This window comes from Pseudomonas sp. PAMC 29040, assembly GCF_003994535.1.
In the GTDB taxonomy this organism is placed as follows: domain Bacteria; phylum Pseudomonadota; class Gammaproteobacteria; order Pseudomonadales; family Pseudomonadaceae; genus Aquipseudomonas; species Aquipseudomonas paraversuta.
This window is the reverse complement of record NZ_RZAA01000006.1, coordinates 223,300-279,567: the sequence shown is the minus strand read 5'-3', so window position 1 is coordinate 279,567 and position 56,268 is coordinate 223,300. Positions and strand designations below refer to the sequence as shown.

Annotated in this window: 57 protein-coding genes; 15 read left to right on the top strand and 42 right to left on the bottom strand. The window is 57.7% G+C overall.

Features of this window, described 5'->3' with window-relative positions; all coding sequences use genetic code 11:
- Together WG29040_RS13570 and lpxO are read left to right on the top strand one after the other, a co-directional pair.
- Positions 1–723, top strand: coding sequence for a GntR family transcriptional regulator (locus WG29040_RS13570; protein WP_127196302.1), 723 nt, complete (start codon positions 1–3; stop codon positions 721–723).
- A gap of 230 nt (positions 724–953) precedes the next feature.
- Complete coding sequence (lpxO, locus tag WG29040_RS13565; RefSeq protein WP_003442116.1) at positions 954–1,853, top strand: lipid A hydroxylase LpxO; 900 nt, start codon at positions 954–956, stop codon at positions 1,851–1,853.
- A 115-nt stretch (positions 1,854–1,968) separates the two neighbouring features.
- Here the strand turns inward: lpxO and copD are convergent, their stop codons facing one another.
- Positions 1,969–2,820: a copper homeostasis membrane protein CopD gene (gene copD / locus WG29040_RS13560; protein ID WP_127196367.1), complete on the bottom strand. Its 852-nt coding sequence runs from the start codon at positions 2,818–2,820 to the stop codon at positions 1,969–1,971.
- 4 nt (positions 2,821–2,824) lie between these two features.
- A complete protein-coding gene (gene copC, locus WG29040_RS13555) occupies positions 2,825–3,199 on the bottom strand; it encodes a copper homeostasis periplasmic binding protein CopC (RefSeq protein WP_003442112.1) in 375 nt (124 codons plus the stop codon).
- 135 nt (positions 3,200–3,334) lie between these two features.
- Here copC and WG29040_RS13550 point away from each other — a divergent pair, with 135 nt between their 5' ends.
- A complete protein-coding gene (locus tag WG29040_RS13550) occupies positions 3,335–3,880 on the top strand; it encodes a histidine phosphatase family protein (RefSeq protein ID WP_127196301.1) in 546 nt (181 codons plus the stop codon).
- Between the two features lies 1 nt (position 3,881).
- On the opposite strand, the gene bkdR is transcribed toward WG29040_RS13550, so the two are convergent.
- The gene (bkdR, locus tag WG29040_RS13545; protein ID WP_003442107.1) at positions 3,882–4,370 is read right to left on the bottom strand and encodes a Bkd operon transcriptional regulator BkdR; all 489 of its coding nucleotides are present in this window, start codon (positions 4,368–4,370) and stop codon (positions 3,882–3,884) included.
- Positions 4,371–4,576: 206 nt separating this feature from the next.
- Between bkdR and WG29040_RS13540 the strand changes: the two genes are divergently transcribed.
- Genes WG29040_RS13540 through lpdA form a run of 4 tightly spaced genes read left to right on the top strand, consistent with a single transcriptional unit; the run spans position 4,577 to position 9,541 of the window.
- Complete coding sequence (locus tag WG29040_RS13540; RefSeq protein ID WP_003442106.1) at positions 4,577–5,809, top strand: 3-methyl-2-oxobutanoate dehydrogenase (2-methylpropanoyl-transferring) subunit alpha; 1,233 nt, start codon at positions 4,577–4,579, stop codon at positions 5,807–5,809.
- Positions 5,810–5,813: 4 nt separating this feature from the next.
- The gene (locus WG29040_RS13535) at positions 5,814–6,869 is read left to right on the top strand and encodes an alpha-ketoacid dehydrogenase subunit beta (RefSeq protein ID WP_003442104.1); all 1,056 of its coding nucleotides are present in this window, start codon (positions 5,814–5,816) and stop codon (positions 6,867–6,869) included.
- The gene (locus WG29040_RS13530) at positions 6,870–8,150 is read left to right on the top strand and encodes a dihydrolipoamide acetyltransferase family protein (protein WP_010656391.1); all 1,281 of its coding nucleotides are present in this window, start codon (positions 6,870–6,872) and stop codon (positions 8,148–8,150) included.
- A 2-nt stretch (positions 8,151–8,152) separates the two neighbouring features.
- The gene (lpdA, locus tag WG29040_RS13525) at positions 8,153–9,541 is read left to right on the top strand and encodes a dihydrolipoyl dehydrogenase (RefSeq protein ID WP_010656392.1); all 1,389 of its coding nucleotides are present in this window, start codon (positions 8,153–8,155) and stop codon (positions 9,539–9,541) included.
- 250 nt (positions 9,542–9,791) lie between these two features.
- Here lpdA and WG29040_RS13520 read toward each other — a convergent pair whose 3' ends face one another.
- Positions 9,792–11,432: an AarF/ABC1/UbiB kinase family protein gene (locus WG29040_RS13520; RefSeq protein WP_127196300.1), complete on the bottom strand. Its 1,641-nt coding sequence runs from the start codon at positions 11,430–11,432 to the stop codon at positions 9,792–9,794.
- Positions 11,433–11,605: 173 nt separating this feature from the next.
- Between WG29040_RS13520 and WG29040_RS13515 the strand changes: the two genes are divergently transcribed.
- Both WG29040_RS13515 and WG29040_RS13510 read left to right on the top strand, forming a co-directional pair.
- Positions 11,606–12,982 (top strand): nucleobase:cation symporter-2 family protein, encoded by a 1,377-nt coding sequence (locus WG29040_RS13515; RefSeq protein WP_003442097.1) that lies wholly within the window; start codon positions 11,606–11,608, stop codon positions 12,980–12,982.
- A 106-nt stretch (positions 12,983–13,088) separates the two neighbouring features.
- The gene (locus WG29040_RS13510) at positions 13,089–13,412 is read left to right on the top strand and encodes a DUF6388 family protein (protein WP_003442095.1); all 324 of its coding nucleotides are present in this window, start codon (positions 13,089–13,091) and stop codon (positions 13,410–13,412) included.
- A 42-nt stretch (positions 13,413–13,454) separates the two neighbouring features.
- Here the strand turns inward: WG29040_RS13510 and WG29040_RS13505 are convergent, their stop codons facing one another.
- The 5 genes from WG29040_RS13505 to WG29040_RS13485 are packed head-to-tail and all read right to left on the bottom strand — an operon-like array spanning position 13,455 to position 18,204.
- Positions 13,455–14,054 carry an ATP-binding cassette domain-containing protein gene (locus WG29040_RS13505; RefSeq protein WP_003442093.1) on the bottom strand — a complete coding sequence of 200 codons (600 nt, stop codon included), beginning with the start codon at positions 14,052–14,054 and terminating at the stop codon, positions 13,455–13,457.
- Positions 14,047–14,853 (bottom strand): ATP-binding cassette domain-containing protein, encoded by an 807-nt coding sequence (locus WG29040_RS13500; protein WP_003442091.1) that lies wholly within the window; start codon positions 14,851–14,853, stop codon positions 14,047–14,049. The genes WG29040_RS13505 and WG29040_RS13500 overlap by 8 nt, the downstream gene beginning before the upstream one ends.
- Positions 14,853–15,659, bottom strand: coding sequence for an ABC transporter permease (locus WG29040_RS13495; RefSeq protein WP_003442088.1), 807 nt, complete (start codon positions 15,657–15,659; stop codon positions 14,853–14,855). Before WG29040_RS13495 ends, WG29040_RS13500 begins: the two co-directional genes overlap by 1 nt.
- A complete protein-coding gene (locus WG29040_RS13490; protein WP_003442086.1) occupies positions 15,656–16,639 on the bottom strand; it encodes an ABC transporter permease in 984 nt (327 codons plus the stop codon). Before WG29040_RS13490 ends, WG29040_RS13495 begins: the two co-directional genes overlap by 4 nt.
- Positions 16,624–18,204 carry an ABC transporter substrate-binding protein gene (locus tag WG29040_RS13485; protein ID WP_127196299.1) on the bottom strand — a complete coding sequence of 527 codons (1,581 nt, stop codon included), beginning with the start codon at positions 18,202–18,204 and terminating at the stop codon, positions 16,624–16,626. The genes WG29040_RS13490 and WG29040_RS13485 overlap by 16 nt, the downstream gene beginning before the upstream one ends.
- 285 nt (positions 18,205–18,489) lie before the next feature.
- Between WG29040_RS13485 and WG29040_RS13480 the strand changes: the two genes are divergently transcribed.
- Complete coding sequence (locus WG29040_RS13480; protein WP_127196298.1) at positions 18,490–18,981, top strand: hypothetical protein; 492 nt, start codon at positions 18,490–18,492, stop codon at positions 18,979–18,981.
- 173 nt (positions 18,982–19,154) lie between these two features.
- Here WG29040_RS13480 and WG29040_RS13470 read toward each other — a convergent pair whose 3' ends face one another.
- Complete coding sequence (locus WG29040_RS13470; protein ID WP_127196297.1) at positions 19,155–20,486, bottom strand: PLP-dependent aminotransferase family protein; 1,332 nt, start codon at positions 20,484–20,486, stop codon at positions 19,155–19,157.
- Between the two features lie 98 nt (positions 20,487–20,584).
- On the opposite strand from WG29040_RS13470, the gene WG29040_RS13465 reads away from it, so the two are divergent.
- A complete protein-coding gene (locus tag WG29040_RS13465; RefSeq protein WP_127196296.1) occupies positions 20,585–21,481 on the top strand; it encodes a DMT family transporter in 897 nt (298 codons plus the stop codon).
- Positions 21,482–21,492: 11 nt separating this feature from the next.
- Here the strand turns inward: WG29040_RS13465 and WG29040_RS13460 are convergent, their stop codons facing one another.
- From WG29040_RS13460 to WG29040_RS13435, 6 genes are all read right to left on the bottom strand, one after another.
- Positions 21,493–22,824: an LLM class flavin-dependent oxidoreductase gene (locus WG29040_RS13460; RefSeq protein ID WP_010656401.1), complete on the bottom strand. Its 1,332-nt coding sequence runs from the start codon at positions 22,822–22,824 to the stop codon at positions 21,493–21,495.
- 83 nt (positions 22,825–22,907) lie between these two features.
- A complete protein-coding gene (locus WG29040_RS13455) occupies positions 22,908–23,672 on the bottom strand; it encodes an ABC transporter ATP-binding protein (protein ID WP_010656402.1) in 765 nt (254 codons plus the stop codon).
- Between the two features lie 25 nt (positions 23,673–23,697).
- Positions 23,698–24,483, bottom strand: coding sequence for an ABC transporter permease (locus WG29040_RS13450; protein WP_003442072.1), 786 nt, complete (start codon positions 24,481–24,483; stop codon positions 23,698–23,700).
- Complete coding sequence (locus tag WG29040_RS13445; RefSeq protein WP_127196295.1) at positions 24,480–25,385, bottom strand: ABC transporter permease; 906 nt, start codon at positions 25,383–25,385, stop codon at positions 24,480–24,482. Before WG29040_RS13445 ends, WG29040_RS13450 begins: the two co-directional genes overlap by 4 nt.
- A gap of 3 nt (positions 25,386–25,388) precedes the next feature.
- Complete coding sequence (locus WG29040_RS13440) at positions 25,389–26,492, bottom strand: ABC transporter substrate-binding protein (protein WP_127196294.1); 1,104 nt, start codon at positions 26,490–26,492, stop codon at positions 25,389–25,391.
- A gap of 36 nt (positions 26,493–26,528) precedes the next feature.
- Complete coding sequence (locus tag WG29040_RS13435; RefSeq protein ID WP_127196293.1) at positions 26,529–27,440, bottom strand: TauD/TfdA family dioxygenase; 912 nt, start codon at positions 27,438–27,440, stop codon at positions 26,529–26,531.
- A gap of 482 nt (positions 27,441–27,922) precedes the next feature.
- On the opposite strand from WG29040_RS13435, the gene WG29040_RS13430 reads away from it, so the two are divergent.
- Together WG29040_RS13430 and WG29040_RS13425 are read left to right on the top strand one after the other, a co-directional pair.
- A complete protein-coding gene (locus WG29040_RS13430) occupies positions 27,923–28,978 on the top strand; it encodes a fatty acid desaturase (RefSeq protein ID WP_127196292.1) in 1,056 nt (351 codons plus the stop codon).
- A 79-nt stretch (positions 28,979–29,057) separates the two neighbouring features.
- A complete protein-coding gene (locus tag WG29040_RS13425) occupies positions 29,058–30,203 on the top strand; it encodes an EstA family serine hydrolase (protein WP_003442062.1) in 1,146 nt (381 codons plus the stop codon).
- 616 nt (positions 30,204–30,819) lie between these two features.
- On the opposite strand, the gene WG29040_RS13420 is transcribed toward WG29040_RS13425, so the two are convergent.
- Complete coding sequence (locus tag WG29040_RS13420) at positions 30,820–31,248, bottom strand: LexA family transcriptional regulator (RefSeq protein WP_127196291.1); 429 nt, start codon at positions 31,246–31,248, stop codon at positions 30,820–30,822.
- 151 nt (positions 31,249–31,399) lie between these two features.
- On the opposite strand from WG29040_RS13420, the gene WG29040_RS13415 reads away from it, so the two are divergent.
- On the top strand, positions 31,400–32,092 hold the full coding sequence (locus WG29040_RS13415) for an SOS response-associated peptidase family protein (RefSeq protein ID WP_127196366.1): 693 nt from the start codon (positions 31,400–31,402) through the stop codon (positions 32,090–32,092).
- Positions 32,093–32,129: 37 nt separating this feature from the next.
- Here WG29040_RS13415 and WG29040_RS13410 read toward each other — a convergent pair whose 3' ends face one another.
- Entirely contained in the window at positions 32,130–32,339 is a 210-nt protein-coding gene (locus tag WG29040_RS13410) for a hypothetical protein (protein ID WP_127196290.1), read from the bottom strand.
- 380 nt (positions 32,340–32,719) lie between these two features.
- Here WG29040_RS13410 and WG29040_RS13405 point away from each other — a divergent pair, with 380 nt between their 5' ends.
- Positions 32,720–33,355 (top strand): hypothetical protein, encoded by a 636-nt coding sequence (locus WG29040_RS13405; RefSeq protein WP_127196289.1) that lies wholly within the window; start codon positions 32,720–32,722, stop codon positions 33,353–33,355.
- On the opposite strand, the gene WG29040_RS13400 is transcribed toward WG29040_RS13405, so the two are convergent.
- The 24 genes from WG29040_RS13400 to WG29040_RS13280 all read right to left on the bottom strand — a co-directional run bounded on the left by WG29040_RS13400 (position 33,325) and on the right by WG29040_RS13280 (position 56,142).
- Positions 33,325–33,852 (bottom strand): lysis system i-spanin subunit Rz, encoded by a 528-nt coding sequence (locus WG29040_RS13400; protein ID WP_127196288.1) that lies wholly within the window; start codon positions 33,850–33,852, stop codon positions 33,325–33,327. The genes WG29040_RS13405 and WG29040_RS13400 overlap by 31 nt on opposite strands.
- Entirely contained in the window at positions 33,849–34,394 is a 546-nt protein-coding gene (locus WG29040_RS13395) for a glycoside hydrolase family 19 protein (RefSeq protein ID WP_127196287.1), read from the bottom strand. Before WG29040_RS13395 ends, WG29040_RS13400 begins: the two co-directional genes overlap by 4 nt.
- A 562-nt stretch (positions 34,395–34,956) precedes the next feature.
- Positions 34,957–36,675 carry a tail fiber domain-containing protein gene (locus tag WG29040_RS13390; RefSeq protein WP_127196286.1) on the bottom strand — a complete coding sequence of 573 codons (1,719 nt, stop codon included), beginning with the start codon at positions 36,673–36,675 and terminating at the stop codon, positions 34,957–34,959.
- Positions 36,676–36,766: 91 nt separating this feature from the next.
- A complete protein-coding gene (locus WG29040_RS13385; protein ID WP_127196285.1) occupies positions 36,767–37,585 on the bottom strand; it encodes a hypothetical protein in 819 nt (272 codons plus the stop codon).
- A gap of 7 nt (positions 37,586–37,592) precedes the next feature.
- Entirely contained in the window at positions 37,593–39,536 is a 1,944-nt protein-coding gene (locus WG29040_RS13380; RefSeq protein ID WP_127196284.1) for a sialate O-acetylesterase, read from the bottom strand.
- 73 nt (positions 39,537–39,609) lie between these two features.
- The gene (locus WG29040_RS13375; RefSeq protein ID WP_127196283.1) at positions 39,610–40,086 is read right to left on the bottom strand and encodes a hypothetical protein; all 477 of its coding nucleotides are present in this window, start codon (positions 40,084–40,086) and stop codon (positions 39,610–39,612) included.
- The gene (locus WG29040_RS13370; RefSeq protein WP_127196282.1) at positions 40,086–43,154 is read right to left on the bottom strand and encodes a host specificity factor TipJ family phage tail protein; all 3,069 of its coding nucleotides are present in this window, start codon (positions 43,152–43,154) and stop codon (positions 40,086–40,088) included. Before WG29040_RS13370 ends, WG29040_RS13375 begins: the two co-directional genes overlap by 1 nt.
- Positions 43,093–43,527 (bottom strand): hypothetical protein, encoded by a 435-nt coding sequence (locus WG29040_RS13365; protein ID WP_127196281.1) that lies wholly within the window; start codon positions 43,525–43,527, stop codon positions 43,093–43,095. The genes WG29040_RS13370 and WG29040_RS13365 overlap by 62 nt, the downstream gene beginning before the upstream one ends.
- Before the next feature lie 2 nt (positions 43,528–43,529).
- Positions 43,530–44,009: a DUF1833 family protein gene (locus WG29040_RS13360; protein ID WP_127196280.1), complete on the bottom strand. Its 480-nt coding sequence runs from the start codon at positions 44,007–44,009 to the stop codon at positions 43,530–43,532.
- 9 nt (positions 44,010–44,018) lie between these two features.
- Positions 44,019–47,312 carry a phage tail tape measure protein gene (locus tag WG29040_RS13355; protein WP_165878356.1) on the bottom strand — a complete coding sequence of 1,098 codons (3,294 nt, stop codon included), beginning with the start codon at positions 47,310–47,312 and terminating at the stop codon, positions 44,019–44,021.
- 57 nt (positions 47,313–47,369) lie between these two features.
- Positions 47,370–47,741 carry a hypothetical protein gene (locus tag WG29040_RS13345; RefSeq protein ID WP_127196279.1) on the bottom strand — a complete coding sequence of 124 codons (372 nt, stop codon included), beginning with the start codon at positions 47,739–47,741 and terminating at the stop codon, positions 47,370–47,372.
- A 122-nt stretch (positions 47,742–47,863) separates the two neighbouring features.
- Positions 47,864–48,121 (bottom strand): hypothetical protein, encoded by a 258-nt coding sequence (locus tag WG29040_RS13340; RefSeq protein ID WP_127196278.1) that lies wholly within the window; start codon positions 48,119–48,121, stop codon positions 47,864–47,866.
- A gap of 29 nt (positions 48,122–48,150) precedes the next feature.
- A complete protein-coding gene (locus WG29040_RS13335; RefSeq protein ID WP_127196277.1) occupies positions 48,151–48,501 on the bottom strand; it encodes a phage tail assembly chaperone family protein, TAC in 351 nt (116 codons plus the stop codon).
- A gap of 9 nt (positions 48,502–48,510) precedes the next feature.
- Positions 48,511–49,002, bottom strand: coding sequence for a phage tail tube protein (locus tag WG29040_RS13330; RefSeq protein ID WP_127196276.1), 492 nt, complete (start codon positions 49,000–49,002; stop codon positions 48,511–48,513).
- Positions 49,003–49,059: 57 nt separating this feature from the next.
- Positions 49,060–49,425: a DUF3168 domain-containing protein gene (locus WG29040_RS13325; RefSeq protein ID WP_127196275.1), complete on the bottom strand. Its 366-nt coding sequence runs from the start codon at positions 49,423–49,425 to the stop codon at positions 49,060–49,062.
- Complete coding sequence (locus tag WG29040_RS13320) at positions 49,425–49,898, bottom strand: HK97-gp10 family putative phage morphogenesis protein (protein WP_127196274.1); 474 nt, start codon at positions 49,896–49,898, stop codon at positions 49,425–49,427. The genes WG29040_RS13325 and WG29040_RS13320 overlap by 1 nt, the downstream gene beginning before the upstream one ends.
- Positions 49,891–50,226: a phage head closure protein gene (locus tag WG29040_RS13315; RefSeq protein WP_127196273.1), complete on the bottom strand. Its 336-nt coding sequence runs from the start codon at positions 50,224–50,226 to the stop codon at positions 49,891–49,893. Before WG29040_RS13315 ends, WG29040_RS13320 begins: the two co-directional genes overlap by 8 nt.
- Positions 50,223–50,555 carry a head-tail connector protein gene (locus WG29040_RS13310; RefSeq protein WP_127196272.1) on the bottom strand — a complete coding sequence of 111 codons (333 nt, stop codon included), beginning with the start codon at positions 50,553–50,555 and terminating at the stop codon, positions 50,223–50,225. Before WG29040_RS13310 ends, WG29040_RS13315 begins: the two co-directional genes overlap by 4 nt.
- Positions 50,552–50,812 carry a hypothetical protein gene (locus tag WG29040_RS24430; RefSeq protein WP_177412977.1) on the bottom strand — a complete coding sequence of 87 codons (261 nt, stop codon included), beginning with the start codon at positions 50,810–50,812 and terminating at the stop codon, positions 50,552–50,554. Before WG29040_RS24430 ends, WG29040_RS13310 begins: the two co-directional genes overlap by 4 nt.
- A 37-nt stretch (positions 50,813–50,849) precedes the next feature.
- On the bottom strand, positions 50,850–52,019 hold the full coding sequence (locus WG29040_RS13300) for a phage major capsid protein (protein WP_127196271.1): 1,170 nt from the start codon (positions 52,017–52,019) through the stop codon (positions 50,850–50,852).
- Between the two features lie 3 nt (positions 52,020–52,022).
- Positions 52,023–52,685 carry an HK97 family phage prohead protease gene (locus WG29040_RS13295; protein ID WP_127196270.1) on the bottom strand — a complete coding sequence of 221 codons (663 nt, stop codon included), beginning with the start codon at positions 52,683–52,685 and terminating at the stop codon, positions 52,023–52,025.
- 17 nt (positions 52,686–52,702) lie between these two features.
- Positions 52,703–53,974 (bottom strand): phage portal protein, encoded by a 1,272-nt coding sequence (locus tag WG29040_RS13290; RefSeq protein ID WP_127196269.1) that lies wholly within the window; start codon positions 53,972–53,974, stop codon positions 52,703–52,705.
- Complete coding sequence (locus WG29040_RS13285) at positions 53,974–55,647, bottom strand: terminase large subunit (protein WP_106117422.1); 1,674 nt, start codon at positions 55,645–55,647, stop codon at positions 53,974–53,976. The genes WG29040_RS13290 and WG29040_RS13285 overlap by 1 nt, the downstream gene beginning before the upstream one ends.
- Positions 55,648–56,142 carry a terminase small subunit gene (locus WG29040_RS13280; RefSeq protein WP_127196364.1) on the bottom strand — a complete coding sequence of 165 codons (495 nt, stop codon included), beginning with the start codon at positions 56,140–56,142 and terminating at the stop codon, positions 55,648–55,650.
- Positions 56,143–56,268: the final 126 nt, after the last annotated feature.

Genomic DNA, 56,268 nt, shown 5'->3' with positions numbered 1-56,268 from the left:
ATGATAAAGCACCCACGATTTGACCAGAGACAACAGGTAGTCAACGAGCTCGTCCAGCGTATCGAAAGCGGTCTATTGGCAGACGGCCATCCCCTCCCCGGCGAAGAGCAACTAGCCCTGGAACTGCGGGTTAGCACCGGCACGCTACGCGAAGCGCTGGCCGAGCTGGAAAGGCGCAGATACATCGCCATGCAGGCCGAAGGCAGCGCCATCGTCACCTACGACGGCATTACCCTCGACCAGAATAACGGCTGGACTCAGGCCCTGGCCAACACAGGCGCCAGGATCTGCACTGAGCTTCTGCAACTCCAGACCCTGGAGCGCCCGGAGCTGGCACCTCAATTTGGCTTGAGCCGATTCGTCATTCTGGTTCGCCGCCGCCGTGACAATGACACCGCCATTTCCCTGGAGCGCTCGCTCATGCCCGCCACCGGCGGCCTCGAAGGCCTGCCACGAACCGGACTGATAGATGACTCGCTGACTATCACTTTGGCCGCCTACGGCTTTGTAGCCGAGAGCGGTGATCAATGGATCAGCGCGGCCCCCCTCGGTGCAGAAGACGCGTTGCTCCTGGGACGAACCGCAGGAACCGTTTTCCTCAAGGCCCTGCGCACAACTTTCGACCGGCACGGGCGCTTTATGGAACAGGTAGAAAGCTGGCTGGATCCTCAGCACTTCCGGATGTACCAATCTCTGGGCGCCAAAGGCATTGATCACACCTGATGATGCCGTGACCCGGTGTACTGCCTGCAAAAAACCCATCCGCAATCCGACCAAAGACTGCAAGTGAATCTCTACAAAAACTTCATGAAACGCTGGAAAAAGCCCAAAGTGCTGTTTTAACCTTACACTTTGGCTCCCCTCCCGAGACACCAGCGCCCGATACCTCCTGCAAGAGGTCGGGCTACTTGCGTGCATGCAGGGGAGCGCTCTCCTGACTTGTGACGATACTTTTGAAACTCATCATTATTGCTGTTTACGTTTTGTCCATTGCGCATGTGCACCTGCGGGGCAAAGTTCGCCATAAACTGGGGCGCCAGCTGAGCGATCACTCGACCTTCCTGGCGCCCATCAACTGCTTCCTGTATTTGTTCTCCAAAGTTCCCAGCCAGCCTTATTTGAAACCGGCAGATTTCCCGCAGTTACAACCCTTGCAGGATCACTGGATGGAGATCCGCGACGAAGCGCGCAACTTGATGCAGGCAGGCGAAATCAAACGATCTGAGCAACCGAATGATGTCGGTTTCAACTCGTTCTTCAAGAGTGGCTGGAAGCGCTTTTATCTCAAGTGGTATGGCGACAATCATCCGTCGGCAGTTGAAATGTGCCCACGCACCATTGAGCTGCTCAACGGTATCGGCATCATCAAGGCGGCCATGTTTGCCGAGTTGCCACCCGGTTCAAAGCTGGTACGTCATCGCGACCCTTATGCGGGCTCGTTGCGCTTTCACCTGGGCCTGGACACCCCGAATGATCCGGGCTGCTATATCAACGTCGACGGGCAGAACTACTCCTGGCGTGACGGCGAAGCCGTGATGTTTGACGAAACCTTCATCCATTACGCCGAAAACACCACCGCTGAAAATCGCATCATCCTGTTCTGCGATGTGGAGCGCCCCATGCAATATCGCTGGGCAGCAGCCTTCAATCAGTGGTTCAGCCGCACGGTCATGGCGTCGGCCAGCGCCCCCAATGATACCGGCGATAAAACCGGAGCCCTGAACCGCGCGTTTACCAGGCTGTACAAAATCCGCCTGCGCGGCAAGGAACTGAAAAAACGCAATCGCACGCGCTACTACCTGGAAAAATGGGCGATTTTCGGCGGCTTGATGGCGTTGTTTCTGGTCATCTAGCCCCTCTGCCTCGCGATGCGCTTGAGGCTATCGCGAGGCAGGCTCGCTCCTACCGAGCAGATGCCACCGCCACAAGGTGCCCAGCAACCCCGCCACTCACACTATGAGCAGGTACTCACCTGACAATCAGCGGTGGCAAGGTCCCCAGTAGTGAAACAGCAGCCACGGCCATCAAGCCAAATAACCACTCAAGCGCCACACTGTTGCGCAAGACAGCAAAGTGGCCAGCGCGGCTCATCAGCAGATTGAACAACGCCAGCAACAGCATCACGCCAACCAGGGCCACTTTAATCAGCAGGATCAGTGCGAAACCTTCGAACAGCGGCGTAGGCCAAAGTGCACCTGTCAGAACCCGGGTATTGATAAGACCGGTCACAATGATCCCGGCCACCAGCACAAACCCCAGATTGCTGAAGCGCCGCAGCACCCGATCCACACTTTGCCCGGCAGGACGAGTGAGCAGCAGCAACAACCCCGACAAGCCGCCAACCCAGGCCCCGACACACATCAGGTGAATGAACTGGTTGAGCATCAGCAGTTGACCGCGCCAGCCATCCAGCATCGCGCCATGCCCCACTGGCGCCAGGGTGGCCAGCAACAGCACGCTGAAGATCCACGCGGCCTTAAAACGGGAATTTGCATAAAGCGCAACGAGCAACAACACATTGAACAGCAGGTGCCCGGCCCAGACCTGACCAAAAAAAGTGCTGCCCAACACCAGCCAGAGAGTGTCGGGGTCCAGGGTCTCAGGCCAGCTGCCGGCCATCGAATGGGTGGTCAGCAGTAACCAGGCCAGGCCGCTGACCAACGCCAGCCAGGCCAGAGCGCAGCAAAATCTGTGCAACAGACCATCAATCGCAGGTGACGGCTTGATCGCCAGCAGCAAGGGCCTGAATGCGCTGACGCCAAAAATCAGCAGCACAGCGCAGAAATGCACAAATCGGCATACAACCATGTCGCTGACCATCAACTCAGTTGCCCACCGTGAAGCCGTACTGACCAGCGCTGTTATGGGTGTCAACCGACACGGCCTTCCAGTCCACACTGTACTTGCCTGCTGGCAACGCTTGAGCCGGGGTCACAATCAGCACCTTCTTGTTACCGGGTTCTGTCTTGATGCTGCTTACAGCAACCGGCGCGCCGTCGTGGCTGAGGGTCACCTTGGTGAACTTTTCTTCAACCCCTTCGCTGAAGGTCAGGCGCACTTCATTGGCAGTGGCGACGGTGCTGTCGGCCGCAGGTGTCGACTGTTGCAGATGGGCATGGGCAGAGGCCGAGCCGGCACCGGCCAGCAGTGTCAGCAACGCAGCGGTATTAAGGATTTTTTTCAAGAGGACAGCAGACATGGCGAAGTACCTTGAGATAGAAATGCGCAGTGATAATACTCGCCTAATCTCAATTGAGGGGCACCCGCCCCCTGCAAATGCGAGCAACACAGGTGCCGCCTGTTACTGCAACGCATTACCCGCAAGGACTTCATCATGCCCATCCGCCTGAGTTTTATCTGTCATGCCCGCACTGAAGCCCAGCGTCTGGGCCGCTTTGCTCTGGATGAACCGGCTGACCCCAAGGGATTGCTACAAGCGCAGGAAATGGCTGCGGCCTTGAAGAAGCCTGTGCGAATTCTTTGCGCCCCCGAAACCCGAACCTTGCAAACTGCCCAGGCGCTGGGTGACGACATCGAGATCGTGCCGGCGCTGGAGGATTACGACTTCGGCGAGTGGCGAGGCTTGCGCCTGGTCGACCTGCAGCAAAGTATTCCCCAGGTACTCGCCGACTGGACCAACAACCCCGGGTCGGCGCCCCATGCTGGCGAGTCGGTAGAAGCCCTGTGCCTGCGGGTCGGCGCCTGGCTCGATGAGTTTCGCGAGGAAGGCCATTTTGCGGTCGTGACCCACCCCTTCATCATCCGCGCCGCCATCCTGCATGCGCTGGCCGCAAGCAGCGCATCCTTCAACCTGATTGATGTAGAACCACTGTCCAGGGTCGAGTTGCGTTTTAACGAACGCTGGCGGCTGCGGGTCTGAATCACTCCTCCAGCGTCAGCCCACCCGGCGGCAACGGCAGCGCCGTTTTGTAGCGCACCTGTTTCAGGGCGAAGCTGGACCGGATGTTCGCAACCCCGGGCACTTTGGTCAAAAAGTCCATCATGAAGCGTTCCAGCGCCTGAATGCTCGGCACCAGCACCCGGATCAGATAATCCGGGTCGCCGGCCATCAAATAGCACTCCATGACTTCGTGACGATCCGAGATCGCGGCCTCAAATTTTTGCAAGGCTTCTTCAACCTGTTTCTCCAGGCTGACATGGATGAACACATTCACGTGCAGGCCCAGCATGTCGGCGTCCAGCAAGGTGACTTGCTCACGAATCAGCCCGCGTTCTTCCATGGCCTTTACCCGATTGAAACAGGGTGTGGGGGACAAGTTGACCGAACGTGCAAGGTCCGCATTGGTGATGCGCGCATTCTGCTGAAGGCTGTTGAGAATCCCGATATCCGTTCGATCTAGCTTGCGCATGAGACAAAAGCACCTGTTTTTTGTGTTTATAAAGAATTCTTATCCTTAATCGCTGCAAAGCACAACGAACTACAGAGAAATATTCTTCACTGTCAGGAATATGATTGTTGTAGGACAAAATCTGGCTTGATCACCCGCCGGATTTTCGACGCAAAAACTAGCTCCCGCGCCTAATAAACACGACAAGATCGAGCGTAGAGAAAGCCATGACTGAATATGCACCGCTGCGCCTGCACGTTCCCGAACCCTCCGGCCGTCCAGGCTGCAAGACCGATTTCAGCTACCTTCGCCTGACCGATGCCGGTCTGGTGCGCAAACCCCCTGTCGATGTAGAGCCTGCCGATACCGCCGATCTGGCCAAAGGCCTGATTCGCGTGCTCGACGATCAGGGTCAGGCACTCGGCCCCTGGGCAGAAGGCGTCTCGACCGAGATCCTGCGGGCGGGCATGCGCGCCATGCTCAAAACGCGGATTTTCGACACCCGGATGGTGGTTGCCCAGCGTCAGAAAAAAATGTCGTTCTATATGCAAAGCCTTGGCGAAGAAGCCATTGGCAGCGCCCAGGCCCTGGCCTTGAACATCGACGACATGTGCTTCCCGACCTACCGCCAGCAGAGCATTTTGATGGCCCGCGACGTGCCTCTGGTGGATCTGATCTGCCAGTTGCTGTCCAACGAACGCGATCCACTTAAAGGCCGTCAGTTGCCGATTATGTATTCGGTCCGGGACTACGGCTTTTTCAGTATTTCCGGCAACCTCGCGACCCAATTCATGCAAGCGGTCGGCTGGGGCATGGCATCGGCGATCAAGGGCGACACCAAAATCGCCTCCGCCTGGATCGGTGATGGCGCCACCGCCGAATCGGACTTTCACACCGCCCTGACCTTTGCCCACGTCTACCGCGCGCCGGTGATCCTTAACGTGGTGAATAACCAGTGGGCCATTTCGACCTTCCAGGCGATTGCCGGTGGCGAAGCCACCACCTTCGCCGGACGTGGTGTGGGCTGCGGCATTGCCTCGCTGCGCGTCGACGGTAACGACTTCATCGCGGTGTACGCCGCCTCGGTCTGGGCCGCGGAGCGCGCACGACGCAATCTGGGGCCGACACTGATTGAGTGGGTCACTTATCGCGCCGGCCCGCACTCCACTTCTGACGACCCTTCCAAGTACCGTCCTGCCGATGACTGGAGCCACTTCCCGCTGGGCGATCCGATCATTCGCCTCAAACAGCACCTGATTGCCACTGGCAACTGGTCCGAGGAAGAACACGCAGCCGTCAGCGCCGAACTCGAAGCCGAAATCATTGGTGCGCAGAAAGAAGCCGAGCGATTTGGCACCCTGGCCGGCGGCCAGATGCCAAGCGCGGCGACGATCTTTGAGGACGTGTACAAGGACATGCCCGAGCACTTGCGTCGGCAACGTCAGGAATTGGGGTTATAACCAGATGAACGACAACAATAAAATTCTGATGGAGAACGCCGTGAGCACCAGCACCATGACGATGATCCAGGCCCTGCGCTCGGCCATGGATGTGATGCTTGAGCGCGACGACAACGTGGTGATATTTGGCCAGGACGTGGGCTACTTCGGCGGCGTATTTCGTTGCACCGAAGGCCTGCAGGCCAAATACGGCAGCTCGCGGGTGTTCGACGCCCCGATCTCGGAAAGCGGCATCGTCGGCGCCGCCGTCGGTATGGGCGCCTATGGTCTGCGCCCGGTTGCCGAAATCCAGTTTGCCGACTACTTCTACCCGGCATCCGACCAGATCGTTTCCGAAGCGGCCCGCTTGCGCTACCGCTCGGCCGGTGAGTTTATCGCCCCCATGACCCTGCGCATGCCCTGCGGCGGCGGCATCTATGGCGGCCAGACCCACAGCCAGAGCCCGGAAGCCATGTTCACCCAGGTATGCGGCCTGCGCACCGTCATGCCGTCCAACCCCTACGACGCCAAAGGCCTGCTGATTGCCGCCATCGAAAACGATGACCCGGTGATCTTCCTGGAACCAAAACGCCTGTACAACGGCCCCTTTGACGGCCACCACGAACGCCCGGTTACCCCGTGGTCCAAGCACCCGGCCAGTGCCGTACCCGATGGCTATTACACTGTGCCGCTGGATTGCGCCGCGATCGTGCGCCCCGGCACTGAAGTCACCATCCTGACCTACGGCACCACCGTCTATGTGGCCCAGGTCGCTGCCGAAGAAACCGGCATCGACGCTGAAGTCATCGATCTGCGCAGCCTGTGGCCGCTGGACCTGGACGCCATTGTCACCTCCGTGAAAAAAACCCGCCGTTGCGTCGTCGTGCACGAAGCCACCCGCACCTGTGGTTTTGGTGCCGAGCTGATTGCGCTGGTTCAAGAGCACTGCTTCCACTATCTGGAAGCACCTATTGAACGCGTCACAGGCTGGGATACGCCTTATCCGCATGCTCAGGAATGGGCTTACTTCCCGGGCCCTGCACGGGTCGGTGCGGCTTTGCAACGGGTTATGGAGGTCTGAATGGGTACGCACGTTATCAAGATGCCGGACATTGGCGAAGGCATTGCGCAAGTAGAACTGGTGGAATGGTTTGTCAAAGTCGGTGACATGGTCAGCGAAGACCAGGTGGTCGCCGATGTGATGACCGACAAGGCCACCGTGGACATTCCCTCCCCGGTAGCAGGCAGAGTCCTGGCCCTGGGCGGCCAGCCCGGCGAGGTAATGGCCGTAGGCAGCGAGCTGATTCGTATCGAAGTCGAAGGCGCGGGTAACCTGCGCGAAAGTGCTCAGCCGGCCGCTGCTGCAGAGCCGCTGGCCGCCGCCCCGAAAGCTGCGCCACAGGCCCGGGTCGAAGTGGCGCTGGTCACGGCCCCGGCAATCAAGCCTGCTGCGGCCCAACGGCCTGCACCTGTAGCCCGCGAAGCCAATGAACGTCCGCTGGCCTCCCCCGCCGTGCGAAAACGCGCCTGGGATGCCGGCATCGAATTGCGCTTTGTCATCGGCAGCGGCCCGGCAGGACGTGTGCTGCACGACGACCTTGAGGCTTATCTGGCGCAAGACAACACCTGCGTCGCGGCACCGGCCAGCGGTTATGCCAAACGCAACGATGAACAACAGATCCCGGTGATCGGCCTGCGCCGCAAAATCGCCCAGCGCATGCAGGAGGCCAAGCGCCGTGCCGCACACTTCAGTTATGTCGAAGAAGTCGACGTCACTGCCCTTGAAGAACTGCGCGCGCAGCTCAATCAAAAATGGGGCGAAAGCCGGGGCAAGCTGACCCTGTTGCCGTTTCTGGTACGGGCGATGGTGGTGGCCTTGCGCGACTTTCCGCAAATCAACGTTCGGTATGACGATGAAGCGCAAATCATCACCCGCTTTGGCGCCGCCCACATCGGAGTTGCCGCGCAAAGCGAAGGCGGCTTGATGGTGCCGGTGGTCCGACACGCCGAAACCCTGACCCTGTGGGGCGCGGCCGATGAAATCACGCGCCTGGCCAACGCCGTGCGCGCCGGCAAGGCGACCCGTGAAGAACTCAGCGGCTCAACCATTACCCTGACCAGCCTTGGCGCACTGGGCGGAATCGTCAGTACCCCGGTGGTCAACCTGCCCGAAGTCGCGATTGTCGGGGTCAATCGCATCGTCGAACGGCCAGTGGTAGTCAAAGGCCAGATCGTGATCCGCAAAATGATGAACCTCTCCAGCTCCTTCGACCATCGGGTAGTGGACGGCATGGACGCAGCGCAATTTATCCAGGCCATGCGTGGCTTGCTCGAACAACCAGCCACCCTGTTTCTGGAGTGAACATGCAGCCAACCCAACACACCACGCTGCTGATTATCGGTGGCGGCCCTGGCGGCTACGTGGCTGCCATCCGTGCCGGCCAGCTGGGAATTGCAACAGTCCTGATCGAAGGTCAGGCGCTGGGCGGTACCTGCCTGAACGTCGGTTGCATCCCGTCCAAGGCGCTGATCCATGTGGCCGAGCAATTTCACACCACCCAAGGCTACAGCAATAACAGTTCGCCACTGGGGATCAAGACCCAGGCCCCGACCCTCGACATTGGCCAGAGCGTTCAGTGGAAAAACGGCATCGTTGATCGCCTGACCAGCGGCGTCGGTGCGTTGCTGAAAAAGAACGGCGTCAAGGTCATCCACGGCTGGGCCAAAATCCTCGATGGCAAGGCGGTTGAAGTCGACGGCCAGCGGATCGAGTGCGAACACCTGTTGCTGGCCACCGGCTCGAAAAGTGTCGACCTGCCGATTCTGCCCATTGGTGGCGCGATAATTTCCTCCACCGAAGCCCTGAGCCCCACCAGCATACCAAGGCGTCTGACAGTGGTCGGCGCGGGTTATATCGGACTGGAACTGGGCATCGCCTATCGCAAGCTGGGCGCGGAAGTCACGGTGGTCGAGGCCCGCGACCGGATCCTGCCGACCTACGATAAAGATCTGACGCTGCCCGTTGCCGAGTCCCTCAAGGCATTGGGCATCACTCTGTATCTGGAACATAGCGTCGAAGGCTTCCAGGCCAGCAGCAAAACCCTGTCGATGCGCAATGCCCTGGGCGAAAGCCAGACTCTGGAAACCGACCAGGTCCTGGTCGCAGTGGGACGTCGCCCGCACACCCGGGGCTTCAACCTTGAGACCCTGGCGTTGGCCATGAACGGCCCGGCGATACGGGTCGACAATCGCTGTCAGACCAGCATGCGCAATGTATGGGCGATTGGCGACCTGACCGGTGAGCCGATGCTGGCTCACCGGGCCATGGCCCAGGGCGAGATGGTCGCCGAGATCATTGCCGGCAAACAGCGCGAGTTCTGCCCGACAGCCATTGCCGCGGTGTGCTTTACCGATCCGGAAATTGTCGTGGTCGGTAAATCCCCCGCCGAAGCCGAAGCGGCGGGCCTGGACTACATAAGCGCCAGCTTCCCGTTCAGCGCCAATGGTCGCGCCATGACCCTGGAATCAAAAAGCGGATTCGTGCGGGTTGTTGCGCGGCGTGACAACCACCTGATTCTCGGTTGGCAAGCAGTGGGCGCCGGTGTTTCGGAGCTGTCCACGGCCTTCGGCCAGTCGCTGGAAATGGGGGCTTGCCTGGAAGACATCGCCGGCACCATCCACGCTCACCCGACCCTGGGCGAAGCCGTGCAAGAAGCCGCGCTGCGTGCGCTGGGGCATGCACTACATCTCTGACCCGTAGGAGCGAGCTTGCTCGCGAGCTTTTTCAACGCTGCAACCATGAGCTCGCGAGCAAGCTCGCCCCTACAGACAAGTCGCTCCTACACTGCGGCTCAGCTTCTGAACAAGCTCCACAAGAACGTCAACATCTCAAAAGCGCAGTAAAACCTGTAGGAGCGAGCTTGCTCGCGAGCTTTTTCAACGCCGCAAGCATGAGCTCGCGAGCAAGCTCGCTCCTACAGACAAGTCGTTCCTACACTGCGGGTCAGCTTCTGAACAGGCTCCACAAGAACGCCAGCAAGCCGCCTAAGGTCGCAATCCCCGCCAGCCAGCCAATCGCCGACAAACCCTGCCACACTGGCCCCGCTGCCGCTATTTGCGGACCAAATGCGATCAGCAGCGCGCTGATCAGCAACGCCAGCGACAATCGGGTCGAGGCCAGTCGCAATGAGCGCTCCAACCGTTCCAGCCCCGGCATGTCCACCTTGAGATCCAGCACCCCGTGCTTGAGACGGTGCACCATCAGGCGCGTAAGCTTGGGCAGGTCGCTCAGCACCCCGCGCCCCAGTTCCAGACCGTCGATGCCCAACCCCCTGGCCACTTTCCAGCTGAATTGCTCACGCAGCATTTTCTCGACTGCCGGCTTCGCCGTGGCGATCAAATCCAGATCAGGATCAAGTTGCGTCAATACCCCGTCAGCCGTGATCAGCGCCTTGAACAACACCAGTAAATCCGGCGGCAGCAACAAACGATATTCACGGATCAAACCGAGAAAATCGGTGATCAACGCGCTGATTTTCAATTGCCCCCCTGTGTGGCGCGCCATATATTCGCGGGCGGCCTGTTCGATCTGTGACAGGTCTTGCACGCGCTCCCCGCTCCAGTCAATCAGCACAGCCACAAGGAGCTCGGTACTGCCCTCGGTCAACGCGCGCATAAAATTCATGACCTCAAGGCGCCGTCGCTCATCCAGTCGACCCACCATGCCAAAGTCGATAAAGCCTACGCGGTTATCACTCATTGCCCGCAGATTGCCCGGGTGCGGGTCGCCATGGAACAACCCGTCCTCCAGCAGCATTTTAATAAAGGCTCGTGCCCCGCGGCTGGCCAGCAAGCCGGGATCAAGCCCTTGTTCGATCAGTGCATCCCGCGCCAAGGGGGTAAAGCTGGGCAAGAATTCCTGCACCAATAACCGTTGGCTACTGAAAGCCCAATAGATACGCGGGATGACGATATGCGGCGTCTGCGCAAAGTTCTGCGCGATGCTGTCGCCGTTCTGCCCCTCCTGAGTGAAGTCCAGCTCCTCCAGCATCGCCCGGGCCAGCTGCCTGACCATCTGGCGCGGCTGATACACCGCCAGCGCGGCATTCTGCTCAACCAGCTGGGCCAGGCTTTCGAGCAACTGCAAGTCGGCGGTCATGGTGTGCCGCAAGCCGGGCCGTTGCACCTTGACCACCACCGCCTCGCCACTCAGTAAACGTGCAAGGTACACCTGGGCCATGGAGGCCGCGGCAAGGGGCTGAGTGTCGAACTCGGCAAATACCTGATCGAGACCGCAGCCCAAATCCTCCAGCACCTGTGCCTCCAGCTCGGCCCATGGCAGGGTTGAGGCCTGACTGTGCAAGGCCTGTAGTTCATTGACCCACTCCGGCCCCAGGATGTCGCGGCGGCTGGCCAGGATCTGCCCGCACTTGATAAACGTTGGCCCCAGCGCTTCCAGGGCCATGCGCACCCGCTGCGGCGTACTGGCCGGCAGCGTTTCACCGGGCTCGGCATTGACGTCCACCAGCAAACGGCCCAGGCCCAGACGCAGCAGTACGTCCTGGGCACCGAAGCGCACCAGGGTGGCGACAATCTGATGAAGCCTGCGGTGGTGTTTCAAAGCCGTCCACGAGGAATCAAGCATGGTTACGCGTCCTGTTTAAAGTAGTGCCGGGGCCCGGTCAGACCAAGATTCGGACCTTCAGAGTGGCTGAACATTCGATTAATTAAAGTTCGCCTACGCTTGCAGGCAAGCAAACGCTGTGCGTGATGGCCCAAGACCAGTAGAATCGCGCTCTTTTTTCCAGGGCACTCGCCATGACCTCTCCCAAAACACCGCATGAAGCCGAGTCCCAGACCAGCGATCTGGTCTTTGGTCTCGAAGCCCGTCCCAAGCCATGGATCGCTTTCCTGGCAGCGCTGCAACATCTGCTGGCGATCATTGTTCCTATCGTCACCCCCGGCCTGCTGATTTGCCAGGCGCTGGGCGTCTCGACCCGCGACACCAACATGATTGTGTCCATGTCCCTGGTGATCTCCGGGATTGCCACCTTTGTTCAGTGCAAGCGCTTCGGGCCTTTCGGCGCCGGGCTGTTGATCGTGCAAGGCACCAGCTTCAACTTTGTCGGCCCGCTGATTGCGGGCGGCGCGTTGATGGTGAAACAAGGCACCCCGGTTGAAGGGGTGATGGCTGCCATTTTTGGCGTGGTGATTGCCGGTTCGTTTGTCGAAATGGGCATTTCCCGGGTACTGCCGTTTGTAAAACGCATGATCACCCCGCTGGTGACCGGCATCGTCGTACTGATGATTGGTCTGACCCTGATTAAAGTCGGCCTGATCAGCATGGGTGGCGGCTTCACCGCAATGGGCAACGGCACCTTCGCCAATGGCGAAAACCTGATGCTGTCAGGCGTGGTGCTGGCGATTATCGTGATCCTCAACCGCATCCCGCTGGTATGGATGCGCAGCTGCGCCATCGTCATCGCGCTGGCCGTGGGCTACGCCCTGGCGGGCTACCTCGGACGTCTGGACTTCACCGGCATGCACCAGGCCGAAGTATTCCAGGTACCGGTACCGCTGCACTTTGGCCTGGGCTTCTCGTGGGCCTTGTTCATTCCGATGCTGGTGATTTATCTGGTGACCTCGCTGGAAGCCATTGGTGATGTGACCGCTACCAGCAAGGTCTCGCGAGAACCCGTTGAAGGCCCGGTGTGGATGCAGCGCATCAAGGGCGGCGTGCTGGTCAACGGCGCCAACTCGCTGCTGGCAGGTATTTTCAACACCTTCCCGAGCTCGATCTTTGCCCAGAACAACGGGGTGATTCAGCTGACCGGCATCGCCAGTCGCCATATTGGCGTGTGGATTGCCGGCATGCTTGTGCTGCTGGGGCTGTTCCCCAGCGTTGCCGGTGCCATTCAGGCAGTGCCTGAGCCGGTACTCGGTGGTGCGGCCATGGTGATGTTCGGGGCTGTTGCAGCCTCCGGGATCAATATTCTGGCCAGCACTACACTGGACCGTCGTGCCCTGTTGATCATTGCGGTGTCGCTGGCGCTGGGTCTTGGTGTGTCACAAGTCCCTGAGTTCCTGGCCCACATGCCCGCCGCCCTGCGCAATGTGCTGGAGTCCGGTGTGGCCACAGGGGGTATTTGCGCCTTGTTACTGAACTGGTTCCTGCCGGAAGCAGAAAAGAAATAACCCGCAATACGACCATCAACGGCAGGATTGCCTTGAGCCATCCTGCCTGGCCTTGAACCGGGCCTGTACCCTGTACCGACCGTCCCTTTGCAACCAGGAGTCTGGCGTGACTGAACCCGGAATCAACCATCAGCAAGCCCTTGATCGCTTTCTCGGCGAGCACCCCGAACTGGCAGCCGAGCTTGAGAAGTTAAACCCCTTGGCCGCCCGTGCGGTGGGCCAATCGATGAAGGAATATCGCCAGGAACGTTTAAACGAAGCCTTCGAGGCCGAGGCTGAACGCCTGGGCTTTTTTGCCTGGGAACTGACGCTGCAATTGACCAGTGCCAGCACCGAGGAGTTTGAGGCCCAACGTCTTGAGGTACACCGCGAGGTGGCACAAATGGCAGGTATGGACTGGGACGAGTATTGCGAGCTGCATGGCCTGTAGGAGCGAGCTTGCCTCGCGATGCCAGCACACAGCTTGCGCGGATCAGCCGTCCCGCTGTGGCATCCAGATACTGGAACAGACTTTCTCCAGCAGCGCCTTGTTATGGCTGAACACAATCAGCCCCAGTTCACGGCGCTTGACCTCCTCCAGCAACACTCGCCATACCTGGGCCTGAATGTGAGGGTCAAGTTGCGCCGTCACCTCATCGGCTATCAGATAGCGCGTGCGCGGGTCCAGCGCCCTTAGCAAGGCGATACGCGCCAGTTCGCCGCCCGATAGTTCATCCGGCCGGCGCGTCAGCCAGGCAGGATTCACCGCCATGCGTTCAAGCCATGGGGCATCCGGGGACCAGGCATCACGCAGGCTCTCACCCGTGGTGCGATAGGGATTGAAAGTCAGTTCGGGGTGTTGTGGCACTAGCTGAACCGGGCAGTAGCCCTTCTTCGACAGCGGTTTACCGCCCACTGTGACACTGCCCGAAGTTGCCGTTTGCCACTGCGCCAGCACCCGGCCCAGGGTGGTTTTCCCAAAACCGCTGGGGGCGGAGATGCCTTGACACTCCCCCAGCCCCACCTGAAAAGACACCGAATCCCAGAGTCGATGACCGTCTTGCACAATGCTGAGCTCGCGCACTTCAAGCATAAGAATCAGCCCCGACTTCCGGTACCCGCCGCGCCAGAAACTGTTGCTCGGGCAAGGCCGCCCAAAGCGACTGTAGCCACGGACTGCCTGCGCTTTCACGCAACTCTTTCGCGCTCAGGGTTTCGTGCAGTTCACCTTGATGCAACACCGCGATCTTGTCGGCAAAACGCGCCGCCAACGCCAGGTCATGGGTGACCCACAGAATGCCCCGCCCCTGCTGGCAAAAACCCTTGAGATGGGTCAGCAGCTGACAAGCATGCTCGTCATCCAGCCACGAGGTGATCTCGTCCGCCAGAATGTAGCGCGCGTGGGTCAGTGCCGCGCAGCTGGCCAGAACCCGCTTGGCCATGCCCCCGGACAACTTGCGCGGATATTCGTCCACCAGCCCGGGTTGCAGGTTGTATTGCTGCAGTTGCCGCGCCACAGCACCCGGCTCCAGGGTGACCCCGCTCAACTGCGCCGCCCTGTTCAACTGCGGGCCGACTTTGATCAGCGGGTTCAGGGCACTCACGCCCTGGGGCACATAGCACAGGCTTTTGCCGCGCTGGTCGACCTTGCCCGCAGCGCTCAGCACCTGCCCATCGAGCACGATATCGCCATGACAGCGCATGTTGTCCGGCAGCAAACCCAGGGCGCTCTGTAGCAACAGGCTTTTGCCCTCCCCGCTGGAGCCCACAAGTGCCACCAGCTCACCGGGGTTAATCTCCAGGGAGATATTGCTCAGCAGCGGATGCCAGGTTTTATGGCCCAGCCAGTGATAGTGGGCGATATCAATCGCAAACCGGTCGAATTTCAGCATCAGGTAATCCTTATCCAGAGCTGTTGCAGCGCTCGTGCAAATTGGTCGAATACCAGTACCAGACCCACCAGAATCAAACCCGGGAAGAACGCCATCCACCAGGCACCCGTACTCAAGTACCGTAGCGCATCCGCCAGCAACAAGCCCAGTGACGGATCATGGGGCGCCAGACCAAAGCCCAGAAAGCTCAGCGCCGCCGAATGCAACACTGCATGGGGGAACATCAGCAAGGTGCCGATGATCCACTGCGGCAGCAGCAACGGCAGCAAGTGATGGCGCCAGCGATAGAAGCTGCTGTTGCCCAGGCGATGGGAGAGCATGACAAAATCGGTCTCGCGTATGCGCAGGATTTCGGCTCGCAGGATCAGGGCCAGTCGCGGCCAGTGGGTCAGGGCCACGGCCAGGATCACTCCCTGTTTGCCGCCGCCCAGGGTGAAGCAAATCAACACCAGCAACAGCAGATGCGGCAACGCCAGCATGCTGTCGATCAGCCCGCGAATCAGGTAGTCCAGGGTTTTGTTCAGTGCACACAGGCTGGCGGCAAACATGGCCAGAAAACCGCTGCTAAAGGCTGCGGTCAAACCGATTTGCAGGCTGGTGGTCATCCCCTGGAAGCACCGCAGCCACAGGTCCCGTCCCAGGCTGTCGGTGCCAAACCAGTACTCGGACGAAGGTGGCAGGCGCCGCGCCAGCAAATCCATCGGAACATCAACGCTGACTATCGACAGGCCATACGCGATCAAAAGCAGCAGCATCAGCAGCGAGAGGCAAAGCCTGAACAAGGCACGATTGGGGTCGTAAGTCATGACTGGCGCGCCGCCCCGCGGTTGAGGCGCAGTAACAGCGCGTTGGCAATGCTGTTGCCGGTAAACACCAGCACCGCACAAAACATCACAATCCCCATCAGTAACGGGATATCACCACGCAAGCCGGCATCGATAGTGGCCTGGCCGAGGCCCGGATAAGCGAAGACTTTTTCCGCCAGCAGCGAACCGCCAATCAACTCCCCCACCGAAGCAAATTGCAGGCACAACGCGGGGGTTACCGCGTGACGCAAAATATGAAAGTTGATCAGCGGCCAGCCTTTATCGCCCTGGGCCTGGGCATAGCGAATGAACTCACTGTTCATCACCTCTGCCACCCGTGAGCGGGTGTGCAGCGCAATATTGCCGACCCCCAGAACCCCGAGGGCCAGCATGGGCAAAATCAGGTGCCTGAGCTTGTCGCCCCAGGTGGCTGTTTCGGCGCTGCTGCCGGGGGTCCAGGCACAGCAGATCGGCGCCCAGTTGAGGGTGACGGCAAACAGTGACAGCAACAACAGGCCAATCCAGAAGGTCGGCAGGGACGCCAGTACATAGGACAGGGTCGAGATCAACCGGTCCGGCCAGCGATTCAAGTAACGTCCGGCCGTAAGGCCCATGGCCAGACCGACAATCCCGGAAAACAGCCACGCCGACAATAGCAGCGCGAATGAGGTGGCAAAGCGCTCACCAATCACTTGCGACACCGGCGCGTTGTAGAGCATCGAGTAGCCGAAGTCGCCTTGCAGGATCTGGCTGAACCAGTGCAAAAAGCGCTCCCACAAGGGCAGATCCAGCCCCCAGCGCGCAGCAATCAGCGGGTATTGCTCGGGCGGCACGTGCAACAGGTCGTTGCCGATATAAGCCCGGATCGGGTCAACCGGAGAAAAGCTGAGCAAGGTAAACGTGCCTGCTGCCGTCACCAGCAGCAGGCACATCAAGCGCACAACATAAAGCGAGAATCCACGAATCACTTGCAGGTCCACTTCCAGCCATCAAGGCTATTGAGCAGCGACCAGGAACCGTGGATTTCCGGAGCGCCTTTGCCCAGGTCGATACACTCATCAGCCAAATACGTGTGCTGTACGTTCAGCAACCACGCCCAGGCTGCATCGCCCTTGACCCCGGCGCCGGTCTTGCCGTCCCACTCCACTTGCTGCCAGAACGGCACCGCCTGCTGCCAGGTCGGAGCATCCAGCGCCTGCTGCAAATGCTGATCGACTACAGGATTCTTGTAATAACCGGGGTTGTAGTACTCAACCCCGGCCGCCTTGCTGCTGTAGTGATGATAAAGCTCCATCGGGTCGAGGCTGCCCCAGCCAAACAGGGTCGGGTTGGCGTGCATGTTGCGTTCAACGGTTTCCCAACTGCCTGACTTCAAGTCCACCTCGATCCCGACCGGCTTGAGCATGGAGCGCACGGCCTGGGCCAGGTCACGTCGGGTCGCATCGCCACTGGCGTACCACAGGGTGAGTTTGGCCGGCACACCCTCTTTGGCACGAATGCCACTGGCGGTTTCAACCCAGCCGGCTTCATCCAGGATCTGTTTGGCCCTGGCGATATCGCCATCCTTGAAGGCCGCCTGCGGGTTATCCCAGGGCAAACCCTGGACCCCGGTGTAGGCAGGTATCGCATGCCCTTCGAGAATCTGGTCCGCCAGCAATTGGCGATTGATTGCGTAGTTGATGGCCTTGCGGATCGCCACATCGGCGGTCACATCGTTACCAACGGGGTAGCCATGGGCATCCTTTTCGCCTGCCCTGGTGGTGGGCAGCACAATGCCGCGATTCTCGACACTGGGGCGTACCCACAGCTTCATGCCCGGTGTCGGCGTCACCGCCAGCGACGGAGCGATTCGTACGATACCCAGCTGCTTGCTCTGGGCCGCGGCAAACGAGCTGTCCTCATCGAGGAATACAAACACCAGCTTGTCGAAATCGTTTTTCTGCCCCGCGTAATACGGATTGGCTTCAACAATCAACTGCTGCCCCGGCTGATAGCTGACCAACCGGTAAGGCCCGGCACCAACAGGCTTTTGCGCATAGGTTTTAGCGTCGTACTTGTCGGCCGAGACAATGCCCAGTGATCCCAGCACATTGACGAAGGTACTTTGCGGCGCCTTCAACTCAATGCGCACGGTGAGCGGATCAACCGCTTCGGCCTTGAGGAAGTTGCCCATATCGACCTTGCCGCCACTGGCCGCCGCATTGTTGTAGGTGTAGGCCACATCCTTGGCAGTCAGGGCAGAGCCATCGGAGAATTTCAAGTCGGGCTTGAGCTTCAAAGTCCAGGTTTTGCCATCGTCACTGGTCTGATAATCAGTGAGCAGGAAACTGCTCCAGGACAAGTCCTCGTTTTGCTTGAGCAACGGGCTGTGCAACAGCAGATAACTGCCGTGACTCCAGCCCAGCATGGGGTCAAAGCCTTCAGTGGGTTCATCGCCAATGGCCAGTTGCAGAGTTCGTGCCTGCGCTGAGTAAACCGGCGCAGCGAGCACACTCAACAAGGCAGCGGCCATCAGGGTATTGCGCATCCATGCAGGCTTTGACATCTATCCTCCTGAAATAAATAGCTTCGTCGGCAAATCCCGGAAAAACCATGCGCCAATTCTCGCGCCCAACAGTAATAGCACCCCAGTATCAAATATCCAGCAGTCATATGATTTTTTAGGGAAATCTTCATACCGGCGCATTATCTTGTAACAACATAAGAATCCCCAGCGACCGGGATCTCAACTTCCAGGCAACCTCTGAGACGTTCGAGGACGCGGCTGTGCTATACCAAATGGGTACGATTGTTCAGACATGGCATGCAGATTCCACATACAGAGGTTCACATGTTCAAAGGATTAGCCGGTCACCTCAAAGACAAAAACATCCACTCGATCAACGCCCTGCCATCGAACAATATCGAACTGTTCGACTGCTACACCGGGCTGATCCTGGGCCACCTGTATCGCAATTTCCCGCTGCCCCTCACCCTCACCGCCGAGCGCTTTATCGATTACAAAACCCTGGGCGCCAGCAACCGCGACACGCTGGAAAAAGAAGAGGCCCTGTTCCTGGCCACCGTCAAATGGCTGGCCGACGTCGGCTACATCCACTTTGACGGACTGTCAGGGGTTTCATTTTTCGAAGTAGTGCTGACCAATAGCGGACTGCTGATTTTGCGCGCGTTCCCTGAAGGCAAAGACAACGCCCCTACCATTGGCGAGAAGTTGTCGCACTGCACCAGGGACGAAAATAATGGCGAACTACGAGCCCTGGTGTCAGAAGCACTGGGCCTGGGAAGCCGGATGATCAGCCCGATGACGCGCTCGGGGATTTGAGCCAGTCGCATTGATCCGCATGCCACTGCAACGTTTCAACACTGGCCTTCGCTGAAGCCGATGTTGGCGTAGCCAGTGGCATGCCTGGGTAGTGGTTGCAAGGTAGCCATTGGTGTACCCCCCTCTTGATGCCTGTACCTGCCATGCAGAAAGTGCAAGCCCGTCCCCAGCCACTAAGTACAGGCTTCAACCACCCACTTCACTTTCGCCAGTGCCCCGCGCAACGCCCCCATGTCCACCGATCCCAAGGCCAGTCTGATGGCGTGGGGTACGTGGGTCGAAACCGCAAATGGCTGGGCGGTGGAGACCGATATCTGTTCGCGCAGCAATGCCGTGACGACCTGCTCTGCTCTGGCATCCTCGGCCAGGGGCAGCCATACAAAGTAGGAAAAGGGATGGCGCACACGGTGCAGCCCGGCCAATTGTTCGTCAGCAATGATCTGGCGGGCCTGTGCGTCCTGGCGCTTTTGCACTTCAAGTCGGCTCACCGTGCCGTCGTCGAGCCAGGCACTGGCGATCGAGGTCATTATCCCCGGGGTATTCCAGGCTGTGACCCGGATCATGCGCTCCAGTGCGGCAATGGTTTGAGGCGGCGCCGCGACGAAACCGACGCGTAAACCCGCAGCAACATTTTTCGACAGTCCGGATACATACACCGTCCTTTCCGGTGCCAGTTCAGCCAGGGGTGGCGGCGGATTTTCCACAAGAAAAGCGTAGGCCGCGTCTTCGATGATATGCAGATCATACTTGCGCGCGATTGCCACAAGCTGCTGACGCTGCTCGAGGCTCATCACCCAACCCAGCGGATTGTGCAGGGTCGGCATGCTGTAGATCGCTCGCACCGAGCGACTGCGACAGAGCTGTTCCAGGGCATCAAGGTCCGGGCCACTTTCTGTAACCGGAATCGGCAACACCTCAAGATGCAGCGCCAGGGCCAAAGCCTTGAAGCCCGGATAGGTCAACCCATCGACCGCAATGACATCGCCGGGCTGGAGCAGCGACATCAAGGCCACAGTCAAACCGTGCTGGGCACCATTGACGATCAAGACCTGCTCGGCAGGTACGTTCAGGCCGCGAGTCTGCAAATGCCGGGCAAACGAAGCCCGCTCGTGCAGGCGTCCGCCATGGGGCTGATAGCGCAGCAGCGACTCCAGGTCGCCGGACAACGCGAGCTGGCGCAAGGCGCTGCGCAACAGTTCGGCCTGGCCGGGCACAGAGGGGTAGTTGTAATTGAGGTCCAGCATCCCCGCCGTCACGTTGGGCTGGTCGATACCGTGGCCGGGTGGCAACGACGTCTCTCTGACGAAAGTCCCGCGCCCCGCCTCTCCACTGACCAGGCCCATGGCCTCAAGCTCGGCGTAAACCCGACTGGCCGTGACCAGCGCCAGCCCTTCTGATGCGGCCAATTGCCGGTGGGTGGGCAAGCGGGTACCGGGTGGCAAGCGTGCACTGCGGATATCAGCGGCAAAGGCGTCGACCAGCGACTTGTAGCGAGAGCGCGGCATCGGGACTTGTATCCATGACAATATTTTGATTGTCATCAATATTCGACCCTAGGATGCACTTTATGCAATCCCGCGATCAGCCTTGAGTGTGAAACTCGATGGAACGAACCTCCAACCTGCAAAATCCGGCAACCTCGCAAAACCTGAGCGGCTGGCTCAACGGGTTTATCGGCGTGGTTATTTTCAGCGGCTCGCTACCGGCAACCAAGGTGGCGGTGCTGGAATTTGATCCGGTTTTCCTGACCCTGGCCCGCGCCACCATCGCCGGGGTCATTGCCCTGTGCATGCTGCTGTTGTTGAAGGCAAAGCGCCCTCAGCGAAGCCAGCTTTTGTCCTTGCTGATCGTGGCCATCGGGGTTGTGGTGGGCTTTCCACTGCTGACCGCCCTGGCGCTGCAGCATGTCACTTCTGCTCACTCGATTGTGTTTCTCGGCCTGTTGCCCCTGGCGACTGCAGCCTTCGGCGTGTTGCGCGGCGGCGAACGTCCACGGCCGGCGTTCTGGCTGTTTTCAATCCTGGGCAGCGCGCTGGTGGTGACGTTTGCCCTGTCACAGGGTCTGACCGCCTCGGCCACAGGCGACATTCTGATGTTCCTGGCCGTGATCATTTGCGGCCTGGGCTATGCAGAAGGTGCAAAGCTGTCCAGAACCCTGGGCGGCTGGCAGGTGATTTGCTGGGCCCTGGTGCTGTCGCTGCCGGTGATGGCAAGCCTGGCGGTTTACTGTGCGCCCTCTTCGTTCGCCAACATCAACCCGCCAGCCTGGCTGGGCCTGGCTTACGTCTCGTTATTCAGCATGCTGATCGGCTTCGTATTCTGGTACCGCGGACTGGCCCAGGGAGGCATTGCGGCCGTGGGCCAGCTTCAGCTGTTGCAGCCTTTTTTTGGCTTGGCCCTGGCCGCTACCCTACTGCATGAGACCGTCAGCATCGGCATGTTCGCCGTGACCGGCGCGGTGATCCTGTGTGTGATTGCGGCGAAAAAATTCGCTAGATAAGGCCCCGTTGTTCAGGCAGTTTTCAGCGTAAAGCGCGAAGCCGGGCGGTTCAGACCGTAGTGATCGCGCAAGGTACTGCCAGCATATTCGGAACGGAACAGGCCGCGCTGGCGCAGGATCGGCAGCACTTCATCAAGGAACACCTCAAACCCGTCCGGGAACGCCGGGGGCATCACGTTGAAACCGTCGGCGGCGCCACTGCGAAACCACTGTTCGATCAGGTCAGCAATCTGCACCGGCGTGCCTACCGGTACCCAGTGCCCTCGCGCACCGGCCAGGCGATTGATCAACTGGCGCAGTGTCAGGTGCTCGCGATCAACAATGTCGATGATCAGCTTGAAGCGACTGGACTGACTTTCACGGCTGTCGAAGTTGATCAGGTGCCGCGGAAACGGCGCGTCCAGGTCATGCCCTGACAGGTCGACCCCCAGCATGCGGCGCAACTGACCCAGAGAGATATGCGGCAGGACCAGCTCATTGAGCTCATCGAATTTGCGCTGGGCTTCAGCTTCGCTGCTGGCTATGTACGGGCTGATGCCCGGCAGGATTTTCAGCTGCCGTGGGTCGCGCCCCACCGCCCTGGCCCGGGCACGGATGTCGTTGGCGAACTCGGTCGCACTGTGCAGCGTCTGGTGCGCGGTGAAAATCGCTTCGGCATGGCGAGAAGCAAAGTCGCGGCCGTCCTCGGAAGAGCCCGCCTGCACCTGCACCGGCCGGCCCTGTGGCGAGCGCGGCGAGTTGAAGGGCCCCTTGACCTTGTAATGGGCGCCCACATGGTTGATCGCATGCACCTTGCTGGTATCGGCAAACACCCCGGCCGTCTTGTCCAGCACCAGCGCGTCGTCTTCCCAGCTGTCCCACAAGTCGGCCGTCACCTGCACGAACTCTTCGGCCTGGGCGTAGCGATCATGGGCCGATGGATGCTGGTCAAGGCCGAAATTGGCGGCAGCGTCGGCCATGGAAGTGGTCACGATGTTCCAGCCGGCGCGGCCATTGCTGATGTGGTCCAGGGCGCTGAACGCTCGGGCCAGATTGTAGGGTTCGCTGTAGGTGGTACTGGCCGTGGCAATCAGGCCGATGCGCCGGGTGACTGCGGCAATGGCCGCCAGCCAGGTGATGGGCTCGAACCGGATACGCAGGCCCTCCCGCCCGCTTTCGGAAAGTGAAGGTGAATCGGCAAAGAAAATCGCATCGAGCTTTTCCCGTTCAGCGCGTAACGCCAGCTGCTGGTAATAGCCGATATCCATCGAGTGTTCCGGCACCGATTGCGGGTGGCGCCAGGCGGCTTCGTGATGGCCGTTGGGGTAGATAAACAGATTGAGGCTGAGCTGGCGTTCGGACATTTTCCGCTCCCTGAAGAGAATAAACCTGACAAACATGGGCCTGCGCGCGGCGTCAGGCAGCAACCCGCGGCGCAGTAAAGAGATCAGTGCAGTTCAGCGAAATCACTCAGTACATCGTCGCGCAGGGCAATGAAACGGCTGTCGCTGCGGTTGCGCGGGCGTGGCAGGTCGACATCGAGAATACGGCGGATGCGGCCCGGGTTCGGTTGCATCACCACAACCCGATCCCCCAGGAAAACCGCCTCATCCACATCGTGGGTTACCAGGATCATGGTGATTTTTTCCTTGGCCCAAATGTTTTGCAGCTCGCCCTGCAGACGCGCGCGGGTCAAGGCATCCAGGGCTCCCAGTGGTTCATCAAGCAGCAACACGCTGGGGCGATTGACCAGCCCGCGGGCAATCGCCACCCGTTGCGCCATACCTCCGGAGATCTGATGCGGGTAAGCGTCGATAAAATCCTGCAGGCCCACCAGTTCGATGTGCTCACGCACGGTGTCGCGTTTTTCAGCACTGCTCAGCGCCGAGTTCTTCAGACCTACCGCGACGTTCTGCTCCACGTTGAGCCACGGGAACAGGCGGTGATCCTGAAACACGATGCCGCGCTCAAGCCCCGTGCCGGCGATGGGCTTGCCATTGATCAGGATCCGCCCGTCATATTCCTCATCGAGCCCCAGAATCAGGCGCAACAACGTGGACTTGCCACAGCCGCTGGCGCCGACAATGCTGATGAATTCGCCGGGGGCGATGTCGAGCTGAATGTTGTCCAGTACTTGCAGCTGGGTCGTGCTGCCCGGGCGGGAGGCAAAACGCTTGCTGATGTTTTCCAGGGTCAGGCCGTTGTTGAGCATGCTGCAGTCCTTCTGAAAGTGTTAATCAACGGGGGGCGATGCCATACAGACGCTGCATGCGCCGCTCACATACCCGTGCCAGTGCATTGAGGCTCCAGCCCACCAGGCCAATCACCACCATGGCGAACAACACCAGGTCCATCATGAAATGCTCGCTGCCATCAATCAGCGTATTGCCGATCCCCTCCCCCGAAACCAGCAGGTATTCGGCACCGATGGTGGCCAGCCAGGAGTACACCAGCGCCAGGTACAGCCCGGTAAAGATCGACGGCAATGCGGCCGGCAACATGACCCCGATGATGGTTTGCCAGCGGCTAAAGCCGTATACCCGCGCCACCTCCAGCAAATTAGGCGGCACGCTGCGCAAACCATCGCAGGTATTGACCACCACCGGCACCAGCGCTGCCAGTGACAGAAAGGCCACTTTCGCCACATCACCCAGGCCGAACCACACCGAGATCAGCGGGATCCAGGCGAACAGCGAAATCTGTTTGAAGGTGTTGAAACTGGGCCCGACCAAACGCTCGAAATGCCGTGACAGCCCCAGCAGGCATCCCAGCACCAGACCCAGGCTGGTGCCGATAAAAAAGCCACTGAGATTACGCGTCAGGCTGGCGCATATGGCGCGCCAGAATTTGTCCGAGGTAATTTGCTCCCAGGCCGTGACTGCGACTTTCTCCGGTGACACCAACAGCCCCGACTGGCTCCAGCCCTGATGGGATGCCAGCCACCAGATTGCGATGGCGGCAATCGGTAACACCCAGCCACGATAGCGACGACTGCCCGGACTCACTGCAATCACGGCGCTCATGACAGTGCCCCCGCTGTCCCGGGGCGACCGCGATTGAGGCGGCGCTCCACATAATCAAACCCGCGATCGATCAACAGGCCGACTGCCCCCACGACCACCACGGCCGCCATTACCAGATCCAGATGAAACAACTGACGGCCATACACGATCAGGTAACCCAAGCCCTCACTGGAGGCAACCAGCTCCACTACCACCAGCGACAACCAGGCCTTGGTGAAGCCCAGACGCAACCCGGTGAACAGCGTCGGGACCGCCGCCGGCAAGACAATCCCGACCACGCTTTGCCAGCGACTGAAACCATAGGCCCGGCCAACTTCCAGCAGCCCCTTGGGCGCCTGATGAAACGCTTGCAAGGTGCACAGGGTGATCGGCACTGTCGCCGCCTTGGCAATCAGCACGTACTTAAGGGGTTCGCCGATACCGAACACCAACAAGGCAAACGGCAGCCAGGCCAACACCGGGATCTGAACCAGCGCATTGAAGGTAGGCAGCAGGTAATCCTCGACGGTGCGCGAGAGACCCATGGCCGCCCCCAATACCACACCGATCGAGGCACCCAATGCGAACCCCAGGACTACTCGTTGCATGCTGGCCAGGGCATTGATCCACAGATCACCGGAAGTGATCAGGTCCGACAGGGTTTGATACACGTAGGCCGGGGGCGGCAGCACCTGCTCCGATAGCCAGCCGCGCTCGACGCCCAAATACCACAGGCCCAGCAAGACCAGCGGCAACAGCCAGGGCTCGGTGTAACGACGCAGCCTGGCGAACCCCTGAGAAGTACGCGGTATCTCGACCTTGCGCACGGGCCGAATCGGCGCCGGCGGCAAGCGCTTGACGTTGTCCCTGGGTAACGCTGGAGCCGAGTACGGCTCCGGTCTGGCGGTCTGTGCCCTGGCCATGTGCTAGCTCCCTTGCTTGCTGGTCGCGACCGCTACCGCATCAGCGGCGGGCTGCTTGCCATCCGGGCCGTAGGGGGTCCAGTAGTGTTCAAGGCCCCTGCTTTTGAGAGCCGCCTGCAAATAACCGGGGGCGAACCAGCCCTCGACAGTCACCGGACGACGGATCAATTTTTCTGCCTTGGCTTGATCAGCCACGGCCTGATAGCGGCCTATCAGGAAGTTGTCCACCAGAGGCGAGACTTTGTCCCGCAGGCTGCTTCCGGCAAAGTCGGCGCGCAATGACTCCACCGGGTCATTGCTCTTGGCCCACTCGGCGAAGACCTGCTCGGCATGCCCCTCGTCCGAACTCCATTTCGCCGCGTCCACCAGGGTGTCGACGACTTTCTGCACGTTCTGCGGGTGTTCCTTTTCATAATCGCTACGCACCACCAGCGCCGTCTGGCGGGTGTTGCGCACATCCTGCGAAGGGTTGTCATAGATGATGTCGATCAGGCCTTTATCCCGCAGCTTGAACAACTCGCGCCCACCAAAGGCTGCGTCCACGCCATTGGAAACCAGGGCCGCCTGGGTGCTGCCAGTGTCGAGGTTGATCACCTTGATGTCGCGCTCGGTCAGGCCACGCTCGGCCAGCAGGTTGATCGACACCAGGTGCCCGTTGGTACCGCGAAACACCGCTACTTTTTTGCCTTTGAGGTCATCGATGCTTTTGATGTCAGAGCCCTTGGGCACCGCCAGGTAAATGTTCGAGCGCACCCCCAGTGCCGCCAGCAATCTGGTGTCCAGCCCGTTGGAGCGGCCTACGACTGCAGGCAGGTCGCCCTGGTAGGCGAAATCCAGCTGCTGGTTGGACAAGGCTTCATTGACTGCCGGCCCTGCCCCTTTAAAGAAGAACCACTGCACCTCGGTGCCGCTGCCGGCGAAGGCTTTTTCCAGAAGTTGCTGATTGCGCACAATGCCCAGGGACGAACCACTGAACGTAACCGGGTCACCACCACCGGCGGCGGCGACGCCAATGCGCAACACATCGGCCTCGGCCAATGGCGCAACCAGCAGCACCGCCAGCGCGGCCGCAATACGCCCTTTGCGAAACACTTTAAATGTAGCCATGTGGAGGTCTTCCTTGGATCGATGAGGATTGGTCTGTCAGGCGGCGAGGTGTTTTTTGTCGGCTTCGGTTTGCGGCGAGCGGGTTTCGGGGGTGGGTTTGAGTGCCTGGCTCAAGCGTCCGTCGACGCCAAACGGCACATCACCGTCAATGGTTGTACGGCGCACAATGCGCTGCGCATCGCCGTAATCGTTGATCGCAATATGCTGGGTGGCGCGGTTGTCCCAGATCACCACATCACCTTCCTGCCAGCGCCAGCGGACGGTGTTGTCGACATGGGTAATACGGTCGTGAAATAGACGGATCAGCTGTTTTGAATCATTGCTGCTGACCCCTTGAATCTGTTTAACGAAGTGTCCCAACAACAAACTTCTCTCGCCCGACTCCGGGTGTACGCGAACCAGAGGATGTTCAGTCTCGTAAACTTCGGCGGTGAACTGTTCGCGATAACGCTTGAGCCCCGATTCATCGGTATTACGCGGTGCGGCGTAGTCATAAAGATTGGTGTGCAAGGCGCGCAAACCATCGGCCAGCAGTTTTAAAGGATCCGGCAGATCGGCATAGGCCGTTGCCGTATTGGCCCATACGGTGTCGCCGCCATAAGGCGGGATGACCACACCGCGCAGGATGGAAATCTTCGGGTAATTGGCCACGAACGTCACATCGGTGTGCCAGGAGTTGGCCCGGGTTTCCTTGGCATCCAAGTGCAGGATGGCAGTGCTTTGCTCGGCCGAACGCACGGTCGGGTGCGGTACTTGATTACCAAAACGTCGGGAAAATGCTTCGTGCCCGGCATCATCGAGATGCTGATCGCGAAAGAACAACACTTTGTATTTCAACAGTGCTTCATTAATAAACTCGAACGCTTGCTCACTGATATCATCGCCCAGTTTTATGCCGTCCAGTTGTGCACCAATTCGACCTGCGACGGGTTTTATTTGAATAGTCATCAAACCACTCCTGCCTTATGAACCGTTGTTGGCCAGATCATAAAGGCATAAAAGCAGCACTGACTAATCACAATTTAATATAAAGATATGCGAATCATCCGCTAGAACCAGGACGCTATAAAGCTTGATAAATTGTTATATAAGTCTGGTTGTAAGCTCATAACTTTTTCACTGGACCCTGGATAAACAGGTGGAGCCGGGGGTTGGAAAATTCACCGTCGCCACCACAGCTGCCCCCGGATTTACCTGAGTACCGCCGATTTTTAACGAAACAGGAGACGGCCACAGGGAAATAACGAGTGCCAGCTTTGACCCACATCATTCACCAAGCCACAGAGACAAGTTGATTGTCGGACAATACAACATTCTATATATCCACTCGTCAGATTAGACACTTAAAAAAACCGAAAACTTTGCTCTGTAAAATATATGTGCTTCTCTAGAGACGCTAACCCGACCCATCGTCTTCAAAGGATGAAGTGATGAATGCCTTATATAAAACCTCGACCAATCCGTTATCAAAAACAGAGCAAGATTCAATCAATGAGGTCACTCAGAAAATCACCCAACACAGTAACGAACTGCGTAAAAAATACCCCCTGCTCGGGTATCAAAATGTTATAGGCGCTAGCGTGATGACACTGTCTATCGCTGGCATGATCCTCTCTGGCACGCTGTACATCAAAGGCATAATACCCGCATGGCTGTGTATTGTGATCAATGCTTTATTAACCTCCTTCATACATGAACTTGAACACGACTTGATTCATCGCTTGTATTTCAGAAAGCAGCCCATTGCACACAACTTGATGATGTTGCTGTGCTGGATAACCCGCCCGGGAATGCCGAGCCCCTGGTTAAGGCGAGAGCTGCACTTTCACCACCATAAAGAGTCGGGCACAGACACCGATGTTGAAGCATGGATTACCACCAGCGGCAGCAAGTGGGGCGCCAAGCGGCTCCTGAAACTCATCGATGGATTTGTCTTTGGCATTGTAAATGCCCTGTTTGCGCCTACCTGGCGGGAAAAGGTCAGATTGACCGTCAAGGTGCTGCGCTTGAATGCCCCCATGGGACTGTTGTACTGGGGCTGCTGGTATGTGTTCCTGGGGTATCACTTCTATACATGGACAAGCTCATTAATGGGTTTTGCCTATCAGCCATCGCCCACCACATCGATACTGATGAGCGTGATCAACAGCGCCGTGGTTATCATCGTCGCGCCAAATATAATACGTCAGTTCTGTCTATTCTTTGTCAGTTCAAATATCCATTATTACGGCGATGTGATGCCGCGCAATCCCTTGCAGCAAACTCAAGTCATGAATCATTGGTGGCTATGGCCATTCCAGTTGTTCTGCTTCAACTTCGGCAGCACTCACTGCATTCATCACTTCGTGGTCAAAGACCCCTTCTATATCCGTCAAATGACAGCACCCTTCGCCCACAAGGTATTAGCGCAAGCCGGTGTTCGCTTCAATGACTTCGGCACTTACAAACGCTCAAACCGTTACAACCTGACTCAACCGGACGCTTGAACCCGTGCACGGCCCTTTAAGAACAAGGGTATTTACGATTTAAACGATGGCACAACTTTAAACACATGGAGTGTTAAGCATGGAAGCTGAAGGGATATGTGCGAATCAATTTGAAAGCGTCAAGCATGCTTTTGAAAATATCTTTAATGATCCGCAGGAACGAGGGGGAGGACTCTGCGTAAAAATTGGCAATGAAACGGTCGTGGATTTATGGGCAGGCTCATCAGACCGTGAAGGTAATAAACCTTGGCTTAAAGATACGTTGATCAATACATTTTGCACGGTCAAACCATTCGCTGCAGTGGCGGCATTGATGCTGGTCGAGAAAGGGAAACTGGAATTAGATATCCCGGTGGCTCATTACTGGCCTGAATTTGCCCAGGGCGGTAAAGATAAAATCACCTTGCGCCATGTGATGAGTCATACCTCCGGGATTCCAGCGTTAAGGCTCCCCAACCGCAACCCGACGATGTATGACTGGGAGCATATGGTGAATGTTCTGGCTGCCGAGCCTATATGGTGGCAACCAGGAACCGAGCTGGGATATGGAACCACAACCTATGGCTGGATCATCGGCGAGCTGATCCGGCGAACTGACGGCCGCAACCCCTGCACCTTTATCCATGAAGAAATCACCCAGCCCCATGGCCTGGAGGTTCATCTGGGCGTGGAGCAACAAGATTATTACCGCATTGGCCATTATGACGCGGCCAAGGGACGCATAGGTGACCCTTACTCGAAGAACTTGCGAACAGTAGTTACCACTCATTCGGAAGACATTTCGACCCTTGCCTTTACCAATCCGGGAATATCTCCCAAGCGTTCATCTGATCCAAAATGGTGGGCCTTCAAGCAGCCCGGTGCGTGCTCACATAGTACGGCAGCTGGTTTGGCCGGTTTTTACAGTGCATTACTGGCCGGGCAATTCATCGGCACAGACATGCTGAACGAATTCACCAAAGAGCAAAGCAACGGCATGGATCGCATCTGGAAGCGGCCAATGCGCTATGGCCTGGGTTGCATGATGGAACAAACGGCCGATCCGGATGCATCACACTGCATGGGGCCCAACACCTTTGGCCATATAGGGCTTGGCGGTCCAATTGCCTTCGCAGATGCTGATCGCGAGATCAGTTTCAGCTTTGTGACAACGACTTCAGGTGGGCACATGATGATTGATCCACGCGCACAGAACCTTGCAGCCCTTGCCTACGCGGCAATCTAAACACCCGAGGATCAACCTGATACACAGAGAGGCCAGCCCCGCAGGCAACTGCACAAAACCGCGACAAGCGAAGCCGACTCGATAGCAAGTCACCCCGCGGCACCCGGTGTAGTGTGTTGTATTACACATCACTACACCGGGACCCCATGCCTACTATGTCTGCGCGCATGCATGGCCAAATGACACACGCCCTCACCCATCTCGCCGAAGCCACTGGCCGCAGTAAATCCTTTATGGCCATCAACGCCCTGCTCGGTTGTTTACACACATATAAAGAAAAGGTCCTTCCAGGCAGCAAGAAAATGCGGCAAAGAAGAGAGTCTGCGCAGAGGTTTCCCAAACCCCAGAAACGACAAAGCCCGCCAAAAGGCGGGCTCTGCGGTGTAGCAATATGGCGGAGGCGATGGGATTCGAACTCATGGACCTGTTACAGTCGACGGTTTTCAAGACCGATATGAAGATCACAGCGGGCTGCGGCGTACAGCCGTGTTTCACTTCCGAAACTTATAACTTTTAGCTCCTCTACAACCCGCATCCTGCAAGGGTCATACCTTTAGTATAGGAACTGATTCCCTCCCCTCCTCGGCGTTCTGCCAACGTGCTTTATTATCAAAATTTAGCGCCCATGACTTCGTACGGTGTACGTGATAACTCCCCATACGGAAAACTCATCTCCCTCCATGATGTAACGGTCAGGGTAACGAGGGTTTTCTGATTTGAGGATTATTTGCTTCCCTCGTATGCAGAGTCGCTTGCAAAGCGGATCGTTATTGAGCAACGCCACTACTACATGGTCGTGAGCCGGCTCTATCGCCCGATCCACCACAGCCAGGTCACCTGAAAATATCCCGGCCCCTATCATGCTATCGCCGTCGATGGACACCAGGTAAACGCTCGGCGCTCGAACGCCCAGCAGCTCGTCAAGCGAAATAGGATTTTCCATATGGTCAGCTGCCGGCGACGGAAAACCGGCTGGAACCTTAAAGGAGCAAAGAGGCAGGCGAATGCCTCCTTCAGCAATTTGACCCAGAGAAGTGAAGCTCATGACGCACGCCTTAAGTTAACTGTATGTACATACAGTTAACTGCGGTAAGGGATTTTGGTCAATTTGTCTGTGGGGATTTTCGACGAGAGGAACATCCCGAGCACTTCAAGCTACGCTTTGCAAAGCGTTCTCTTTGCAAGAGGTCACCTCGATGTGCGGACGATTTGTGCAGTCTCAGGGCATATCTGATTATCTGGAGGTATTGGCCCCTGACCGGATTATCGTGAGCGGGTACGACAATCAGCCCATAGGTCGCTACAACGTCGCACCTGGTACGCGCGTCAGCATTCTTCACGGTGTTAATGATGGTCTGCGGATTGATCCCGCCCACTGGGGCTGGGCGCCGTTCTGGGCCAAGGGAAAACGCCCTGACCCGATCAACGCCAGAGTGGAAACAGTCACAACCGGGAAGTTTTTCAAGCAACTATGGCCCAACGGCCGCGCCCTGGTCATGGCTGACGGATGGTATGAGTGGGTCAAGGATACGGATGATCCTAAGAAGAAACAGCCCTACTTCATTCGCCTGAAAACTCAGGCGCCGATGTTCTTCGCGGCGTTGGCCGAAGTTCACACTGGGCTGGAACCTCATGAAGGGGATGGGTTTGTGATTATCACTGCTGCCAGTGATAAGGGAATGGTCGACATTCATGATCGACGGCCCGTGGTGTTCTCACCCGAGCATGCGCGAGAGTGGATGGGCAGCAACCTCGATCGGAAAGTCGCGGAAGAGTTGGCGTTGAGCTGTTGCCAGCCAACTGAGGACTTTGAGTGGTACCCAGTTGGAAACGCTGTGGGGAATGTGAAAAACCAAGGGCCCGAGCTGGTCAGGCCCCTGCAGTCATAAACACGAAAATTTGCAGTGGAAGTTGTACTCCGCAGTGCTAATGCAGTGTCTGCGATCCATCTGCAATCGCTCGGGGATGATAGTAGGTAACCGCCTGGTAGAGCGAGTCAGCCAACAAGCGGAGTCGTTCAATCTCAGCTAAAGGTTTACCTGCTGCTTCGGCCTCTCGATGCTGACGCATGGCTTCGATAGCCTGCAGGAGCAACGGCTCTCCTGCTTCGATCATTCCCAGTATTGTCTGTTTCATTTATGTCTGCATGTGCGCCTGTAAGATTACGTTATCCATGACCCCATCTCACGTTGGTGTACCTCTTCAAATGCGACGAAGTGCAACAGAGTTTCAGTGGTTATCGAGTCAAATGCGGATTCGCCCGGACTGAATGATGTGTTCCAGCTACCGCTTACGCACTATTTCCAGCCCCCCTCCGGCACTGACAACGAAATGAATCCAGCTTGACTCCTCCGAGACTATCAGGAGATGGCTTTTTGTCTTACCTTAGCCGCCACGCGATTTTCGGATACTCCAGGACCTTTTACACCTGGTCTTCCCGTCCGAGGTCACTCATTTTTTTAGCTTAAATCCTGTACCCCAGTCCTTCCGCTTATCTGCTAATCCAAGGATAAAAAATGATTCGTACCATCATCGACAAAACGGCAGAACAGTTAACGACAGCCTGGAGACACAACACGGTTATCGATTGGTATAACGAAAATTCAGCCCCGAATGAAATGAACATTCTCGCTCGGTTTGCAAATGCAGCAGCAGAGACCTGGAAAGAAGCCACGGCCTTTTATGAGGTCATGATCGACAATGGCCGAATTGATTTATTGATCATTTCACCAGAAGGGATTTTGCTTGTAGAAGGAAAAACCACATTCCACTCTAATACAACATATTTAATAAAATCTCTAAACAGTCAAGTTGAGCGGGTACATGGCACCAACGTAGGAATGCGACGCCTGATTGACAACAAGATACCGGCATACTGCCGTGAACGCTGGAATTTAGAAACGCCACCACCCATGTATGTAGTTACGCTTTCTTGGTGTAACTCCAAAGGGCTTAAGGCTTGGGCGACATCTGACAAATGGAGCGAGTCGATATCTGGTTTCACCTCTGGAGACACGCCATTTATTTTCAGTGAATACGAGCACTATTTACTTTTCAAATACAAAAAAACAAGCGGTATAACGTGGCTTGAAAACGATACCCTACCAGCAAATGACAGCCTTCAATTCAGCGCCGAGACCTCTTTGACGTAAGCCTGGCAGGCCTGCAGCGCGATCAGTCCTTGATCGCCATCGCCAGTGATTCCGATAATTCGTTGAGCATGCGCTGGGTCAAGTTGGGCTCTATGGGCTCCATGAACCACGCCGCTGGCGCCGGTGGTGGCTTGCACTCCGTCACGACTAACTGAGTCGGTGGCGTCGAGTAGGACTGACAGCCGCAGGTCAGCAGTAGCAAGGCGATCACGCAGGCGTGCTTGTTTGGTTTGTTCATCGCTCAGGGCTCGGTAATGGGATTGATCGATGGCTGCCAGCCATTGCTCTAGGGCGAAGCGCTTGCCCTGCTCTGCCAGAATTTGCGCGGAGTTGGCGTTGGCCAGATTGGTGCGCTCGGTTTGGCGGTCGGCTTCCTTCTTGGCCAGTTGCTGGCCGTAGGTGCTGGCCTGCCACGCCCATGCGGCCCACGCGCTGCCCGCCATCAGGGCCAGGATGATCAGCAGTAACCCGCCCCACTTCACAGCATCGATCCTCACGCCAACACCTTGAGCGCCCGGGCATATAGCGCCTGCCGATCGGCCGCGCCGTTCTGACCGCCATTGATGCGCCGAGTGATCGTGTCGAACTTGCCCGCATCGGCCAGACTGTTGAGCCCCTTTGATGCCCAGTACCAGGCTGCAGACATGCAGGCATGCTGCGGTTTCTCCAGCAGCTCAGGGTGATTGACCAGGTCAAGGCCCAGGGCCTCACCGCACTCGACGTAGTTTGCCCGGCCGGTGATCTGGATCAGGCCACGACCACGGTACTTCTGACCGTCACCGTCAGCCTCTGGCGTGTTGCCCAAGCGTCTGGCGAGTGAACCGGTGTCGTACTTACTCAGGTATTGGTCACTGCCCATTTCGCGCACATAACGGAGCTGGCCAGACTCATGCCCGATCTGGGCGATAAACGCTGCCACGCGCAGTGAGCCTACGATCTGATAGCGCACCATCGCAGTGTTTAAGACAGGAACAAAAACGCCGGCTGATTGGCCGGCGTTGGGAAGGATTTGCTGCAGCTGCAGCGTAGTGATGGGCATTACATTTCTCCAGAAATGGAAAGTCCTAACCTTGCAGGCATAGAGGTCATGAAAGCTTGCTTGCTATGCTTACTCAGCCAATGGTGGCTATACGAGGTCGAAGACATGAATAAAAGACCTAAGAGGGGATGGATTTGGGCGTACCGACTGATACGCAGCGTGAAGTGCTCCCCACTGACTGCCGCCTATAGGGCAACGCTGTACGTGACTCGAGGCGATACAGGAACGTTTTACAGCGAAACCACCTATAAAGAGTTCCGCCTGCGTCGCTAAATTCTCGCTCGAGTTCACCCGGGAGCTAGGTTGGCTACGGGTTTAATTAGGACTTAGCTAAACGATTTTGAATCTTCTCGGGCCTCTTGCCTTTGGACTTGCCTTTGCCCTTCTGGCCGTATTTAAGACTGGAACAAAAACGCAAGCGACTGGCCAGCGTTCGGGAGGATCTGCAGCAGCTGCACGGTAACGGGCATGGCTCTTCCTAATTTAAAACGCCCGCGCAATGCGGGCGTTTTGGAGTTACTACAAGCTTTCGTGACTAAGCGCATCTCCTGAGTGGAGAGCTCTACTTCGCCTCAAGTGCAGCCAAACGCTCTTCTAGCCGCTTTAGGTTGCGAGACAGTGCTGCACACTTCAAAGCGAGGAACTCAGTCAGACGAACGTTGTAGATGTCTCCGGCTTCGAGAGCTGGCTCCAAAAGTGTTCCGTCATCGTCGTAAACCGCTTCTTTTGCCTCCCAGACATCCTTGCCTAGAACACCCAGCTTAAACGGATCAACACCGTTACGTTCGAAACATTCCTCGAGCTGCTGGGCAATCACTCCAGCATGGTGCCTGGCATTATCGCCCTTATCTTCCACTCTATTAATGAGTCGATATGTGACGATGCCAGTCTCTTCGACAGCGTCCAAGATCTGATCGGTAGGCGCCTCAACATCCTGTTTGGCTCTGATATCAGAAGTAACGGTAAATGCAACCTGAGTAGCACCGCCTGACCAAGGGTGTGACGAGCTACCGCAAGTAAAGGCATTCGCATTCACTGGCCGAAAATTCTTGTACGTGATTGTCGTATCTGTACTCACAGCCAGGCCGGTTACCCCGTCTACTCGGAGGCGAACCGCCGTACCCGCGAGCGCATCAAGGCGCAGTTCTCCCGAGGTAGACTCTAGATTTAGGCTGTTTCCAACACGCGCGAATGTCCCTACGGTAGAGGTAACCCCACCTGCAACAATACCCACTTTGTTTGGATAGCCGGAATCACCAGCCCCGTACAGATTAATACCTGCGCCATGCGCACCGTCGATATCACCGCGGATAGACAGGAACTGGCGCCCGGCTGAAGTCGATGAGGTAATAGCGCCGCGACGATTCCCATCCAGAAAGATCGTTGATGCGTAGAGCGAGTTTTTCATTCCAATCCCGTATATACGAGCAAAGCGCGTACCAAGATCACCGCTAATAACGCCGACACACAGAGTTAAGCCCGGACCATTACCCAACACGGCCAAGCCTTCCGGCTCATAAACAACACCCGAACCATCAAGAAGTGCTTGGCGTCTTCCCGTCTGGAAATCTTCATCCGAAGAAATCAGAGTACCTTCAATGGTGTACTCCTGAAGTCGCTTCCCCAAATTAATATTGTTGTTCCCTGCCAGCAACCAAACCACCTGTCCATCGCTCGCAATTCCCTGCGTTGGATGGTCGCTGTCTACAAGGCCCTGGGTATCCCACTCATACAGCCACGATCCAGAGTAATCACCAGGCCCACCATCGACAACATCGGCCAAACGCCAGATTCGTACCGTTGTATTCGTTCCGCCTGTGCGTGTTCCGTAAGCGACCAACAAAGACTGACCATGACTTATTGTTGGCGTACAGCTTGTGTTGCTCTTAAAGTCGGAGCCGAACAAAGTGTAAACTTCAATATCCGCCAATGGCCCCCCGTCTGTGTAGCTATAGCGGACGGCCTGACGGGAGTTTGCATGCCCAGTAGTCCACAGGCGAAATGCACTCCCTTCCAAATACTCCAAGCCAAGCCCTTGATGACCTACTTCAGAGCTTACCGGCGTCGAGTACCCCGCGGAGTTTTGCTGGATCTCACCATCGAGCGAAAACCGGTTAATCGTCGACATATTGTCATTACTTACTCCGTTGAGCTGGAGTGTGTAGATGTTTCGCGTGCGCTCATCGAAAGCAAACGACTGAACGCCTATACTTTTGCCTCCTGGCCCCGAGAGCGAAGCTGCGTAAAAAAACAGACCTGCGTTAGCATCGTATACGGGCATGCATATCTCCTGCTTATGAAAAAAGCCCGCGTGATACGGGCTTACAAATGACGCGCATCACCGCTTAGGCGAACGCAATTCGCGGACTAGCTTAGACTATGTCGTAATCAGCCTTCATCGCAGCAATGAGACTCGCGATCGCACTGTCCGAGGACTTGGCACGCAGCGACTCGCCGAAGATGAATGTGTCACCTACCAAGTTATCAGTCAGGCCAGCCGTTGTAGTTGGCATCCCGATTGTCACGTACCCGGTACCGCCAATTGTGTTGCCCCCCACGACACGCTGTACTGAACTCCAAGTAATGCCATCGAGTGAGAGGCTGACCACTCCAGTGTCGTTATTGAAATCAATCGCGACTACGCCCCAACTAAGAGAGGGAGGCATGTTAACGATAGAGAAAGGAGAAAACGTGCCAATACCTACGGATAGCATTTTGCTCTTGTAGGCCTCGGTCGGATTGGCGGCACCGGATGCCGTCAGCATTTGGTTGGCTAACACACCTTCCGCACTAAATCCGTTGAGTAGCTGTCGCGTGGTCGTGTAAATGCTGCCAGTCGAGGTGCCGATATTGAATGCGACCACGATCGTGTAAGACGCCGTTGCGCTGCCGTCTGGCAGCTTGAGGCCCATGGCGCTGGACAATACAGAACCGCCTACTCCCAGATGACCTGCTCGATTGAGCAAAGCCATATTGGCCTTTCCCGCACCTGTAGTGATCAGTTTGGTTCCGGTGACTCGACAGCGGCCTTGCAGCCCTTCGCCTGCGACAGGGTTCAGCTCATTGGCGCTCACGGCATGCTTGAGATAAGGCATTCGCATAGCCACCCGATCGGCCGCCGACATAGTGATACGTGGAGCGTTTGCTCCTGCCTGAGCAGTCACGCCCGACAGTACGATGATTTGTCCCATTATTTTGTTACTCCACGCTGATAATTTGGTGGCATGCCCAGTTGTAGAAGGGGTTGCCGAACACATCCAATTCAGTATTGCTGTCACGCAAACAGCTGCGCGGCCCGGTAGTTGGCCCGCCCAGGGCGCCCGAGATACCAATATCGGCAATACCTACGCGAGGGTTGGCACCGGTTGGCACGCCCGATAGCGTCAGGGTGACGGTGTTATTGCCATTGACCTGGGCACTCAAAACCGTCGCGCTGCTGGTGCTGTCAATCCACCGAAGGCCCAAGTTGCCCGGGTCGGTTACATTCGCCGTGTCACGCACCAGGGCGCCCACCGGTGTGTGGAAACTAAGCGTGACGACTACCCCGCTACGAACCGCCTTCGTGCAATACGTCGGCAGCCAAGTCTTTCTTGCAATGACCGCTGCTGCCGCCGCTCGGTGCATAGCTCCGAGTTGCACAGATCCCTTTCCAGTCAAGTGCACGCCATCGGTGTGGTAATCGAGCCAGTACTTCGGACCGGCGCAAATGAATTTGGTCGGATTCTCCAGCGCTGCCTGCAGCTGCTCATGAGGCACATAGCTGGTCGTCACGTTCTTGGTAGTCCAGCTACTCATCTGGCACAGCACCAGAGGGATGTTGGGCTGGCCACTGATTGCACCGATATCGGTGGTCAGGTCGGTCTGAAGCAGAAGCAAGGCTGTCAGATACGCGCCCTGGCTACCGTTTGTGTTTGCTTCCCCTTGGATCCAGTCAACAAACGGAACCTCATAGCCGTAACCGCGAGCTGTCGCGTCGGCCTTGCACTGCGTCACTGTGGCGATCAGATTGTTGTAGGAAACGGTTCCCTTGGACAGGTTCTGAATGGTGGTCGCCCCTATGCCATGGCAACTACCAATGACCCCCGCGTCGGCCGGCAGATCGCGATGGCGCGCCAGGCTCGCACAAAGTTGAGCGTGCGGCGCTTCCTGCAGGCTCGACACCAAAGGCTTCAATGGCAGGACGCTTTCAGGGGCTAACTCGACCGCTTGTAGGGCATCGCTTTGGCGCAATCCCACTGCAATGGTAAACACGCGGTTCGCGACAGGAGGTTGTGTGGTCAAAATTTCAGAATGAGTTCCAAGCCCCAAGGACTGGCTGCTGCTGAGGATATGCAGCCAGTTGCGAACATACGGCGCGACCTCACCGTATACCGGCTGGTCTTGTTGGACATGCTGCACATTCGTACCCACTCTCGACATATAGCGAACAACGCCATCAGAGGCGACAGGGTCCCAATTGTTGCCAGCGCCCGTAAGCTGGTAGTTCATGCCATTCGCGAGCAGCCAGATATCCGAAAGACCCGAATCGTTTACCTGGTACGGAACCACATTCGCATCGGAGGCCACGCCGAAAACAACGGTGGTACCGTCCCACCGGTGGCCCAGCAGGACAATGCCATTTACATCGGTTTGCACATAGCGCCACTCTCCACTGAGAAAAAACAGGCCGGGCAGCTCATCAAAGATACCGGTGGCCACGCCGCTGTTTTTTACACCGAGTATCGGATAGCCGCGCCCATCGGCTACGCCCCAACCATAGGCGGTGTCCAGCATGCGGGAAGGGGCAAGATCCAGTGCTAGGTTCGACTGGTTGATGCTAAGTTGCGCTGCATAGGCACTTGGGAATCGACCTCGCTCGATAGCAACTCCGTCAACGTTCTGATAAAGGATCAAGTACTCCTCATCATTTACCGACGGAACACTGAAGAAGCTACCGTTGACGGTGCCAGCCAATCCACCTGCAACGGTCAGGTAAATCATGGCTCCCGCCATCTGCGTCGCCAAATCCGCAATAGCCTTAGCATTGGTAGGCCGCATAACTCCGCCACCCACATCCATCATCTTAATCTGGTCACTCAGTAACAGCTCGTTCGCCGTATCGATCGTGACCGTCAAGCGCGCCAGATCAGTTGGTCCGCTCATATTTACTCCAGGCGAAAAAAAGCCCACTCAGTGGTGGGCTATAGAATTGAAAATTGATCTGTGGATCGAGCGGTTAAGTCGCACCCGGCCAGGATTTCGTGTACCAGCGCTGCAGCAGACTGCGCAGCTGCGCATTCATAACGCCAATGTCCATGCCTGCCAGCAGGTCAGTAAGTTCGGCCTCGCTGATGATTGGCAATTTGAACAATTCAAGCTCAGCGGTGAAGCGCCACAAGTCGACGCCAACGAGAAATGGTCCTTGGTAAATATCGGTGAACTGGGCCTTTGTCAGCTCAAGACCCATCGGGCTCTTAACGGGGCAGAGGAACCAATCAACAGCATTTATACCGTGCTCGAACCAACCCATGAACAACTTGGCTTCCGGCCCCTCCATCAACCAAGACACTGCCACCCGTGCAGGAGTACTTCGCCAGACGCGGCGGCGACGAGATCGACCGGTAACCATTGGCGTACTGGCGATCGGGCTAATTTGCGAAAAACCATAGCCCTCCCTCTGTGGCAGGGGCAGGCCTTCTGGATAAGTGAGCATCAGGCAGCCTCTGGCGCAGTTGCGTGGTCGTAGGTGTAGACCCGAGAGTCGTACGGCATGCCCTTCATCGCCACCCCGCCATTCGATGGATCGGCAGAAGTCACCAGCACCGGATAGGCCCATTTTTCAGAGGGCCCAAACATGAGGTGAGGCGGCTCAAGAACCACGCTGTCAGCAGCCAGCTCAAAATCCAGCTCGTCGACCCGGATATGGAATTCGTCAATCCGGTAGGCCGGATACGGACCGGACAGTGTGCCGTCCAGACGCCTGATACCTACTTTATGATTACCGCCCGCAGACCAGTCCAAGGGTTCAGATGATTCCAGTACAACGCCTCCCGGCACCGTCTCGTCCCCCAACAGAATGGCACTCTGGCAAAGCCCAGGAGTATCGCTCGCAACGGCGCAGAAGCTCAGATAACCAGAGTTACGGCCATCCAACTCTGTCGACCAGGTGTACGTGTCTTGCCTGAACAACTGATGCCCACGACGGCGCATCCCCCACCGGTAGGCCCGGTCTCGATCCGTCACCCCGGGCAGCTTGATCTTCTCCACCTTCAGCCCGAGATCACCCGGCCAGCGGCACTTGACGGTTTCCCATGCCCAGCTTTTGCTCGAGAAGTACTCAACGTCCACACCGTCATAGTCATTGATCGAGGGCAGCGGACCGCTGATTTTCAGGGACTGCGTCATGTTCTGCGGCGAATAGGTCTGCGTCTTCGGGCCATATTCGCGTTCAAAAATAGCCCGGGGGACATCCCGGACCGGTTTGATCTTTCCGTTGGCGATCGTCAATTCAGCCCAGCCGCAGGCCAGTGCGTTATTCAGCACCTCTTTGACGATGCTCGTGTCATCAATGGTCTCGTCATAAAACTGGCCATCGGCGACGCAGGCCGCGTGGAGCTGGTCAAACTCTTCAAGATCAATATCGGCATCGGTGTAGCCCGATGACTTCAACACATTCAGAACCCACGGCACGATATCGCGAGTCGGTTCAAGATCCTCCCGCCAAGCACCCCCACTGCGCGAAAGCAGCATTCGGGTAGCCTCCAAGTTCACTTGGCTTTCTGATTGCGCTGAAAGGCGGTCACCACCACGAATCTTCACCGACATCACGGTCATGCCCGGATAACTCGCGGGGCGCACCTGACGCAGGCCGCGCAGCCCATACCACATCATGTCATCCATGACTTCGGCCGAGTTGACTCCGCCAATCTTGGGCATGCGCTTGATGCGGCACTCAGGCCTCATCGGGTAAGGCAGTTCATGCCGAAACGTGAAGCCTTGAACATCGCGAGAGTGACCACTCACTGTTTGTGGCAGCACTGTCCAGGCACCCGCCACGTCCATATCCCGGTACTCGAACTGGTGAGAAGAGGTGACCGCATATTCATAGCCCGTCTTGCCAATGCCGATCAGGCCATTAGTCGCAGACACTGAATACTCAATGGCGGTGACCTTCTCCCCTACCGGGCTGCATACGAAAGGTCCGCGGTACCCACCCTCAAGGTTCGAAGGATCGAGATTGATCACCCCGCTGACGCTTTCCAGCAGCTTGAATCCGGGCCAATTTTCATCTGCAGAGCCCTTAGAAGTCAGGCGCTCTACCTCCATGATGGCGGGCCCGAAAGCCGTAATGCGGTACCGAAGACCACGAGGACCAATGCTGGCCAACCCAGTGCCCAGCGCCAAACCGTTGGCCGGGGTGCCCCCTTCATAGTTCAGGGTCATCTGTGCAGGTCGTTCCGGTGTGCCGCTGGATTCAGCGGTGCCGGTGCTGCTAACCGGGCTGGTACCGAAAAGTGTCGAAGCCGAGGTTGTCAGCGGCAAACCGTTGAACACGGAAGTTTCAGTGATCAGCAGCCGTCCAGATGAAGCGCTGGCAATGAAAGGTGCAGCCCCCTTGGCATTGTTAAACGCTGACACCAGCCCCGCGAGATCGGTCGTCGCTGTGTCCAGGGTGACAGGGTATGTCGTAGCGCTACGGCTCACCGTGAACGACAGAGGCGTCACATCAAAATCGTAGCGGGCAGGCGCGCCCGATCCGCGTAACGTTGAAGCGGTACCGGCCGTTGGCGGCACTGCCGGTGCAAAAGGCGTGTAGCTGTTGACGACATACAGCCCACCATTAGCCCCCACTACCTCAATCGGCATTCCCTCTTCGGGGTTGAGCATTTCCAGTGGGCCTTGGACGATATCCCGCCCGGCGCCGCCATCGATGACGGTGTATTCGTAATAAGCCAGCACCCGAATCACCAGGCCACTGGCCCAATCAGTCGGGAACGCCCCCGCTCCCGCAGGAATGGAAATAGTCTCTCCGTTGAACTGGTAAGCCGATGCCGTGGCCGACGGCGTGATGTTGCTTGACACCGTCAGCTCGAGGCCTGCCGCTCCGCTTGAGCTCGCACCCACCTCGCCCACGTTGAACCAGAGCATTGAGGCGGTATCGCCCAACACGTTAGCACCAGGTGGATAGATCGTGACGCTCGCATCGGCACCTAATGAGATCAGCGGTGTTTCGCCCACCTTGATCTTGTTGATCGGGATTTCCAGATACCCGGCCGAGACGTACAACAGCATCTCGATCCACTGCTCCCGCGGGGAAACAAACCAGGTGCGCGGCTCAGCCAGATAGGACGGGTAGACCTTCTGGTGGCCGGCGATTTGGCGAATGGTGTCGCCCAGTTTGACCTTGTTGCCCTTGGCGCTTGCCTCGGTCAGCGGGTTGCCCTGGGCAGTCGACGTTGTCGGCATGCCGGGCATCTTCGGCATCATGGCTTTCATGACCGCCTGCGCACCTTTGAACAGTGCATAGGTGATGCTGAATGGGTCAGTACCCTTGGGCTCGCAATAAATCTCGACCTGGTCGGAGGGTTTGAACACCACCTTATGCCAGCGCTTTGCTTCGATCACTTCGTCGTTGAGGATGATGCTGATGGGTGGCGATTCCATGCGCTCGTAGCTGGGCGACTGATCGATCAGCCATTGTTCCAGCGTCATGCGGCGGTCAGTTTGATACGTGACCATCGGCGCCGAGCCGGCCATCTTGTTCGGGAAAAATTCGATCACGGTAGAAGACCACCCTTGGAAAGTCAGTTTCAAACTCACGGACCGTGCGGATGCGTGCACCACCCGGGTTCGTGTCCAGCACCTTCAACCGGCCATCGGCCTCGATCACCACGCCCACATGCAGGCACAGGGCCCCACGGAACACGGCGGCAATAGCGCCCACCTCGGGCGCGCACTCCTCCATGCCCTGCTTGAGGTCGTGATAGGCGTGAGTGTTTTCGCGTAGCCGGTCCTTGCCCACGGCGCCGAGGCTGGGTAGCAACGGCAACCCCAGCAACTGGTGGCGCACCGCAATACACAGGCCCCAGCAATCGTAAGCAGCAGGTCCCCGGCCGCCATCCCGGTAACGGGCGGATAAGTATTTTTTGAGCATGGTTAGATGTACGTCAGGCCAGGCGCGACCAGCGTCGTGAGCTTGTCGCGGGGATATCCGGTGTTGAGCAGGTCGAAAAAGCCGCAGGAAAACGTGGCCGTGTTGTCGGCGTACTCACGATTGAGCACCGTGAGGTGATACACCGACGTCGGATAGCTGAGGTCACTTTCGAGATACTCGCGATGAATCATGAGGATCCGCTTCCCTGCAGCCTTGTAGCCCTCGACGACCTTCTGCACATCACCCGTGGTGTTATCCAGCGCGATGTTCAGACTCTGGTAGCCGCTGCTGTCGTTCTTGGGTAACGCATCCTCAATTGCGATACCCGGAAAGGTCAGCGTCCTGCCGTCCTCCGTACCGCAGGTCCAGTCATCGAAGCCCTGTGAAAAGAGCATTGAGTCAGGCTCACCTTCTGCCCGGGTTTCGATGGTCTTGATGATCATGTCGCCGCCGGAGGCGTAGCATTGTTCGATCGGGTTCACTACTGCCTCCTATCCTGCATGGCGTTTCAGGTTGTAAGTAGACTCAAATGCATCAGACGTTTCGTTACCGCCAGATCGGATTTGCGCCACAAAAAGACTCAGGGATTCCGTGCCGTCTGAGTTTCTCCCGCGTTCAACTTGACCAGCTTTGTTTGGGTTTTCGATCAGATTTACGGTCAGACCTTTTCCACCTGATGCCCCGCCTTGCGCGACCTGCTCCAGGGTTCGATCCAGCTTTGCACTGGTCTGAGCAGTAGTAACCCTCTCACCCTTTTGCAGCAACCAGGTGCCGGTTTCCGGTACCGCATCGATGCCGTCGTGCGCCATACCGGCCACAGAGCCGATCATCCCCATAAAACTGCCTGCTGCCCCCAGTGCGGAAGCCGCTGCCGCCGGCGCCGCAAACGGGCCAACGATTGGAATGGCTGCCGTCGAGGTGAAGGCGTTCAGCGCCGCCATGGCCACTTGTGCGGTGCCCCATTGAATGAGCATTTTTAACGCAGAGCTGGCAAACGTCGCCGCCATATCAGTGAAAGAAAGTTTGCCGGTGGTCACAAAGTTGTACAGCGCGTCATTCATGCCAGAGAAGGCATCGGTGAACATGTCCTTGGTCTGGCCGGAAATATCCCGGCTTTGATCCAGGTAGTTGTTCCAGGCATCGCCTACTCCGTCCATCCAGTTGCTCTGGGCCGCATCAAGCTGGTTGTAATAGTCCTGCTGAATCACCATGCGCTCGGCAAGCGCTTCGCTGAGTAGCTCGGTTTCCCGTTCGTACAGCTCCTGGCTGATATCACCCGCATTGCGCTGTTTGAACAGGTCGGAGACCTGCTTGTCATGCTCCTGCTGGATTTCCAGATCAGCCTGAAGACGCTCTTTCAGCTTGTCGCCGGAGCCCGCGCCAGACAGTTCAATTTTGAAGCCCTGACTGAACGTTTGGTTGGTGTCTTTCAGGGTTGCGCCGAATGCTGCCAACTTGGCGGCGTCTTCATTGGCCTGTTTCAACTGTTTCAGGCTGTCCAGTTCGACAGCGAGACCTTCAAGGCGTTTTTGTTGCAGGGTATTGATACCGACCAGTTTCCCGCTTTCAATCTCAAACTGAAGTTTGGCCACTTCTGTGGCATTTTTACGCGCATCTGTGGTGGTATTGATCAGCTCGATTTGACGCTGATAATCCTCTTCCGTAGATGCAAATTTCTTCTGCACCTCGGAAACAGACTTGGTATCGGCCTTTTGTGTTTTGAGGCTGGCATTCACCTTGTCGATCGCTGCAGCGTGCTTGAGCGCTTCTTTTTCAGACTCAGGATCCAGCTTGAGAATGCCTGCGGAAAGCTGTGCCTTAAGTTTTTCAACCTCGGTAAGTTTCCCCGCGACGACGGCCTGTTTTTTCAGGCTATCCAAATAGCTCTGGCCCGCCTTATCACTGGCAAACCGCACACCATTCAACTCAGCCTGAGTTTTCTGAATGGCACCTTTGAGCGCCTCGACCCGCTCGCCAGCCTGGTCCAGCGGCAAAGCAAAAGGTACGTCGCCGCCCGAGTCAGCGCCTGCCTGCAAGCGATCGTACACCTCCTCAGCATTTTTGAGCTCGGACTGAAGCCCATCAAGTGTTGCGCTCAACTGCTCAAACGAACGCTTGCCCAGGTCATCAGGCAGCATCCCTTTTACCGCTCGACGAATGCGCGTAGACGCATCATCAAAAGCGTTCGCCGCTTTGCTCGTGCCCTCTTCAGCTTTGTCGCCAAAGTCCAAAAACGAATAGGCGATCAGGCCAACTGTAATTATCAGGCCAGGCCAGCCAGCGGCCAGAGAGAGCAAGGCGCGGCCTGCTTTTGCAGCCATCGCAAAACCTGCGCCAAGGGCAGTGCTACTGGCGGCCCATGCGGCCATTGTTGATGTTGCGGCCACTTGCGCTACGGCCAGTTGACCATTGACCACGGCCAGCGCTTCAGTCGCAGCAGTTCGCTGTGCCAAGGACGCGGTGACGGCCCCTGAGCCGGCAATGGTGGTGGCCGTCAACTGCGCCTCGGCGGCTGTGAGCTGACGAATGATCGCCGTTTCTGCCAAGCGCAGTTCGGCCATTCGGGCCACAGATTGTTGCCGGCCAATATCGGAAATTTGCGCACGTAGGCGCTGCTGTTCCAGTTCAAGTTCGGCCACCAATGACTGCCGAACTGTTTGCAGACGGGCCAAATCAGCTGTCTGCACCTGGCGTGACGCCAGGACCGATGCTTCAGCGCTGGCAACAGAGCTTCGTGCCCGCGCCAAATCAGCAACAACTCCCGCCTTTACAGCTTCAAGACGGCGCACCTCGCCCGCAGTTGCAACAGAGTTTGCCAAGGCAAGCTCGGAGGATGCCTTGATGTTGACGCCCATTGCATAGGCGTTGCTGATCAGTGCTCCTGCTGTTCTGCCCAAAACAACCAACAGTCCAGCTTCCAGAATGCGGGTAAAGGTTTGAAGTTTTCCAGAGTCCAGGGCCGCAGATAAATCCAGTACTGCAGTCACAAAAGCCCGGGACACGCCAAGGATGTTGTCCAGCGTACCGATAGCACGTGTTGCGCTGTTCTCAAGAACAGTAAACGCACCGCTGATGGTGGTTTGCGCCCGGGCAAACTGATCGTCAATTGACTGGGTTTGGCTAAGAATGGCTCGAAACAGTTTTTCGGATGTAATTGACCCGGTTTCGCCGAGCTTTCTCAGGTCGCCTACTGCTACCCCCAGACCATCAGCAATTGAGCGGGCGAGCCCGGGAGCTTGTTCAAGCACCGAATTCAGTTCTTGCCCGCGCAGTACGCCAGAGGCAAAAGCTTGCCCGAGCTGGACCAGTGCCCCTGCTGCGGCACCGGCAGACACGCCGCTGGCCGACATTGCCTTACTGATGGACTCAGTGACCCGGATCATTTCCGTCTGGCTAACGCCCAGTGCACCAGTGGTTGAAGCGATCCGTTGGTATAGCTCTGCCGTAGGCTCAAGCGCCGCCTGGGATCGCTGTGCCACCTCAAATACTTCTTGAGAGACCTTGACCAGTTCTTGCTGGCTCACGGTCACTTGCTTGAGCCGGTTCTGAACCGAGGTCCATGTTTCGGCGTAGGCAATGAGCTCCCGTGTGCCCAGGTACCCAACCGCAGCCACACCAATTGATTTAAGCGAGCTAACAATCTGGCTGCTCGCACTTTGGGTCGATCTCTCGATTTGGCCCATGCGGTTTGTTGCCGTTCGGGCGGCGCGATCCATTCCCTGTTCAAAACCGCCAATACGCGCAATGAGATCGAGCGTCAGGGTTCCCAGTGAGCGCGAGGCCATTTAATTTTCTCCAGGCGAAAAAAAACCCGCCGGAGCGGGCCATATTTCAACAACGAATCAAAAAGTGATCGCCATCAACTTCTTCCATGTACCACCATCAGTTGTAGCCATGAATTTTCGGCCATCCTTCAAGTAAGCAGCAAAAGCTACTTCCTTCTTGTTGCCGCCAAGCAACATCCCGCCAATTGCCCCGATCGGGCCCAGCAAAACGGCCCCTGCCACACCCCAACCGGCTGTGCCTGCAAGTTTCTTGACCTTTTCCTCATCGAGTAACTCAGTTCTCTCAAGCTCCAGCCCAAGGTTGATGGTCTCTCCTTTCCAAGGATGATCCTTGGTGCTTGCCCGGGTCAGAATCGACGTCCCAAACATGCCGGAATACTGCCAGGCACCTTTATCAATATCACCAGCTTCAACTTTAACTGTCGCCATACGCCCTCCTTGATTGATGGCTTAACAATAGCACCGGCTAATGAGACGCAGGCCATAGCTAGCGGATTACCAGAGTTACCACAGAGAATAAACGGGAGAAAAAGGACCCAAGCGCATGCAACTCACTGCCACGTAGCCATAGCCTCTTCCAGGCTGATCGTCACCTGCGCCTGGCTGTAAACCATGAAATCGCTGAGATCCATTTTACCGCCGGCAATCCTGCTGGTCAGGTGGGTCAACAGCGCGAAGTGACGCTCCATGCGCCGGTTTTGATCGAGAGTGCCGTACTTTTCCCGGTAAGCGATCCAGTCCAGCACTTCGCGGTGGGTCAGCCGTTCCTTGGCTTCGGCAATGGTGCTGCCTCCGATGCGGTTCAGCACCAGTTCGTGCCAGAACTCATCGGAGGCGCTTAGTTTTTTGCCTGATCCTTCCCGGTGCCGTTGGCTTCATTGACCGCGGTGAGGATGGCAAAGCCCAGGGACGACTCCAGGCTGAAGGCGTCTTCGTAGCTAAGGGCTTCAGCACCCTTTTCACCCAGAAACACACTGGCCGCGATGTACTTGGCGTTGCGGCTTTGCTCGGCTTCGTCCGGAGCAAACAGTCGTTCGATGACACCGAACGACTGGCGGCGGATATGCACGTTGAATTTATCCGTCACGTCCTTGCCGGTGGCCGGGTCGGCGTGGACCCAGGTGACTTCTTTTTTAACCAGAGCGCCGTCGACGATGCCGCCTTTGGCTTTGAGTTGCTTGAGGTTCATGGAAAGCCCTTAAATGGTTTTGAGAATCCAGGCGAGGCCACCCGAACGCTGGATGGAAACGGTCGAAGCAACCACGGCGTTTGCCGCGAATGAGAACGGGAAGTCGGCCACGTACCCCTCAAAGGCACACCAGGTGCGCGTCTTCGGGAATTCAAAGTCGTCACCTGCCTCAGTCAAGGTCGGAGGTGCTTCTCCATCGGCCCAGCCAATGGCCCACTTAATGTTGTTCTTGCCGTCCTCTTCGGACAACTGATGCACGCGGACGTGACTTGCGTTGGCAGGATCGGCGTTGAGGCCAACGGATGCCTGCCCCGGGGTGCGCAAACCCTTTTTGTAGCGTCGATCTTTATGGCTGAGGCAGGTGTCTTCGATCTGGTCTGCCGGTGAGCCCGCCGGGTCGAAGGTAGTGATGCACTCCACCTCCATGACGGTCAGCGGGCCGGTACCGGGCGCGGCCTGCACGAGCATGTAAGCCTGCGTGCCCTGTGTAAGAACGGACATGGGTGTCTCCTTTAAACGAAAAAGCCCGCACAAGGCGGGCTGGGGATCGGTGTTGGTTTAGCGCGGTACCAGCCAGTCCACATCGAAGCTGTAGCGGTAGGAATTGGTGACCGGATCACGGGAGTCGCCACCCCAGCGCACAATATTGGCCTTGAGCTCAATGGCGTTTCTGATGGCTTTGGCCGTGTCACGCGCCTGTGTCACGGAAACGCCATAGACATCAATTTGCAGGCTGTAACCGTCGATGTCCGGGCGTTGCGCCAGATAGTTTTCAGGGTTACCACCGACCATTTGCCATACCACATAGGGCTTGGCGACACCTTCGGGCGCTTCGCCAAAGGGGTAGATGCGCACGGGCGAAACGCCCAGCAAGGCCGTTACCGCCGGGTCGGCGGCGCACACAGTGAAGATCGGCGCGTACATCAGCGAGCCCCCAGCAACGCGTTGATTTCAGTGTTTAGCACCGCGACAAACCGATCAGTGACCGCCTGCACGCTGCTGGAAAACGCCGGGCGCATAAATGGCGCCGCCGGATTGTGCTCGGTACCGAACTCGATATAACGCCAGTGTCGGGTGTCGCCGCCTGGGTTGCCGGAGGCGTCCTTGCTGTGCTGGTTGGAACCCGAGCCGCCGCGCACGCCGACCCGCATCACCACCCCGCCTTCGCGCTTGGACTGCTTGCTCGACTCCTGAGTGATCAGGTTGCGGAACACCTTCTCTTTGGTGGCTGGGTCGTCGATGGCCTTGGCGTTGGCTTTCGCGGCGTCACGCACAATGTTCATCGCCGCCCTGGCCGCTTTGCGCAGCCCTTTCTTTTGCAGCCGTGGGCCAAGGGTGCGCATTTTCTCGACCACACCATTGAGCCCTTGGATATTGAACTGCATACCGTCAGCCATCATTCACCCCCGTTGCGACAACAAGGGTCAGATACTCCAGGCCCGAATTTCTGTCCGGGAGCGGCTGACCGATGATTGTGAAGATTTGCCCGCGATGCAAGATGCGCATGGTCGGCAGCACGCCCGGCCGGTAGCGGATGGTGATCCGCCCGCTGGCCTGGGACTGACTGGCTTGCGCGGCAATCAGGTCGCGAGCGCTGAGTGGGTCGACTGCCGCCCATACACGCGCAAACTCGACCCAGGCTGTTACCACCTCGCCTGTGACCGGATCTTGCTGTGCGGTTTGGTGCTGGATGACGATCGGATGTCGCAGATCCCCCGCTCTCATGGCTCAGGCTCCTTTCTGGCCGGGCCAGTGAAGTTGCGGGACGACCACAGCAGAGACTCGACGCCGAGCGGCACCTTGTCCGCCGTAGTGCCCACAACAACCGCTTCGCGGACAGCATAGGAGTTGCCAAGCAGCAATAGCAGCGCTGATTTGAATGATGCGGGTATGTCGCTGGCTTGAAGAAATGCGGGGTTGTCGCAGAACCACAAGGCCCAAGCCAAAGCAGATTCGGCATACAGCTCGATCAGGTCGTCGTCTTCCTGGTGATCGACCCGCAGGTGCTTGCGCATCAGCTCAATCGACAGCAGATCCGCGACGTTGATGGTCATTTTTTCGAACCTTTCTTCTCAAGGTCGACCGGAGTTGTGGGCTCTGGCTCTGGCTCTGGCTCTGGCTCTGGCTCTGGCTCTGGCTCTGGCTCTGGCTCTGGCTCTGGCTTCAGGATTGGAGCGGCATGGATCTCTTCTGCCAAGCCCATTCCGATCAATGCTTCTGCATATTCATCGTTAACCTCTCGCACTTCGAACTGGTTGAAGCTGCCAGCGTGATAGTGCGAGAACTGACGTAGTGCGCGAATTTTGGTCATAACGATACCGGAGCAGTTTCCTGCCCCGTCTCGATAATCAGCCGCCTGCAGCTGGGGTGAAGTTGCCTTTAATGATCGCGGTTGGACGGTAGTGAGCCAGTGCCAAACGCTCTTCACACAGGATGGTCAGCATGTTTTTGACGAAGTTGTCGCGATCCTGATTGCTGACCTCGACCGTGGCGTCCATGCGGTCCCATACCTGCGAAGCGAGGTCGAAACCACCAACGGTGAAGGTACCCAGCGCCTGGGCCTTGGTGGCCACCACCGGCAGGCCCCACATGACCTTCGCCGCGAATGCAGCTGGACCGCCGAAGATGTAGCGGCCATCCGCGTCTTTCAGCAGCGCGATTGCGTGCCAGTCGCGGGGGTTGAGGATCAAGCCGGAGGCTTCAAACTCGGACTCGCTGGTCTGGAAGATCGCATGGGCAATCTGGTCGGCGCGGGTATCACCCTCGACATCCAGGCCTGCATCATAGGAAGTCGCCACCTTGTTCAGGCCAATCAGGTTATCGCCCGTGCCGTCACCGTTGAGCAACTGACCCTCTTCTACCAGCGCCAAACCGAACAACAGACGATTGTTGACGTAGGACTCCAGCATCGGTGCGTCATCCATCACCTGGCGCGAAGCCTGGATCCAGTGAGCGATGGTTTTGACGTTGGCGGTTTCTTTGGTGAAGGTCAGCTGAGATTCAGGCTTTAGAGTGCCTTCGGCCACAGATGCGGCGCTGTTGACGAAAACGTTTTCACGAACGTACTCGATTGCATTGGACGTGGTGCGGCCCTGAGCCAACAGGTCACGGATGGTCAGACGGCGCAGGCCGGGCATCAGGATGCCTGGGTTTTGCTGCGTCTGAATCAGCGTGCCGGCGGAGCCCGCGCCACTGCCCAAAGCCTTGTTGAATGTCTTCACGTCAATTTTCCCGGAGGTCGAGCCGTTCCAGGACTTTTTAAGGTCTTCAGCGGTGCGCTCGGCGAAGGACTTTTTGGTCTCAGGGTTGTCCAGGCTGCCAGCCGCCAGTTTCTGCTCCAGATCAAACAACCGGGTGCTGGATTTAGTCAGATCGGCCTGGACGGTCTGCAGGTCGGTTTGCAGTTTTTTGCTGATCTCGCCGGTGGCGGCGATCTCTTTTTTCTGTGCATCGAACAGTTGGGTCATGTTCGTTTGCGCGGTTTCGATTGCCTTTTGGATATCAGCCAATTCGGACATGAATTAGTTTCCTACAGATGGGAAGGACTTGATGCGATTAAGGATCGCGTTGATTTCGCCACCTTCGGAGTCGCTCCGAACTGCGGACTTGATGCGGGCGATAAACGCCAACGCTTCCGACTTGGAGAGCCCGGCGGAGTCTCTCAGCCAGTTCTCCGCATCACGGATGGTTTCAATGGTGTCCATGCTCTTGAGCGCCGATACCGTGGCCTGCTCATTCGCGGGGAAGGTGCAGATGCTGATTTCACTCAGCCGGGAGACGCTTTTGAACGAATAGCCGGTCGCAATGGGCGCGCAGTCACCTTTGGCCGCAGAGAACCCCACCGACATGCCGACAACGGTGCCGTGGATCATTGCCGCCTTGAGGGCGTCCGACTGCGGGTTACCGGGGGTCAGCTCACCCCGGACATGCAGGCCAGTGCTGTCTTCCGACAGATCCAGCCACTTGCCCACCGGAATTTCATTGCGCCGGTGGTTGAAGAACATCGCCACCGCCCGGGATTGGGTTTTCAGTGCGGCAGCAAAGGCGCCCGGCTCAATAATGTCGCCGTCGCTGTCGACCACGCTGAAGACGCTGGCATAGCCTTCGAAAATGCCCTGGGCGCCGCCGCTGGAAAACTTGATTGCGGCCTGATCGAAGGCCAGTGTTTTGCAAATGCTCGGCATTTCAGTCTCCAGAAAAACTAAACCCCGCTGGGTGCGGGGTTCGTTTTGCCAAGTTGGGTAAGCGGCACGTTCTGAGACTGCCGGGTTGCGACATCGCCGCCAGGGAGTGGCGGCCGGTTACCGACACGTCTGCCCTCGTTCACCGTAAGCAGGCCCGTGTCGATTTGGGTTTTCATGTAATTGGCCCGGGCCGTCGAGTCACCGCTTAACAATCCGTCGCGGTTGTGTTCGGCGTGGATGCGGCCCAAGTCGGCAGGCTTGATCAGCCAGCGCAAAATGCTGGTTTCCCAGATTTCTAAATATGGATCCAAGGTGTACTGCAAGAAACCGAGGTTCTGCTGCTCGATGCCGGAGCCCCAACTGGTGGACTTTTCGACATCGCCCACCAGGTGCGGCGGCACGCCGAAGAACCGGGCCAGTTCGCTGACCTGAAACTTGCGCGCCGCCATGGTTTCGGCGTCCTGCGGGCTGACGCCGATGGCCTGGGTGGTAAACCCCGCCTCCAGCACCCACAGGCGCTTTTTAACCGGCCCGCCGGAGATCTCCTTGAAGTTCTCCTCAAGCTGATCGCGCTGGGCCTTGTTGAGCGTCTTGCCATCGCCGGTCATCAGGATCTGCGGCGACTTCGCACCGTTGGCATAGAAGTCGCGCTGCTGGTCTTCCATCGCCACCGCAACACCGACTGTTTTGGCGCCGAATGCAATCGGGGAAAGCCCCACCAGTCCGTTAAAGCCAAAGCCCTTGAGGTGGAAAATCTCCGACTGTTTGAAGTCGGCGTATTCACTGTCACGGCGGTAGCGGTAAACCACCCGCTTGCCTTCAAGGCGCACGTCCATATTGACCGACATCAACGGCACCAGGCTGATGATGTCGCCCACGCTGTTGCGCTCGATCAGCGCGTAGGCGTTGCCGTAATAGCAAAGCTGCATGGTCATGGCGGCGCGGAAATCGAAGGCCGTCATAAACTGGTTGGGGCTGTAACGCAGCAGGCGGGACAGCGGGTTATCAAAGCCAACCTTGGAGCGGTCCTCACCCTTGGTTTCAAACACATCCAACGGCAGGCAGGCCGTTACGCTGGAGATGAGGCGCACGCAGGCAAACACGGTGGAGATTTGCAGCGAGCGTTCATCGTTGACGACTGAGTCGCCCACAACGCCGGTGGCGGAGACAGGCCCAGTCTGCGAGCCCTTCTCGGGAGAGACCAGGCGCCCACCAACGAAGAAGCTCGCCATACGCGCCCAGAAAGGACTGCGGGTGCGCAGGTCAATGCTGTAATCGGTGTCTGCCATTACATACTCATTGGTCGATTAAGGAAGTCATCGATGTTTGCCGAGGGCATCGGGTTCAGTGACAGCAGCGTCACCGCGTTAAACGTGGCCATCAGCGGATCGATCTTGGCCGAGCCCGACGCCTGCTTGGTGATCAGGATCGAGTTGCCACGTGGCTCGACTTTGGCGTTGCCGCAGCACCAGGCCATCATCGGCTGGCCGCCGTGGATCAAGGTGCCTTCGGCCAGCTTGCGTTCGGCAGTTTTGATCGCACCGCCGAGCTTCCAGCCCTGTGAAATGCCGATGACCTTTTCTTCAGGTACACCGGCCTCTACCAGGGCATCGAGAATCGCGCCGATACCCGCCGGGTCGAGCCCCACCTTGTCCAGCAGGCCGGATTGCTCAACACGGGCGACCAGATTGGCTACCTGCTCGACGTCCTGGCCTATCTGCTCAACCAAAGTGAGATTTTTATCTTTGGCAAAGTCATGGAAGTTGGCCGCCACGGACTGGCGACGGACCAGCACCGAGGGGTGGGCCCAGGCGTGTGTCCACAACAACCACTCGCGAGTCGCCCGGTGCCGGCCGACAGCCGCAAAGCCCAGCAAGTCATCCAGACCGCCGCCATCGATGCCGATATCTATCACTTCGCACTGGCGCAGCAGGTCATCGAAGCTCAACCCCGGGCGTTTGCCCTGCACTTCCCAAAAGTCGGCACCGGCCCAGCGTTCGGACAGCAGCGCCAAACCGACTTCAATATTGGCGTGCTTGGCCAGAAAGCCGCGCAGCTCTTCTTCACCCGCTTCCTGCGCCATTTTGAAGCTGCGCAGCAGGAAGGCTTCGTCCACCGAGAACCCCATGTTCGGGTTAACCAGGTGGAAGTTTTCGACCAGACGGGCTTCGCCGCTTTTGATCATCGCCTGCGGAAACTCGTAAATCACCGGCAGGAACTGGTTGTCATCGATACGCCCGTCGCGCACAGCGCGGGAGTACTTGAGCTTTTCGCGGAACACACCGGCAGGCGGCTCGTTAGACTGCGTGGTCAGCCAGATCACAAAGCCTTCAGGCCGTGACGCCAGACCGCCCGTAGCTTCGCGGATGATGTCCGGAGCCTTGACGTTCTTGCCGAACAGCCAGGCTTCGTCGATCAGCACGCCCACGGCCTTTTTGCCGCCCACCGTGTCGCCATCGGCGGCCACCACCTTGAGCGTGGCGCCGGTCTCTCGGTGGGTGATGGTGCGCAAGTGCGGCTGGACGTGCATCAGGTCGCGCAACTCTTCGTCGTGCTTAACCATATCGGCCGCAGGTTTGAACGAGTTGTCGGCAATTTCCTTGGTCGGGGCCAAGATGATGAACTCGGCCGACATGCGCCAATTGCGGATCAGCGCGGTAAGCATGATCCCGGCGGCAATGGTCGACTTTGAGTTCTTCTTCGGAATACACAACATGTATTCCGAGATCATCCGGCGCCCGGTGGTGTAGTCGTAGGCGCCGAAGATCGCCCCGGCGAAGTCGAACACCCACTCGGCGCAGGACTCACCAATAGTAGGGCTTCCCGGGGCGTCGACGATCTTCAGTTCGCGCAACACCGCCAGACCAGCTTCGGCCTCTTGTGGAAACAATGGGCGCGGGATGATCGACTGCCCCAGGCGCAGTTTCTGCTCCCAGTCCGGGCAGGCGGTCGTCCATTGCATTTACTTGACCGCCTTCAATGGGGGTGGGCTTGAGCCGAAGCGCCCTGCCCCGGCAACCTTCGCCGCGTTTTCGCGCTCGGTCTTTTTACCGGTCTCGCCTTTGCGCGGGTGCATAAAGGGCATCAGCGCTTTGGCAGCATCGACCCGCAGCTTTGCTTCGGCTTCATGGTCATTCATGGCAGCCAGCAGGAACGCTTTCGGGTCGGAGAATGACAAGGCCCTGTTCAAATCGAAGCCCGGGCCGTCATCGGGATCAGTTGCTTGTGGCGCATCAGCAGCCGGTTGTTGCGCTGCGGGAGCTTTAACAATTTTGTTAACTTTTTTGTTAAAGGTGGTCCCGGCCATTGCGGCCATGACGTAAGGGTCTTTTGCCAGCCGTGATCCGGCGGCCGATGCGCTGGACGCCGCGTAGCCTGCGGCGATGGCTGCGTCCTTGTTAGAGGCACCGCCCCTCAAAGCGTCGACGAATGCCCGCTTCTTGGGTGTTAAAGCCATTAACAAAAATTCCTGAAAAGGGGAAAAAATGTGCGCGTGCGGGGATGGGTGGTCTAGGAGCAAAAGGCCTCTGGAGTTTTACCCTCCCCCCACCGGCAAATGAGAAATATTCTCATTATATCGAAT

Excerpts from the sequence above, each read along its gene's own strand:
- WG29040_RS13570 (WP_127196302.1), top strand. The coding sequence starts at position 1 with ATGATAAAGCACCCACGATTTGACCAGAGACAACAGGTAGTCAACGAG.
- copD (WP_127196367.1), bottom strand. The coding sequence starts at position 2,820 with ATGGTCAGCGACATGGTTGTATGCCGATTTGTGCATTTCTGCGCTGTG.
- copC (WP_003442112.1), bottom strand. The coding sequence starts at position 3,199 with ATGTCTGCTGTCCTCTTGAAAAAAATCCTTAATACCGCTGCGTTGCTG.
- WG29040_RS13550 (WP_127196301.1), top strand. The coding sequence starts at position 3,335 with ATGCCCATCCGCCTGAGTTTTATCTGTCATGCCCGCACTGAAGCCCAG.
- bkdR (WP_003442107.1), bottom strand. The coding sequence starts at position 4,370 with ATGCGCAAGCTAGATCGAACGGATATCGGGATTCTCAACAGCCTTCAG.
- WG29040_RS13540 (WP_003442106.1), top strand. The coding sequence starts at position 4,577 with ATGACTGAATATGCACCGCTGCGCCTGCACGTTCCCGAACCCTCCGGC.
- WG29040_RS13535 (WP_003442104.1), top strand. The coding sequence starts at position 5,814 with ATGAACGACAACAATAAAATTCTGATGGAGAACGCCGTGAGCACCAGC.
- WG29040_RS13530 (WP_010656391.1), top strand. The coding sequence starts at position 6,870 with ATGGGTACGCACGTTATCAAGATGCCGGACATTGGCGAAGGCATTGCG.
- lpdA (WP_010656392.1), top strand. The coding sequence starts at position 8,153 with ATGCAGCCAACCCAACACACCACGCTGCTGATTATCGGTGGCGGCCCT.
- WG29040_RS13520 (WP_127196300.1), bottom strand. The coding sequence starts at position 11,432 with ATGCTTGATTCCTCGTGGACGGCTTTGAAACACCACCGCAGGCTTCAT.
- WG29040_RS13515 (WP_003442097.1), top strand. The coding sequence starts at position 11,606 with ATGACCTCTCCCAAAACACCGCATGAAGCCGAGTCCCAGACCAGCGAT.
- WG29040_RS13505 (WP_003442093.1), bottom strand. The coding sequence starts at position 14,054 with ATGCTTGAAGTGCGCGAGCTCAGCATTGTGCAAGACGGTCATCGACTC.
- WG29040_RS13500 (WP_003442091.1), bottom strand. The coding sequence starts at position 14,853 with ATGCTGAAATTCGACCGGTTTGCGATTGATATCGCCCACTATCACTGG.
- WG29040_RS13495 (WP_003442088.1), bottom strand. The coding sequence starts at position 15,659 with ATGACTTACGACCCCAATCGTGCCTTGTTCAGGCTTTGCCTCTCGCTG.
- WG29040_RS13485 (WP_127196299.1), bottom strand. The coding sequence starts at position 18,204 with ATGTCAAAGCCTGCATGGATGCGCAATACCCTGATGGCCGCTGCCTTG.
- WG29040_RS13480 (WP_127196298.1), top strand. The coding sequence starts at position 18,490 with ATGTTCAAAGGATTAGCCGGTCACCTCAAAGACAAAAACATCCACTCG.
- WG29040_RS13470 (WP_127196297.1), bottom strand. The coding sequence starts at position 20,486 with ATGCCGCGCTCTCGCTACAAGTCGCTGGTCGACGCCTTTGCCGCTGAT.
- WG29040_RS13465 (WP_127196296.1), top strand. The coding sequence starts at position 20,585 with ATGGAACGAACCTCCAACCTGCAAAATCCGGCAACCTCGCAAAACCTG.
- WG29040_RS13460 (WP_010656401.1), bottom strand. The coding sequence starts at position 22,824 with ATGTCCGAACGCCAGCTCAGCCTCAATCTGTTTATCTACCCCAACGGC.
- WG29040_RS13455 (WP_010656402.1), bottom strand. The coding sequence starts at position 23,672 with ATGCTCAACAACGGCCTGACCCTGGAAAACATCAGCAAGCGTTTTGCC.
- WG29040_RS13450 (WP_003442072.1), bottom strand. The coding sequence starts at position 24,483 with ATGAGCGCCGTGATTGCAGTGAGTCCGGGCAGTCGTCGCTATCGTGGC.
- WG29040_RS13445 (WP_127196295.1), bottom strand. The coding sequence starts at position 25,385 with ATGGCCAGGGCACAGACCGCCAGACCGGAGCCGTACTCGGCTCCAGCG.
- WG29040_RS13440 (WP_127196294.1), bottom strand. The coding sequence starts at position 26,492 with ATGGCTACATTTAAAGTGTTTCGCAAAGGGCGTATTGCGGCCGCGCTG.
- WG29040_RS13435 (WP_127196293.1), bottom strand. The coding sequence starts at position 27,440 with ATGACTATTCAAATAAAACCCGTCGCAGGTCGAATTGGTGCACAACTG.
- WG29040_RS13430 (WP_127196292.1), top strand. The coding sequence starts at position 27,923 with ATGAATGCCTTATATAAAACCTCGACCAATCCGTTATCAAAAACAGAG.
- WG29040_RS13425 (WP_003442062.1), top strand. The coding sequence starts at position 29,058 with ATGGAAGCTGAAGGGATATGTGCGAATCAATTTGAAAGCGTCAAGCAT.
- WG29040_RS13420 (WP_127196291.1), bottom strand. The coding sequence starts at position 31,248 with ATGAGCTTCACTTCTCTGGGTCAAATTGCTGAAGGAGGCATTCGCCTG.
- WG29040_RS13415 (WP_127196366.1), top strand. The coding sequence starts at position 31,400 with ATGTGCGGACGATTTGTGCAGTCTCAGGGCATATCTGATTATCTGGAG.
- WG29040_RS13410 (WP_127196290.1), bottom strand. The coding sequence starts at position 32,339 with ATGAAACAGACAATACTGGGAATGATCGAAGCAGGAGAGCCGTTGCTC.
- WG29040_RS13405 (WP_127196289.1), top strand. The coding sequence starts at position 32,720 with ATGATTCGTACCATCATCGACAAAACGGCAGAACAGTTAACGACAGCC.
- WG29040_RS13395 (WP_127196287.1), bottom strand. The coding sequence starts at position 34,394 with ATGCCCATCACTACGCTGCAGCTGCAGCAAATCCTTCCCAACGCCGGC.
- WG29040_RS13390 (WP_127196286.1), bottom strand. The coding sequence starts at position 36,675 with ATGCCCGTATACGATGCTAACGCAGGTCTGTTTTTTTACGCAGCTTCG.
- WG29040_RS13385 (WP_127196285.1), bottom strand. The coding sequence starts at position 37,585 with ATGGGACAAATCATCGTACTGTCGGGCGTGACTGCTCAGGCAGGAGCA.
- WG29040_RS13380 (WP_127196284.1), bottom strand. The coding sequence starts at position 39,536 with ATGAGCGGACCAACTGATCTGGCGCGCTTGACGGTCACGATCGATACG.
- WG29040_RS13375 (WP_127196283.1), bottom strand. The coding sequence starts at position 40,086 with ATGCTCACTTATCCAGAAGGCCTGCCCCTGCCACAGAGGGAGGGCTAT.
- WG29040_RS13365 (WP_127196281.1), bottom strand. The coding sequence starts at position 43,527 with ATGCTCAAAAAATACTTATCCGCCCGTTACCGGGATGGCGGCCGGGGA.
- WG29040_RS13355 (WP_165878356.1), bottom strand. The coding sequence starts at position 47,312 with ATGGCCTCGCGCTCACTGGGAACCCTGACGCTCGATCTCATTGCGCGT.
- WG29040_RS13345 (WP_127196279.1), bottom strand. The coding sequence starts at position 47,741 with ATGGCGACAGTTAAAGTTGAAGCTGGTGATATTGATAAAGGTGCCTGG.
- WG29040_RS13335 (WP_127196277.1), bottom strand. The coding sequence starts at position 48,501 with ATGAACCTCAAGCAACTCAAAGCCAAAGGCGGCATCGTCGACGGCGCT.
- WG29040_RS13330 (WP_127196276.1), bottom strand. The coding sequence starts at position 49,002 with ATGTCCGTTCTTACACAGGGCACGCAGGCTTACATGCTCGTGCAGGCC.
- WG29040_RS13325 (WP_127196275.1), bottom strand. The coding sequence starts at position 49,425 with ATGTACGCGCCGATCTTCACTGTGTGCGCCGCCGACCCGGCGGTAACG.
- WG29040_RS13320 (WP_127196274.1), bottom strand. The coding sequence starts at position 49,898 with ATGGCTGACGGTATGCAGTTCAATATCCAAGGGCTCAATGGTGTGGTC.
- WG29040_RS13315 (WP_127196273.1), bottom strand. The coding sequence starts at position 50,226 with ATGAGAGCGGGGGATCTGCGACATCCGATCGTCATCCAGCACCAAACC.
- WG29040_RS13310 (WP_127196272.1), bottom strand. The coding sequence starts at position 50,555 with ATGACCATCAACGTCGCGGATCTGCTGTCGATTGAGCTGATGCGCAAG.
- WG29040_RS24430 (WP_177412977.1), bottom strand. The coding sequence starts at position 50,812 with ATGACCAAAATTCGCGCACTACGTCAGTTCTCGCACTATCACGCTGGC.
- WG29040_RS13300 (WP_127196271.1), bottom strand. The coding sequence starts at position 52,019 with ATGTCCGAATTGGCTGATATCCAAAAGGCAATCGAAACCGCGCAAACG.
- WG29040_RS13295 (WP_127196270.1), bottom strand. The coding sequence starts at position 52,685 with ATGCCGAGCATTTGCAAAACACTGGCCTTCGATCAGGCCGCAATCAAG.
- WG29040_RS13290 (WP_127196269.1), bottom strand. The coding sequence starts at position 53,974 with ATGGCAGACACCGATTACAGCATTGACCTGCGCACCCGCAGTCCTTTC.
- WG29040_RS13285 (WP_106117422.1), bottom strand. The coding sequence starts at position 55,647 with ATGCAATGGACGACCGCCTGCCCGGACTGGGAGCAGAAACTGCGCCTG.
- WG29040_RS13280 (WP_127196364.1), bottom strand. The coding sequence starts at position 56,142 with ATGGCTTTAACACCCAAGAAGCGGGCATTCGTCGACGCTTTGAGGGGC.